The organism is Acidaminococcus fermentans, from assembly GCF_009696675.1.
GTDB lineage: Bacteria > Bacillota > Negativicutes > Acidaminococcales > Acidaminococcaceae > Acidaminococcus.
The window spans coordinates 1-55,435 of record NZ_VULN01000007.1 but is presented as its reverse complement, the minus strand read 5'-3'; the positions used below and the strand labels follow the sequence as shown (position 1 = coordinate 55,435).

Annotated in this window: 63 protein-coding genes and 2 pseudogenes; 3 read left to right on the top strand and 62 right to left on the bottom strand. The window is 50.0% G+C overall.

Annotated features, from left to right (window positions below; all coding sequences use genetic code 11):
• Positions 1–80: 80 nt before the first annotated feature.
• The 36 genes and pseudogenes from FX155_RS05990 to FX155_RS05810 all read right to left on the bottom strand — a co-directional run bounded on the left by FX155_RS05990 (position 81) and on the right by FX155_RS05810 (position 29,199).
• Positions 81–923, bottom strand: coding sequence for a DUF4357 domain-containing protein (locus tag FX155_RS05990; RefSeq protein WP_154488059.1), 843 nt, complete (start codon positions 921–923; stop codon positions 81–83).
• A 131-nt stretch (positions 924–1,054) separates the two neighbouring features.
• Positions 1,055–1,447: pseudogene (locus FX155_RS05985) on the bottom strand (restriction endonuclease subunit R); the annotation flags it as partial.
• Positions 1,448–1,551: 104 nt separating this feature from the next.
• On the bottom strand, positions 1,552–4,509 hold the full coding sequence (locus FX155_RS05980; RefSeq protein ID WP_154488058.1) for a GIY-YIG nuclease family protein: 2,958 nt from the start codon (positions 4,507–4,509) through the stop codon (positions 1,552–1,554).
• Positions 4,509–4,823, bottom strand: a complete 315-nt coding sequence (locus tag FX155_RS05975; protein ID WP_154488057.1) for a hypothetical protein — start codon at positions 4,821–4,823, stop codon at positions 4,509–4,511. Before FX155_RS05975 ends, FX155_RS05980 begins: the two co-directional genes overlap by 1 nt.
• Before the next feature lie 133 nt (positions 4,824–4,956).
• Positions 4,957–6,483 (bottom strand): Eco57I restriction-modification methylase domain-containing protein, encoded by a 1,527-nt coding sequence (locus FX155_RS05970; protein ID WP_154488056.1) that lies wholly within the window; start codon positions 6,481–6,483, stop codon positions 4,957–4,959.
• A complete protein-coding gene (locus tag FX155_RS05965) occupies positions 6,476–7,132 on the bottom strand; it encodes an N-6 DNA methylase (RefSeq protein WP_154488055.1) in 657 nt (218 codons plus the stop codon). Before FX155_RS05965 ends, FX155_RS05970 begins: the two co-directional genes overlap by 8 nt.
• A 524-nt stretch (positions 7,133–7,656) precedes the next feature.
• Positions 7,657–8,397, bottom strand: a complete 741-nt coding sequence (locus tag FX155_RS05955; protein WP_154488053.1) for a hypothetical protein — start codon at positions 8,395–8,397, stop codon at positions 7,657–7,659.
• Entirely contained in the window at positions 8,394–8,801 is a 408-nt protein-coding gene (locus FX155_RS05950) for a (deoxy)nucleoside triphosphate pyrophosphohydrolase (protein ID WP_154488106.1), read from the bottom strand. The genes FX155_RS05955 and FX155_RS05950 overlap by 4 nt, the downstream gene beginning before the upstream one ends.
• 113 nt (positions 8,802–8,914) lie before the next feature.
• Positions 8,915–9,349: a peptidase M24 gene (locus tag FX155_RS05945; protein ID WP_229778457.1), complete on the bottom strand. Its 435-nt coding sequence runs from the start codon at positions 9,347–9,349 to the stop codon at positions 8,915–8,917.
• A 115-nt stretch (positions 9,350–9,464) separates the two neighbouring features.
• Positions 9,465–10,019 (bottom strand): N-acetylmuramoyl-L-alanine amidase family protein, encoded by a 555-nt coding sequence (locus FX155_RS05940; protein WP_154488052.1) that lies wholly within the window; start codon positions 10,017–10,019, stop codon positions 9,465–9,467.
• The gene (locus FX155_RS05935; RefSeq protein ID WP_012938482.1) at positions 10,016–10,330 is read right to left on the bottom strand and encodes a hypothetical protein; all 315 of its coding nucleotides are present in this window, start codon (positions 10,328–10,330) and stop codon (positions 10,016–10,018) included. Before FX155_RS05935 ends, FX155_RS05940 begins: the two co-directional genes overlap by 4 nt.
• A complete protein-coding gene (locus tag FX155_RS05930; RefSeq protein ID WP_014128898.1) occupies positions 10,315–10,611 on the bottom strand; it encodes a hypothetical protein in 297 nt (98 codons plus the stop codon). The genes FX155_RS05935 and FX155_RS05930 overlap by 16 nt, the downstream gene beginning before the upstream one ends.
• Before the next feature lie 18 nt (positions 10,612–10,629).
• A complete protein-coding gene (locus FX155_RS05925) occupies positions 10,630–11,283 on the bottom strand; it encodes a hypothetical protein (RefSeq protein ID WP_154488051.1) in 654 nt (217 codons plus the stop codon).
• Entirely contained in the window at positions 11,280–12,242 is a 963-nt protein-coding gene (locus FX155_RS05920) for a radical SAM protein (protein WP_229778456.1), read from the bottom strand. The genes FX155_RS05925 and FX155_RS05920 overlap by 4 nt, the downstream gene beginning before the upstream one ends.
• A 1-nt stretch (position 12,243) precedes the next feature.
• Positions 12,244–13,074 carry a hypothetical protein gene (locus FX155_RS05915; protein ID WP_154488050.1) on the bottom strand — a complete coding sequence of 277 codons (831 nt, stop codon included), beginning with the start codon at positions 13,072–13,074 and terminating at the stop codon, positions 12,244–12,246.
• Positions 13,068–13,478: a hypothetical protein gene (locus tag FX155_RS05910; RefSeq protein WP_014128903.1), complete on the bottom strand. Its 411-nt coding sequence runs from the start codon at positions 13,476–13,478 to the stop codon at positions 13,068–13,070. The genes FX155_RS05915 and FX155_RS05910 overlap by 7 nt, the downstream gene beginning before the upstream one ends.
• A 14-nt stretch (positions 13,479–13,492) precedes the next feature.
• Entirely contained in the window at positions 13,493–13,864 is a 372-nt protein-coding gene (locus FX155_RS05905) for a hypothetical protein (RefSeq protein ID WP_154488049.1), read from the bottom strand.
• Position 13,865: 1 nt separating this feature from the next.
• Positions 13,866–14,228 carry a hypothetical protein gene (locus FX155_RS05900; protein ID WP_045172475.1) on the bottom strand — a complete coding sequence of 121 codons (363 nt, stop codon included), beginning with the start codon at positions 14,226–14,228 and terminating at the stop codon, positions 13,866–13,868.
• Complete coding sequence (locus tag FX155_RS05895; protein ID WP_154488048.1) at positions 14,203–15,324, bottom strand: radical SAM/SPASM domain-containing protein; 1,122 nt, start codon at positions 15,322–15,324, stop codon at positions 14,203–14,205. The genes FX155_RS05900 and FX155_RS05895 overlap by 26 nt, the downstream gene beginning before the upstream one ends.
• Positions 15,321–16,820 carry a hypothetical protein gene (locus FX155_RS05890; protein WP_154488047.1) on the bottom strand — a complete coding sequence of 500 codons (1,500 nt, stop codon included), beginning with the start codon at positions 16,818–16,820 and terminating at the stop codon, positions 15,321–15,323. Before FX155_RS05890 ends, FX155_RS05895 begins: the two co-directional genes overlap by 4 nt.
• Positions 16,813–17,148, bottom strand: a complete 336-nt coding sequence (locus FX155_RS05885; protein WP_154488046.1) for a hypothetical protein — start codon at positions 17,146–17,148, stop codon at positions 16,813–16,815. The genes FX155_RS05890 and FX155_RS05885 overlap by 8 nt, the downstream gene beginning before the upstream one ends.
• A 1-nt stretch (position 17,149) precedes the next feature.
• Positions 17,150–17,794, bottom strand: coding sequence for a hypothetical protein (locus tag FX155_RS05880; RefSeq protein ID WP_154488045.1), 645 nt, complete (start codon positions 17,792–17,794; stop codon positions 17,150–17,152).
• Entirely contained in the window at positions 17,794–19,038 is a 1,245-nt protein-coding gene (locus tag FX155_RS05875) for an XkdQ/YqbQ family protein (RefSeq protein WP_154488044.1), read from the bottom strand. The genes FX155_RS05880 and FX155_RS05875 overlap by 1 nt, the downstream gene beginning before the upstream one ends.
• Positions 19,035–19,820 (bottom strand): phage distal tail protein, encoded by a 786-nt coding sequence (locus FX155_RS05870; RefSeq protein WP_014128911.1) that lies wholly within the window; start codon positions 19,818–19,820, stop codon positions 19,035–19,037. The genes FX155_RS05875 and FX155_RS05870 overlap by 4 nt, the downstream gene beginning before the upstream one ends.
• Before the next feature lie 36 nt (positions 19,821–19,856).
• Positions 19,857–20,135: a hypothetical protein gene (locus tag FX155_RS05865; protein WP_154488043.1), complete on the bottom strand. Its 279-nt coding sequence runs from the start codon at positions 20,133–20,135 to the stop codon at positions 19,857–19,859.
• A gap of 107 nt (positions 20,136–20,242) precedes the next feature.
• A complete protein-coding gene (locus FX155_RS05860) occupies positions 20,243–23,341 on the bottom strand; it encodes a tape measure protein (RefSeq protein ID WP_195839617.1) in 3,099 nt (1,032 codons plus the stop codon).
• Positions 23,325–23,546 carry a hypothetical protein gene (locus tag FX155_RS05855; RefSeq protein ID WP_014128914.1) on the bottom strand — a complete coding sequence of 74 codons (222 nt, stop codon included), beginning with the start codon at positions 23,544–23,546 and terminating at the stop codon, positions 23,325–23,327. Before FX155_RS05855 ends, FX155_RS05860 begins: the two co-directional genes overlap by 17 nt.
• A gap of 125 nt (positions 23,547–23,671) precedes the next feature.
• Positions 23,672–24,046: a hypothetical protein gene (locus FX155_RS05850; protein ID WP_014128915.1), complete on the bottom strand. Its 375-nt coding sequence runs from the start codon at positions 24,044–24,046 to the stop codon at positions 23,672–23,674.
• Between the two features lie 18 nt (positions 24,047–24,064).
• Entirely contained in the window at positions 24,065–24,547 is a 483-nt protein-coding gene (locus FX155_RS05845; protein WP_014128916.1) for a phage tail tube protein, read from the bottom strand.
• Position 24,548: 1 nt separating this feature from the next.
• Entirely contained in the window at positions 24,549–24,953 is a 405-nt protein-coding gene (locus FX155_RS05840; RefSeq protein WP_154488041.1) for a DUF3168 domain-containing protein, read from the bottom strand.
• Entirely contained in the window at positions 24,950–25,393 is a 444-nt protein-coding gene (locus FX155_RS05835) for an HK97-gp10 family putative phage morphogenesis protein (RefSeq protein WP_154488040.1), read from the bottom strand. The genes FX155_RS05840 and FX155_RS05835 overlap by 4 nt, the downstream gene beginning before the upstream one ends.
• A gap of 2 nt (positions 25,394–25,395) precedes the next feature.
• Positions 25,396–25,716 (bottom strand): phage head closure protein, encoded by a 321-nt coding sequence (locus FX155_RS05830; protein ID WP_154488039.1) that lies wholly within the window; start codon positions 25,714–25,716, stop codon positions 25,396–25,398.
• Positions 25,716–26,000 (bottom strand): head-tail connector protein, encoded by a 285-nt coding sequence (locus tag FX155_RS05825; protein WP_154488038.1) that lies wholly within the window; start codon positions 25,998–26,000, stop codon positions 25,716–25,718. The genes FX155_RS05830 and FX155_RS05825 overlap by 1 nt, the downstream gene beginning before the upstream one ends.
• 21 nt (positions 26,001–26,021) lie before the next feature.
• Positions 26,022–27,218 (bottom strand): phage major capsid protein, encoded by a 1,197-nt coding sequence (locus tag FX155_RS05820; RefSeq protein ID WP_014128921.1) that lies wholly within the window; start codon positions 27,216–27,218, stop codon positions 26,022–26,024.
• Between the two features lie 12 nt (positions 27,219–27,230).
• Complete coding sequence (locus FX155_RS05815) at positions 27,231–27,944, bottom strand: head maturation protease, ClpP-related (protein WP_154488037.1); 714 nt, start codon at positions 27,942–27,944, stop codon at positions 27,231–27,233.
• Positions 27,934–29,199: a phage portal protein gene (locus FX155_RS05810; RefSeq protein ID WP_229778454.1), complete on the bottom strand. Its 1,266-nt coding sequence runs from the start codon at positions 29,197–29,199 to the stop codon at positions 27,934–27,936. Before FX155_RS05810 ends, FX155_RS05815 begins: the two co-directional genes overlap by 11 nt.
• An 86-nt stretch (positions 29,200–29,285) precedes the next feature.
• Between FX155_RS05810 and FX155_RS05805 the strand changes: the two genes are divergently transcribed.
• Both FX155_RS05805 and FX155_RS11515 read left to right on the top strand, forming a co-directional pair.
• On the top strand, positions 29,286–29,732 hold the full coding sequence (locus tag FX155_RS05805; protein WP_154488036.1) for a hypothetical protein: 447 nt from the start codon (positions 29,286–29,288) through the stop codon (positions 29,730–29,732).
• Positions 29,729–29,983, top strand: coding sequence for a transcriptional regulator (locus FX155_RS11515; protein ID WP_229778453.1), 255 nt, complete (start codon positions 29,729–29,731; stop codon positions 29,981–29,983). Before FX155_RS05805 ends, FX155_RS11515 begins: the two co-directional genes overlap by 4 nt.
• A gap of 32 nt (positions 29,984–30,015) precedes the next feature.
• On the opposite strand, the gene FX155_RS05795 is transcribed toward FX155_RS11515, so the two are convergent.
• From FX155_RS05795 to FX155_RS05755, 9 genes are all read right to left on the bottom strand, one after another.
• The gene (locus tag FX155_RS05795; RefSeq protein WP_154488035.1) at positions 30,016–32,640 is read right to left on the bottom strand and encodes a terminase TerL endonuclease subunit; all 2,625 of its coding nucleotides are present in this window, start codon (positions 32,638–32,640) and stop codon (positions 30,016–30,018) included.
• Positions 32,641–32,709: 69 nt separating this feature from the next.
• Positions 32,710–33,156 carry a DUF7698 family protein gene (locus FX155_RS05790; RefSeq protein WP_154488034.1) on the bottom strand — a complete coding sequence of 149 codons (447 nt, stop codon included), beginning with the start codon at positions 33,154–33,156 and terminating at the stop codon, positions 32,710–32,712.
• 19 nt (positions 33,157–33,175) lie between these two features.
• Positions 33,176–33,355: a hypothetical protein gene (locus FX155_RS05785; RefSeq protein ID WP_105325870.1), complete on the bottom strand. Its 180-nt coding sequence runs from the start codon at positions 33,353–33,355 to the stop codon at positions 33,176–33,178.
• Positions 33,356–33,527: 172 nt separating this feature from the next.
• Complete coding sequence (locus FX155_RS05780) at positions 33,528–34,424, bottom strand: amidoligase family protein (RefSeq protein ID WP_154488033.1); 897 nt, start codon at positions 34,422–34,424, stop codon at positions 33,528–33,530.
• A 100-nt stretch (positions 34,425–34,524) separates the two neighbouring features.
• Positions 34,525–34,758, bottom strand: a complete 234-nt coding sequence (locus FX155_RS05775) for a DUF4314 domain-containing protein (protein WP_105325872.1) — start codon at positions 34,756–34,758, stop codon at positions 34,525–34,527.
• The gene (locus FX155_RS05770; protein ID WP_118287224.1) at positions 34,742–35,548 is read right to left on the bottom strand and encodes a virulence; all 807 of its coding nucleotides are present in this window, start codon (positions 35,546–35,548) and stop codon (positions 34,742–34,744) included. Before FX155_RS05770 ends, FX155_RS05775 begins: the two co-directional genes overlap by 17 nt.
• Before the next feature lie 88 nt (positions 35,549–35,636).
• The gene (locus FX155_RS05765) at positions 35,637–36,893 is read right to left on the bottom strand and encodes a site-specific DNA-methyltransferase (RefSeq protein ID WP_154488032.1); all 1,257 of its coding nucleotides are present in this window, start codon (positions 36,891–36,893) and stop codon (positions 35,637–35,639) included.
• Between the two features lie 144 nt (positions 36,894–37,037).
• Positions 37,038–37,583 (bottom strand): P27 family phage terminase small subunit, encoded by a 546-nt coding sequence (locus FX155_RS05760; protein ID WP_045172483.1) that lies wholly within the window; start codon positions 37,581–37,583, stop codon positions 37,038–37,040.
• 140 nt (positions 37,584–37,723) lie between these two features.
• The gene (locus FX155_RS05755) at positions 37,724–38,110 is read right to left on the bottom strand and encodes an HNH endonuclease (protein WP_301873391.1); all 387 of its coding nucleotides are present in this window, start codon (positions 38,108–38,110) and stop codon (positions 37,724–37,726) included.
• 86 nt (positions 38,111–38,196) lie between these two features.
• Between FX155_RS05755 and FX155_RS05750 the strand changes: the two genes are divergently transcribed.
• Positions 38,197–38,592, top strand: coding sequence for a hypothetical protein (locus tag FX155_RS05750; protein WP_154488030.1), 396 nt, complete (start codon positions 38,197–38,199; stop codon positions 38,590–38,592).
• A gap of 109 nt (positions 38,593–38,701) precedes the next feature.
• Here the strand turns inward: FX155_RS05750 and FX155_RS05745 are convergent, their stop codons facing one another.
• The 17 genes and pseudogenes from FX155_RS05745 to FX155_RS05665 all read right to left on the bottom strand — a co-directional run bounded on the left by FX155_RS05745 (position 38,702) and on the right by FX155_RS05665 (position 55,272).
• A complete protein-coding gene (locus tag FX155_RS05745; RefSeq protein WP_074707495.1) occupies positions 38,702–39,154 on the bottom strand; it encodes a hypothetical protein in 453 nt (150 codons plus the stop codon).
• Positions 39,151–40,505 (bottom strand): annotated as a pseudogene (locus FX155_RS05740) (SNF2-related protein). Before FX155_RS05740 ends, FX155_RS05745 begins: the two are co-directional and overlap by 4 nt.
• Positions 40,502–40,804, bottom strand: a complete 303-nt coding sequence (locus FX155_RS05735; RefSeq protein ID WP_118287229.1) for a VRR-NUC domain-containing protein — start codon at positions 40,802–40,804, stop codon at positions 40,502–40,504. Before FX155_RS05735 ends, FX155_RS05740 begins: the two are co-directional and overlap by 4 nt.
• On the bottom strand, positions 40,788–41,111 hold the full coding sequence (locus tag FX155_RS05730; protein WP_014128939.1) for a hypothetical protein: 324 nt from the start codon (positions 41,109–41,111) through the stop codon (positions 40,788–40,790). The genes FX155_RS05735 and FX155_RS05730 overlap by 17 nt, the downstream gene beginning before the upstream one ends.
• A gap of 352 nt (positions 41,112–41,463) precedes the next feature.
• Positions 41,464–43,752 (bottom strand): phage/plasmid primase, P4 family, encoded by a 2,289-nt coding sequence (locus tag FX155_RS05725; protein ID WP_154488029.1) that lies wholly within the window; start codon positions 43,750–43,752, stop codon positions 41,464–41,466.
• Positions 43,749–44,168: a DUF4406 domain-containing protein gene (locus tag FX155_RS05720; protein WP_229778452.1), complete on the bottom strand. Its 420-nt coding sequence runs from the start codon at positions 44,166–44,168 to the stop codon at positions 43,749–43,751. Before FX155_RS05720 ends, FX155_RS05725 begins: the two co-directional genes overlap by 4 nt.
• Positions 44,155–44,952: a phage antirepressor gene (locus FX155_RS05715; RefSeq protein WP_154488028.1), complete on the bottom strand. Its 798-nt coding sequence runs from the start codon at positions 44,950–44,952 to the stop codon at positions 44,155–44,157. Before FX155_RS05715 ends, FX155_RS05720 begins: the two co-directional genes overlap by 14 nt.
• Before the next feature lie 63 nt (positions 44,953–45,015).
• The gene (locus tag FX155_RS05710; RefSeq protein ID WP_154488027.1) at positions 45,016–45,630 is read right to left on the bottom strand and encodes a sigma-70 family RNA polymerase sigma factor; all 615 of its coding nucleotides are present in this window, start codon (positions 45,628–45,630) and stop codon (positions 45,016–45,018) included.
• 408 nt (positions 45,631–46,038) lie between these two features.
• Positions 46,039–47,592 (bottom strand): protein kinase domain-containing protein, encoded by a 1,554-nt coding sequence (locus FX155_RS05705; RefSeq protein WP_154488026.1) that lies wholly within the window; start codon positions 47,590–47,592, stop codon positions 46,039–46,041.
• A gap of 4 nt (positions 47,593–47,596) precedes the next feature.
• On the bottom strand, positions 47,597–48,163 hold the full coding sequence (locus tag FX155_RS05700; protein WP_154488025.1) for a hypothetical protein: 567 nt from the start codon (positions 48,161–48,163) through the stop codon (positions 47,597–47,599).
• Positions 48,144–49,142 (bottom strand): hypothetical protein, encoded by a 999-nt coding sequence (locus tag FX155_RS05695; RefSeq protein WP_154488024.1) that lies wholly within the window; start codon positions 49,140–49,142, stop codon positions 48,144–48,146. Before FX155_RS05695 ends, FX155_RS05700 begins: the two co-directional genes overlap by 20 nt.
• A 78-nt stretch (positions 49,143–49,220) precedes the next feature.
• A complete protein-coding gene (locus FX155_RS05690; RefSeq protein ID WP_154488023.1) occupies positions 49,221–49,403 on the bottom strand; it encodes a helix-turn-helix domain-containing protein in 183 nt (60 codons plus the stop codon).
• A gap of 113 nt (positions 49,404–49,516) precedes the next feature.
• Positions 49,517–51,160 carry a recombinase family protein gene (locus tag FX155_RS05685; protein ID WP_229778451.1) on the bottom strand — a complete coding sequence of 548 codons (1,644 nt, stop codon included), beginning with the start codon at positions 51,158–51,160 and terminating at the stop codon, positions 49,517–49,519.
• Complete coding sequence (locus FX155_RS05680) at positions 51,138–51,323, bottom strand: hypothetical protein (RefSeq protein ID WP_154488021.1); 186 nt, start codon at positions 51,321–51,323, stop codon at positions 51,138–51,140. Before FX155_RS05680 ends, FX155_RS05685 begins: the two co-directional genes overlap by 23 nt.
• Before the next feature lie 350 nt (positions 51,324–51,673).
• Entirely contained in the window at positions 51,674–52,588 is a 915-nt protein-coding gene (locus FX155_RS05675) for a DUF4268 domain-containing protein (RefSeq protein ID WP_229778450.1), read from the bottom strand.
• 43 nt (positions 52,589–52,631) lie between these two features.
• The gene (locus FX155_RS05670; RefSeq protein WP_008858595.1) at positions 52,632–53,846 is read right to left on the bottom strand and encodes an RNA-splicing ligase RtcB; all 1,215 of its coding nucleotides are present in this window, start codon (positions 53,844–53,846) and stop codon (positions 52,632–52,634) included.
• 64 nt (positions 53,847–53,910) lie between these two features.
• Positions 53,911–55,272 carry a transposase gene (locus FX155_RS05665; protein WP_006555382.1) on the bottom strand — a complete coding sequence of 454 codons (1,362 nt, stop codon included), beginning with the start codon at positions 55,270–55,272 and terminating at the stop codon, positions 53,911–53,913.
• Positions 55,273–55,435: the final 163 nt, after the last annotated feature.

Here is a 55,435-nt window from a genome sequence, read left to right as displayed (position 1 = left end):
AAAAATAAGAGGCCCGTCACTTGGACGTTCCTCTGCAAAGTATAAATTTTTATTTCTTTAATTTCTGCCCCTTTAGTCGTTTACACTAGTAAATCCCCAAGCGGTATGTTTCCATCAACTGTCTTCCAGCATTTATTTCCACTTAAAGAAGTACCATTGAGGAAAGCTAAAGCAGCACTCTGGGATTTGAAGGGAACATCTACTTGCAATACACGGTCAATAATCTTGCCTTCTTTTTCCAGTTCCATTCTTTCTTGTTTAACAGAATCCGAAGATTTAAAATTGGGTGATACATCCTTAGACAGCGTAGCCCCTGCCTTCACTCTTGTTTCTCTTGGCTGCGTATTGCCTGTGTGAATCTCGATTTCAGCCGTTGCCTTCACACCTTGTTTGCTGTTTACAAACTGAAAAAGCGTTTTCTGTTTTTGGGGTCCAGGCGCACCAGTTGGAGGTTTCGGTTGTACAAATCCATCAAAGATAGATCCCGGAAACATCGAAATATAATGCTCGATGTCTTTGATGTAATCTTCGCAAGTATGAATTTGTGCAGCTCCAAGATGATAATGATCTTTTCTGTATTTCGAATTGCAGTTTTCCTTGGCCGGAGTTGTGGTCAGGCACTTCGGATAGTGAGCATGGACATACTCACACATAGCGTTTTCAATGAACAAAAGCTCATTTGTAGTGATGGTAAAATCGGCAAACTTAAAGGCAAGCACGGTATGCCATGACTTGTCAATGTCAGCAGAATGCTTATTCAATATTCTCTTTTGAAGAGTATCCAACCCGGTCTGCCCTACATAAACCGCATCAGTACCGACAAGGAGAAAATAAATTCCCGTGCCATCCAGCTCTGTATCAAAGTCATGCATTGCTTTCCTGCTGACGCGGACTGCCGTAAATTTTGATGAATCACTGCTCATCGTTACGGTCCCCTTAAAATTCCCGTCTGCCAAATAGATTTTTAACCCGTGCATTTAATATCCACTTCCCCATACGATAAGAATCAAAGAATAAACTCTGTTTCTTTACATCAGTTTTATCCTTTTCCCTTTTAAATTGCATTCATCAAGCTCAGCAGATTCTGATAGGAATCTACCTGCCCGTACACCACATCATCCTTTGAAATTTCATTAAAGAGTTTCTTGGCGCATTTAATCTTCGCTTGTTCAATGGGACGCAAATCCAGGCTTTCCATGGATCCCTTGGTTTCTGCAACAAAGTAAATGTGTTTTACAGTTCCCTTCTGGAAGGCTATGGCCCAATCCGGCGCATAGTTTCCAACGGGAGTCGGGATCTGGAAGCCCCGCGGCAGCTTTGCATATACAGCCACTTTATCATCCACATCCATGGCTTCTGCGAATTTCCGTTCAATGGACTTTTCTGCTGTTCCGTCCACAAAAACATAATCCTGGACATTTTTCCGAGCACGATATATTTGGAAAAATCTTGCTGATTCATTCTAAAGATCAATGATTGTTATTAATGTAAAAAATGTATCGCTCGCAAAAAAATCTTTTCTAGATTGCTTGTTCATATTATACAAAGAATCTACTTTATAAACAGAAATCCCTGCTCAAATGCTCCCGGGAACTGGAACTTTTTCTTTGTGCTGCCAAAAGAGACAATAATAATCCCTTTTTTAAATCCAGCTACGGTTCCCATACCATATGCTTTGTGACGGACAGACGATCCGACTTTAATTGAATCTATTTCTTGCTTCGTAAGTTGAATCCTTATATCAAGATTTTTCTTTACTCCAAAATGTGCTCCCGGCTTTACCGGAGCTTCATCCGACTTGCCAATTTCTTTTACTATTGGCGTTCGATTATTCGAATGAAAAGGACTCTGTTTTTTTGCCACTCGCAATGCAGGCTTTTCTTCCTCATCATCGTCCTCTTTAGAGTGATAAGAAATAATGTTTGAAAATACTGGGCGATTCGGTAACTCTTCTTCTGCTTTATTTTTCAGTTCCTCAGAAGTCAAAAGCTGCCCGGCCATCTTGTCGTAGTCATCACGAGATATAACTGTACTGAATAGGCCAACTTTCTCGTTTTTATGTTTATTAACACCGGTATAGATCAGGCTGGCATCTTCATATCGTTTAAACTTGTAGACAGCGTCATTCATTAATGCTTCGTTAAAAACATTTAATGAGACGAGCATCTCAAAGTCTTTCACTTCCAGACCTGTAACCTTCTTGAAAAGAGCTGGTTCCAGTTGGGTAACGACATCTTTCAGGCTGTACTCACGGTAGTCAGTCAAATACATGAAGATCGGAATTCGTGTAGCAAATTTGATGAGTTTTTCCTGGATCTCTTTACGCTTCGACTTGTATTCTTTCTCTTCTTCCGTTAACTCTTTTTTTTCTTTCGAAGATAACTTCTTGCCATCCTTCTTAGCTTTCTTCACGTGCTCAGACTTATTGATAATTGTTTTGATATCTGCATTAAGACTTCTGAAACCCTCAATATGCATCAGGGCATTCATAGCGTCCTCATTAGAGAGCAGTCTCGTCAGAGTATCATTATCAACATTGACAAGAAGAGCACTTTCCCAGCGTCTCGCGAGCAACGTCGCCGAAGTACCGGCCATCGCAATATCCAGAATTTCACCTGCGTTAACCTGTCGCATTGCACTACCATCATACGCAAGAACTGGTAAGAATTTTATAAACTCACCAACCTTCTTCTCCGGATTACTTTCTTTTACATCCAGTTGACAGCTATAATCTGATACCTCTCGAAGTGCACGATCCAATGCAAAATCGAATACATAACATTCTTTCTTGATAATTTCACGGCTGCCATCATCATTTGTGATTTCCCACGGGCTTTGTACACGGAAAGCCGCCTGAAAATATGTCTCTGGACTTGAGAGATTACGAAGCATAAAAATGCCCGTCCAAGGCTTAATAGTAACACCGGTCGTTAATTTGCCACACGACAAAGTTATAGATTTGGAATGCAGTGGATCGTCCATCGACCGGCGAACAGGTTCCAATGCTGCCGCACCAATTCCAGCTTCAGTTCCCGCACAAACATTGACTTTATAATCATGGTAGAAGGTATTTTGTTTTTGCTTCAGCAGATTTGACATTGCGTAGCACGCTGCAACGTTTGGCAGAAACCACAGTGTATGAGATAGTACATTTAAAAGTCTGGTATCAGAAAAAGGCATAGGTGGCTTTTCGGCACCAAGTTTTAGCTCATTGACAGTTGTTTCAAGATAGGATCCGCGGATCAAGTCAAGCCATTTCTGAACGTAGTCCTCGTACACAAAATGGGCATCTTTACCTTTGCCTTCAGCAGAGAAAAAAATATTAAGATCGAATTCGTCGAACTCACCCTTCTTGGCAATACGCTGGATGCTCTCTGGGATTTTGTAGGTCATCATAACCATTCTTGGCAAAGCAGCATATGGATTATTCGGCCCTTTCCATTTAGCTTTCGCACGCTGTTCATCTGAATATGTCCAGTTATAAATCTGATCTTCAATAAACTCTCCAGAATTTAATGCTCTGAATGGTGTTCCTGACAGAAAAAGATAATATGTTGTTGTAATAGGAAGCCAAGTTTCATCATACGCATTTCCGGCATCATACTTTGACAGATCTTCATCGTCGTACTCATCTTCATCTTGTTCAAACAGCTTCTTTGCATTATCTTTCCACGCACCAAAATGGTATTCGTCGAAAATAACAAGATCCCAGTTTGTAGCGTGTACCCACTCATTATTTGTCTTGATACCACCTGTATTTTTATCTACACCGAGGAAGTCCTGAAAAGAACCAAAGCATACAATGGGACGGTTCTTATCTGCATGCCGATATTGTTCATCGGTGCTCATACCACCAACTTCTGAAGGACGACAAATAAACTGCCAGCCTTCAAAATCTACATGAGTCATTAGATCCTCGCGCCATGCAGTCTGAACCGCTGGTTTAAATGTAAGGATCAATACTCTGGATAATCCCATCTTCTTAGCAAGCTCATAAGAAGCAAAGGTCTTACCAAACCGCATCTTTGCGTTCCATAAAAACTTCGGCGCGCGATGGCTATTCTCTTGATAGGCTGATTGATAATACGCTATCGTCTTGTTGACAGCCGCCTCCTGCTCTGGACGCATCTTGAAAGTCTGGGTACGCGCCTCCAGATTCTCCTTTCCTGTCTGAACTGCAACAACCGCAGATGCAACATCAGAAACACTGCAGCGATACCACTCATTTCGATCTTCGCCTTCAGATAACTGCCTGAAGCCTTTCCTCCTAAGAATTTTATGAACCTCATGATCCATAAAGCAGCTTCCGTCATTCCGCATTGCGGGCCAAGTACCGAGTAAACGATATCGCACTCCTGAAGTATGAAGTTGTTCCTTTATTCTTGTATCAACATCACGGCCTGTATATCCGACTTTTATATATCCTTTATGTGATGGGACTGTTGGAAGTTCATATGCATAAATTGTCGGAATAAGATTTGGCCGTTGAGGAAATAATTCTTCTTCCATTATCTTTTTCCCCCGTTTCTCATTGCTCTCTCAATTGAATTTATTATATTTTGTAACTCTCTACTTGTACGTGCTTGAATTTGTACCTGTCCAAACCCATGATTACGTAAACTTTCCAACATAAAAGTCCCATATGGATACTCGTATTCAAATTCAAGCTTAATATACTCGTCTCTATTAGAAAAATAATTATGGTATACCTTTTTGGGAATCGCATACAAATTTTTATACAATTGAAAGTCATCAATTTGATCTTCAACTACTTTGCAGCGATATTTTACTTCACTTATCGGTTTACCTACATAAATGTACACAATATCACATTTTCTTCTGATAAATAAAAAATTCCTCCAAATAATTTGCTATGACTAAAGTGCTATTTTATGTTATACCTTTCATAATTAGATGGAATTATCCAATGATCGTCCATGCTTCACCATCCCTTATTCATGCCTTTTCATTGACGTCAGCTATTCGAGAATCAATGTATCTCCACTCGTTATCAGATAAGTTCCAAAGTTTAACAAGCTGTTCATCAGTATATTTACCAGAATAATCTCCAAGGTCCGGTACAAAGCAATAGTTCTTTTTTGTCACATCTTGAGACGTTACAGTCTGTAACAATAAGAATCGTACCGTTTTTGTAAAAATATATGACTTATACGATTTAACCTCATCCTCTGTATCAAAAGCTCCCAATATGATATAAGATTCAGTGCAACATTCGCCCGGTTTTGCGATTATGGTATTACCATCGTAATAAAATCCGACAGGTTTTGTAAAATCGGTTTGGCCAGCAATCGGAGCTTTAGGTGCAAGGAATTTCCATTTGTTTAAATATTGATGGGTATCATCTACATCAATGCTTTTTGCATACTTTAGTCCTATACGCTGTATAAACCAACACGGAACCCCTTTTTCCTGTGGCTTATAGTTAGTTGGAAGACCAAACGGTTTTCTGGATGAAACACGATCGCTTAAAAATTTCTTGTTTTGGCTAGTAACTTTCTTGACAATTTCAACAGCCTTATTTTGCCTAATAAAAACTTCATATTCATCTAAGTTACGAATTGCTACAGTAGGCTCATCTTTACTAAAATTTGTCACCTCACAGGTCCCAGGGTTATCTCTGTCCCAAAGGAAATAGCATGCCCCACCTGCAAGATCTACTCCTGGAAAAATGTCTTTAAAATTTTCATAATCAACAAGTTTTCTGATTCTCTTATCAGATAGCATTTCATGTCTAAAATCAGTAAGACCTTTCCCCCCTGTGAACCACCTTGATGGAATTACCATAGTCAAGTATCTAGGTTTCAGTTTCATGGCTTGTTCTACAAAATATTGATAAATTGGTTTAGCGCTTTTCCCATTTCCAGAATCACTCAGCTGATACGGCGGGTTGCTAATAATAACATCAAACTTCATATTGAAAATTGCCTCCGGTTTTGTCGTATGAATAAACTCATAAGCATGAGTTTCAAGATCATCCCCACGTTTTTTTTCTCCATATTCGCTTTTTGAAGCTCCGCAATAAATACAAAAGTTGTTCTTAAAACGATGCTTAATCTTCCTATATCTAATATTTCCCTGTACATCATCAAAAGGGGATACAGAATAAATACTGTTTGGATATTTTGAGCAGTACAAACTTCTGCGCGCCAGTAAGCTCGTTAACTCAGTTATCGCTATTCCATAAAGCTGCTTATGAAAAATATGATCAAGTCTATCCTGCAGATCAGGGATTTTATCTTCAAGTCCGATAATCAGCCTTTTTGCAATTTCGCGCAAAAACACGCCAGATTTTGTAGATGGATCAAGAAACTTAGTATCCGGGTTTTCAAACAACTTCTGCGGTAGCATATCCAGCATAGCATTGGCTACTTCGGGAGGTGTAAATACTTCATCATTAGAGAGATTCGCCAGACACGAGATCACATCCGGGTTATATGTTGCTGTGTATAAATCGTCACTCATAATCTGCTATCCTCCTATAATCTGTTAACGGATATTCCTTTACCGGGGATGGGATAAAAGCCTGTACCTCTTCATCGTATTCCCAGTCCATCATGAATATATTCATCTGTTCGTCGTGACCTTCCAATAGCTCATTCAAGGCATAATCCCGTCGTTTTATCTGGTCACCTGTCACAAGATTCCATTCAGCAAAAATGATTGGTTTCCCGTCATTTTTCAACATTGTCAATGCATCCCCACAAATAATATTTTTTGAAAGAATAAATTTCACGACATTTCTGCATTGATCATTAGCTTGTTTTTTTGCAACTGTCGTGTATTCTTTATTCCATATATTAAACAGATTCTGACGACATATTTCAGTATTATCTTCCATAATATCAACGCCATAAATACTTGTTACTGCTAAAACAGAATATCGTTCATAGTCAAATGCATTCTTACCATATTGTTTTTTAACAACAGCCATCTTTCTTCGAAGCACTTCCTCCAAGAATGCTCCTTCACCACAGGCAGGTTCCAAGAAACGACTGTCTATCCGTTCGGTCTCTTGTTTTACAAGATCTAGCATAGCATTAACTTCTCGTGGGGCCGTAAACACCTCGCCATGATCAGTAACTCGCTGCTTGGATTTAATTTGATCGCTCATAAATTAATGCCCCTTTTTATATTATTCATTATCAATTATTACCATAACCCGAATCTGGATATAATCTTCCAAGGCGCTGCATATAACTGACAGTTAACTTAGAAAGTATCTTTAAATCTCCGTCATATTCAAGAATTGCCTTAGTTACGACTAAGGTCATAATACTGTCGTCGGTCAATTCACATTAATATGTAAGAAAATCAAAATTCTTACCTTTGTGATTGTTCCATTCAAAACGAGATCCTACCACATCCCCGACTATTGTATCTAACATATTCATTCCTCCATGCTTGAAAGTAAGGAGAATCCATAATTGCCTTATAAATCTTTTTCTTCTATCTCCATCATCCCCACAAACCACCGATACGTCTCTTCCAACTTCCAATCCTTCGATTCCCTTGGAAAATACAGGAACATCCCTTTGCGGCTTCGTGTGAAGAGTACCCGATACACGCTTTCTATGGCCTTCTGAAATTTCTCGGTCCTCGATTGGTGGCCTTGGAATCGACCACCCATTTTCCATTTTAATTCCAGTACAGTGATAGAGCAATGCTTTGGGGATACTCATTAAACCAAAGATACTCTTCCTTACCTATAGAATTAGCTCCCCTCATTTTGATTTCCGACAAGCCATAGGCTTCCTTAAATTCATCAAGAGAGCTGTTGCAATCCAACAGGGTATTATCCAGTTTTCGATCACCCAGCTTATAAATACGGATTTGCTGTACGATTCCATCCCGAATATCCAACATCATCCCCAACCTGGTATAGGCATAGAGTATTCGGCTCCTTTGCTGCTCCGTCAAATCTGGCTTTCCATATAATTCTACGACTTTTCCTACAGGCATCCCCAAATAAATCCCGCCTACTGATTCTCCATAAAGAGGCCCCTGGCTCCGGGTATACAAAATATCATTTATACGCAGATATTGATGATATGGCTTATCCGCCGGACCTAAATTTTGAGCATCCAGCAGAATATTTGTCTCTTCCCCATCTTGCTGTATTATCATGTTACAGCCAAAATCGCCGCCCCCTCCTGCCAGGTTATCAAATCCAACGATTTGTTTTCCGTTGAAAAGTCCACCATTGAAAGTAACAATGTCCGAAGGATTTTCTACCCCATACCAGGTCCCCTGCATATAATTCATGCGTCTCATCATATACTGGATGGGTGTTCTGGCAGCTGAAACGGGTGATGTACAGGACAGGAAAGCAAGGCTGATACAAAGTATGCTCATAACCAGGTTACGAATCACTTTCATTTTTCCGCTCCTCTTTTGCACATATATTTCCGAAATGCCGTCACCACCAGCTGATCTGCTGGCAGCCAATCCACAGCATCCAGTTCATCAAAGGAAAGCCACTTTTTCGCTTCGTGTTCCAATAGGATCAGGTTTCCTTTTTCCACTTTACAGATGAAGCATTCCATGGAAAGATGGAAGGTGGGATAGTCGTATTCAACCGTGGTGAGAGGCTGTTCCACCCGGATGTCCGTAGCCAGCTCTTCCCGGATCTCCCGTTTGATGGCCTGTTCCGGAGTTTCCCCTGGCTCGATCTTTCCCCCAGGGAATTCCCATCCATCTTTGAATTCTCCATACCCCCGTTGGGTGGCCAGGACCTTATCCTGGTTGAGAATCAGCGCCGCCACAACCCGTACCGTTTTCAAAGCCATCTCCCCTTCTCCCTGCATATACAGTTATTATAACATAGACAGTGTGCAAATTTTGGAACTGCAATAAAAAAAGAACCGTGGCAGAGAGCTTCCCACCACGGTTTTCTTCATTTCCGCACCAAAGCCGCCAGCAGCACTGTCCCTATCCCGTAAGCCAGGTTCCGCTGGGCCTTCAGTCGTTTTTGTGTCCTATTGTTTTCTTTCTCGTACGCGGCTAAGGATTCGTTGGCAATCCGCAAGGATTCTTCCTGCCTGATCGAGGTCCTCTCCAGTTCTTTCAACTGATTCCCGAGCAGACTGGACTGTTCCATGGCTTTCTGCAATTCGCTCTGCGCTGCGGTCAATTGCGTTTCCAATTCCTCCATGCGTTTCTTCTGCTGACTGGATTCCTTCTGTAATCTGTTGTTGATGGTCTGCAGCTCGCTTATATTCGCTTCCAACCGGGTCAGTTCCTCTTCCGTTATGGAATACGTAGAGGCCCAGGAGACCTGCGGAAAGGACAACAACAAGCACAGAAATAAGCACCAGGCGCTTTTTCTCAATGATCCCCACCCTCTTTCTTCAGATGACCAGGGTAAAGAGAAGCACCCCGGTCAGGATGCCCAACAGATAGCCCAGAAGAAATTCATCGCTGATCCGCCACATGTCCATGGTCTCTCATCCTTTCTGGGCCACATAATCCGTCACCCCGCGGGCAATGGCACGGGCAAATTCGTCCTTCCGGTTCATCAGGAGCTGTACATCTTCCTCATTGGTGATAAAAGCCGTTTCCACAAGGACAGCCGGCATATCCGTCTCCCGGAGCACCGCCAGCCCCGGCCGTTCCTTGACGCCCCGGTCCACGGTGCCCAGGCTCTGGACGATCTGGTTCTGGATGCATTCCGCCAGACCGCAGACTTCTGCACTGTCACTGCTGTACACCAGGGTTTCCGTCCCCTGAGCTTCTTCTGCAGCCGCCGCGTTGCAGTGGATGGAAAGGAACAGGTCCGCCTGCCACCCGTTGGCACTGGTACAAATATTGGTATAGTTGGGAGATTCTCCGCAGAGATTGTCGGACTGGACCAGCAGGCAGTCATAGCCCACCCGGTTCAGGTACTGCTGGACCCCTGCCCCGATTTCCTTTACGATACCGGCTTCCGTGACGCCGTATTTGTCATTGACAGCCCCGCTGTCCACGCCGGGCATATGCCCCGGATTGATAAAAATCTTCATTTCTTCTCCTCCTTTTCAAAGTGGTCCGGGATGCCGTTCCCGTCAAGATCCACAAAGCAGCCTGCAATGAAGGTGACAAACCCCACCATGGCAGGCCCGACCAGTTCCCGCACCATGGCCAGAAGGTCCGGCAGCTGGATTTTCCCCGTCACCGCCAGATACAGCCAGAAGCCATAGTAGGAAAGCACAAAAAGAAAGACCGTCACAAGATACCCTATGACGATCCATTTGATGGGCTGCTGGAATTGGTTCAGGCGTGCTTTCACCGCATCCAGGCCTTTAGTCAGTATCCCTTTTACTTTTTCAAACATGGCGGATTCCCCAGATTACTGTGATCGTGGATGCGGTCCACTTCTCCCTTCAGGTCCTTGTACCGGTGCCACAGGTTGTCGATATTGGTCTCGATGCCTGCCTGGGCCACCCGCATTTCGTTGATGAGCCCCGTCAAATCTTCCAGAGCTTTGGTGTTGTTGTCGATGCTTTTGTGGAGCGCCTGGTTCTCGATTTTTTGTGGCCGCAGGATCAGCCAGCACCCGAAGACTGCCAGGGCACTGATTACCGCGTTCACAAAAGTGTAGCTAATGAAGTTCATGGTCTTCCCTCCTTTCTGTTATCGTCGATCTCCAGAAACATGGAGAGCCCGGCCTTTGTACCGTCCCTGTTCGGTGCCGCAGTACACGTCTTCCGTAGGACTCCAGGCAAAGGAGAACCAGTTCTCCCCTTGGGTCAGCTCCTGGGTCTGGCCGGCGTGGCTCACATAAACCGGCTCCTTCCAGAAGGCAGATCGTTCAAACACCAGGCTTCCCTCGATCCGACCGTAATGGATCCGGGCCTCCACATGATGCACACTCCAGCTAAAGGCCCGGTCCAGTTTGTGGAGGTCGGCCATGGCTACATGAGGAAAACGGGAGAAGTCATGAGTGCGGCTTCGGAGTTCCGGCTGGCCCTTGGGCAGGAACACCTTCATAAAGGTATCCTTCCCGTACTTGTCAATCTGCACAAAGGAGCACAGACTCAGAGTCCGCAGCAGCTCCTGGGGCCCCAGATCCATCACCTGGAGAATCTCCCGGAAGTTGAACAGGGGATACACGGACCCTGTGATGGGGTTCTTCAAGATCACCGTGGAGGACCCGCTCCGAAGGGCATCCAGGTTGATGGCCACTCGTTTGTTGCTGCAGGAGAAGCTCAGTCGCCTTTCTTCCAGATCCAGGGAAATGGTATCCGTTGTCTGCACCGCCTCCGGGAAGATAAAGAGATGGTTCATGGCCGGTTCACTTCCTTCTGGAACCAGGTGTAGAGGGCCTTGTAGAACCGGCACTCCTGAGCATGCTCCTGGCTGACGATACAGGCCCCGCCGCACATGCCGTAAACAGAGCACTGGCGGCATTCGGGACTCAAGGCATCCAGGAGATCCTGCTGTTCCTTCAACCAGTTATCGGAAAGCCCCTGGCGGCGGATATAAAGACACGGATACTGCCGTCCTTTGGCATCCACCTTCCGGATGGTCCGGTTGCTGCAGTAGGTTTCTCCGTAAATGTACTGAACCTCCCTGCGCCGTTCCAGGGTTTGGTAAAGTCCTTCATACCGCTTGTCCCGGATGCCGAACCTCCGGAACCGGGACAGATACAACCCCACATACTTCTTGTACTGTTCCAGGATGGAATCGTAGTCCTCCCGGGTCAGGGCATACTTCCGATTCTCCTCGTTGGTTACATGCATGAGATGCGGGAAGAAGGACAGATTCCTGCCGATGACTTTCTCCTTCCCCCGGAACTTTGCCATAATGGCCCCCAGGTCCGTATTTCCATGATACAGGGTAGTGGAAACCGCTAGATCCGGATAATCCCAAAGAGCGGTGAAGGGATCGTACCCCCGCAGGTCCCTTTCTGCCCCATCATAGCTGATGCAGATTTGGAAGTAATGCTCCCGGAAATAATCCAGGTGCTTTTCGATGTCGATGCCGTTGGTGCTGACCGCAAACTTCGCTTGGGGCACTGCTTCCACCACTTTCCGGATTTCCTTCATGTAAAGCAGAGGTTCCCCTCCCATGAACTTGATGGCTCTAGGAGGATTCCGTTTCAATTTTGCCAGAAATTCTTCTGAAATGCCCCCTTCCCCATCCGAAGCCTCCCGGTGGCAGTAGGCACAGTGGAGATTGCACTGGCTACCTAAATAAAGGGTGATTTGAACCTGTGTCGGCAAATCCATCTTGTTTTTTTGCATATTACCCCTGCCTTCCAACAAACACCAGATAGTCGTTCCACACCTCGTACCACTTTCTCCCCAGCTTAATCTTCACCGGGCCTTCGTACCCAAAGGGATACAGGCGGAAACTGCCCGTTCCCTTTACAAGCCTTACCCGTCTGTTGTTCACAAGGCCGGCAGAAGATTCTACAAAGACTTCTTCGTCATCAATATCCCGGGTTAGCTTCTCCTTCGTAGAGAAATCTCCTTTGTACTTTTGGATGGTAAAATCGATATAATCCTTATCACCTTCCGGGGTGAAGGGTTCTTCCGGATCTCCATCAATCAGGTATCCTTTCCGGTTGGCCATCAGCTCCCGTCCGTTGGCAGAAAGACTGTAGCTGTCCCACAAGGTCATCCGGGGATGATCCCCCAGGATCAAGTCGCTGGTGTTAAAGGGCAACAGTTCATATTCCTGGTCCGTGTCAAGGGTCAGGTTTTCCTTCTGCCCGTTGAACATCCGCACCACAATATCCCGCTGGCCTTCCGCCATGATGCCCGTATCGATATCGAGGATGGTGGTATTTCCATAAAGCTGGGTCAGGACGGCAAAGTCCAGCTTGATGGATACTCCCAACCGGTTAAGGTCAAGGAACCGGTAGTCCGAGGCCATGGGACGGCGGAACAGTTTCACGGTCCCGTTTCCTTCTGTAAGAACGTAGGAACTGTAAGGATGCATGGTCTCGATCACATCCGCTCCCTTCCGGCTTTCGCTGTTGCTGGTGCATTCCGCCTTGCAGTAATCGCCCCGGAGAGTCAGGTGGATCAGGTAGTCAGCATTGGATTCCTCGTTGTAATAGATCTTCAGCATACCCCTTCCTCCTTGTCTGCTACATCGTACCCATTGACCAGGACATCCTTGCCACCCTCGATGGTCAGGCGATAGCCGGTGACTTCTTCCTTTTTGATTTTCATCACATCCTCCTGCATCTTTCTCCCTTCAAAGAGCATCTGGATTCGTCCATTCATAGCCTTCCGCACGCCTTTGAGGGAGATGGCGCTTCGCAACCCAGTAAGGGTGAAAAGAAGGCTGTTCCCCGCCAGGACCAGGTCTTTGTTCCGTTCAAAATGGAGTGTCTGATGGAGCTGGACCTGTTCTACCATCAGCAGGTTCCTTGCCCGATGGCCCCGGTCCACCACCAGCATTCCCGGTTTTAGATTCTCTACCGGCACAGGCCCTTCCGCCGTACTTACGTTTCCTTTTGCAATGATCATAAGTTGTTCCTCCTTTAGCTGTCATCCGAGCAATTGCAGTTGCAGTCGCAATTGCAGTTCTGGGTCATGTAATACTGGCATTTCTGGCACCCCTGGCAGGTTTGGCACCCTTGACAGGTCTGGCATTTTTGGCATTCCTGGCATGTCTGGCAAGACTGGCACCCCTGACAAGTCTGGCAGCAGTTGGCCTGGCAACAGTTTCCCGAAAAGGCCTCCTCTAGTTTGTTCACCGCTGTTTCCAGGGCTGCCACGTTGATTTTCTTCACCTTGTCATAGTTCATCGAGGAAAGGTCGATGGAAATCTTCGTCTTTGTGGCAAGGGTCTCCAGTCCCGACTGGATGTCCGTCAGGTCCTTCTTCCATACAATCTCGTTCTGACTTGCCATCTTATGGCCCTCCTCCCGAATCGTCCGAGCAGTTACAGTTGCTACAGTTGCAGTTGCAATCGCACTGCCCTCTCGTCTGGCAGGTACAGTTCCTCGAGCTGCACTGGCTGATGCTCTGGCAGGTTTGGCAGGAACTGGACTGACATTTCTGGCTCTGACATCCCTGGCAGGTCTGGCATTTCTGGCACGACTGGCAGAAGGTGCAGTTTCCGCAGTTGTCCACATTGGCCCCGTAGGCATTGAGCTGTTCCAGGGCCGTCTGGAGTTCCGTCACATGGATGGCCTTCACCTTCAGCTCACTGGTATCTGTGAGGGCTGTCGTGTCCGTGAAGGTGGTTTTATTGATGGTTCCGTTCTTTGCCATGGTTCTTCTCCAATAGCTTCTGCCCGTACTGCTGGATGGCTATCAGGACCGGAGTGAAAACGGCCCGCTTGAGCCGGCAGTAGGATCCCTTCCGGGCTTTGTCCCCCACCAGCTTGCAGCCGCCCTGACAGAAGGCGAGAGCTGTACAGGACAGGCACTCTTTTCGATACTCATGGGTGTGGTCCCCAGCAAGGATCCGCTGCAAGTAACTGAAGTACCCGTCATGGATGGTGCCGGCCTTCCGGGAGGTGTTGTGGCAGGGATACAGATTGCCCTGGAGATCCAGGTTCAGTACCGTGAGACCGTTCCCGCAGGCCGCCGTGTACCGGTCCCACTTGCCTTTTCCCGTCAGGTAGAAATCCTTCAGGGATCCAAAAAGCTGACGGATGTAGGCTTCTTCCGTGTACCGATCCGGGGGGACCCGTTTCCCAAAGCCGTCCAGGAACTGGAGGGCCATGGCCGTCATCTCCCGCTTCACCCGGCTGTAGTCAATGTCCAGGAGGCTTTTCCTCGGAAGGCCCGTGTCCATAATTTCGTCCAGGTTCACGGCAATCTGGTACCCATGGATGGCACTGTACTCCTCCGAAATCTTCTGGAATGCCTGAAGCACTTCCCGGGGATAGGCTTTGGCGGAAAGGACGGCAGAAAGACAGAGATGTCCCAGGGCCAGGATCCGTTCCCGGGTTTCCGGCACGGAAAACACATCGTATCCCCGGGTTTCCCTCACGTGAGGCCCGTCCCAGGACACACAGACCGTAAAATTCCGGGCATTAAAAAAACGGACCATTTCATCCGTCAGGGCCCGGCCATTGGTAATGATCCCAAAGGTCATGTTCAATTTGCGTTTCTTAACAGCAGCCACCACTTCCTGGATGGTGCCAAAGTACAACAGAGGCTCCCCGCCGTAGAACTGCAGGTGGAGGGGCCGGGAGTTTTCTTGAGAAATCTCTTCCAGGAAGTCGTAGATTTCTGGGTTGACCTCCCGGGTCAGAGGCTTATGCACCAGAGGATGCTGCAGACAGTAGGCACAGTTCATATTGCAGGAATTCCCCAGCATGAGGAATACCGTGTTAATGTTCCGTTTTAAATATTTCATCTTCCACTCCTTACGATGATCTTCACCAGCCGCACGTTTTCTGCGGTATCGTCCTTCACGATCTGTCCCACCGCCTGGGTAAGACTTTCGCCCGAAAGGGCCATCCGGCCCACTCCCGGCATTTCGGAAGGGATCACCCATCCGCCTTTCTTGGCTTTCCCATACATCCGGACAGGCACACGGCCGGCCAGGGCTACGGGGATATACGTAGGGAGGTTCACTTTCAGGATGTCGTCCCCCGGAGAAAGGGTCCGGCCGCCGATGATGGAAGCGAAATCTTCCGTATGGACTCCCACCACACACAGGCTGCAGGCAGTGGCCTTGACGTATTGCTCCTTATTGGTTGTTTCGTCCAAAGCGATAATGTCTCCCCGCTGGGTGTCTCCGCCCCGGGGAAAGAATTCGGCATAGTCGTTATAGACCGCGTTGTAGACTTTGGTGGCGGTCAGGGTACCCGTCAGGGTCACATTCCCGTCCGCATCCGTAGCCACAAACCGGCTGTCGTTGGTCAGCTGGCTGGTCTTATCCGGGATCACCGGTCTGTTCAGCAGATCCGTATAGCTGCCGGTTTTGGCCACCGTCGCAAGGGTCCCGGTTTCCCCGGTCAGTTCTGCCTTGGTGGCGTAGGTCTCTGCGATGTTGTTCCCTTTCCCATCTGCCAGGGCCGCCTGGGCCGTTGCTGTGGCATCCAGCTTCTTCCCCATGGCCGTCATGATGGTAGTGGCAAAGTTGGGGTCGTTCCCCAGGGCATCCGCCAGTTCTTTCAGGGTATCCAGGGAGGCATCGGAGCCATTCACCAGCTCTGCGATTTTCTGCTTCACATAGGCCACGTTGGCGATCTGGGTGCTTTGGGCATTTTCTGCGGGAGTCGGAGCTGCTGGGGTCCCTGTCAGGGCCGGGCTGTCCACATCCGCCTTCACCTTTAGATCAATCTGCATTTGAGCCAGTTTCTCGGCGGCACTCTCCGCATTCTGCCGGGCAATGGTAGCCTGGGTGGTGGCTTCTTCCTGGGAAGCCTTGGCCGCCGCTGCACTGCTGGCAGAGGCTTTGGCACTGGTATCTGCAGCCTTGGCGCTGGCGGATGCTTCAGCAGCTTTTTGGGAAGAAACCGTAGCCCAGGCTTTACTGGACTTGGCTCCAGCAACCCCATCCGGATTCTCAGTACTTTCCGCCCAGGCCCGTGCTGTTTCCGCCCAGGTTTTAGAGGACCGTGCCCCGGAAACTCCGTCCGGCTCCTGGGTGCTCTCCGCCCACTGCCGGGCTGTATCTGCCCAGACTTTAGAAGATCGGGTTCCTTCCCCGGCGGGAGGGCTGTCGCTTTCCGCCCAGGCTTCCGCCATGTTCTGGCTGTTGAGGGCATTCTCTGCATATTCTCCGGCTTTGTTTTTGTATTCCCGGGCCTGGTCGGCGGCATAGGTATCCGCCACGTCTCCCAGTTCCACTTCCGTGTTATTTTGGACGGTCAGCGTCACTTCCACATTGGCAGCATCAGACATTGTGGGCCACCCCCTTGATGATGAAAGATTTGGTAAAGAAGCAGGTCAAGATCCGTTCCGTCTCGCTGTTCATGATCGCCAGGTCGTAGATGTATGCTCCAGGCTCCAGGGAATCCAGAGCTCCCTTGGGCACCACCACATCCACGAAGTTGTTGTTGGGGTTGTAGAAGGTGTCCGCATACACTACTTCGGAAGAGTTGGTGGTTTTCTTAATGGCAAAGACCACTTTGTCCGCGTTGGTCAGCTTGTAATTGGTAAAACGGAATCGGATAGAAAAGGTGTCGTACTGGGACACCTGGATGTTCTTATTTTCATCAATGACCAGCATTTTAGCCTCCTCCTGAATCATCGCTGCAGTCGCAGTTACAGTTGCAGTTGCACTGAGAATTCTCTTTCCAGTATTCTTCCGTATGGGACCGGTTCACCAGTTCCTGCAGGATGCGCCGGAGCGTGTAGGTTCCTGCCGGGATCCCCCGGTGTTTCCGGATATGGTAAGCAGACTTGATGGACAGCGGTCTCGGTACCGATGTGGGGCCTGTCTCCACATCCCAGGAATTCAAACCCATCACCCGGGCGTCCTTGTCTGCCTGCGTGCTGGACGTTAGGGAAATCTCTACCTGGTCGATAAGCCGATCATCGGTCAGAGTTCCCATCCCGTTATAGGTAACACGGACAGCCTTTCCCGCATCAGCTGCAGAAAATTTCAATGTCCCGGTGTTCCAACCCTCAATGCCGTGCTCCGTAGTCAGGTAGTCCGGCCAATACTGCCCCTGGGCTGGCTCTTCCGCTACTTCCGTCAGGAGCGCCCCGTCCTGAAACTTCACCTGCAGGGTGGTGGGAGAAGTCTTCTGGGGCACTTCCGCCAGCCGGATGGTATAGGGGCTGTTGCTGGGGATCACGTGGGTTTCGTCGAAGATTTTCTTGATGTCAAAGGTGTTTTCAAAGGGATTGAATCGATAATCATGGATGGCCATCAGCTTCCTCCTTTCCATTGTTTCAGGGCCGAAGACTGGGACTGCTCGATATCCTTGGACCGCCGTTCGATTTCTGACAGATACCGGTCCACGGAAAATTGGGGCTCGCCCAGCTCCATTTCGGTCTTGATGCCCTTTTCCCCGGAGAGGGTGTATTTGATCTTCTTGATAGGATAGGTATCCGCATTCCCATCCAGCCTTCGGATTTCCGCCAGCCCGTAAGTAGACATATGTCGGACGTTGAAGGTCCCGTCCGGGTAAGGGTACTCCAGTCGCACCCCGCTGATCTTGGCGGATTTCACAGGAGCCTTGTACTGGCTGATCTGGTTTTCGCCCCACCTTTTGGCATCGGCGGCATCGTAGGCTTCCGGCAGGTTCCAGACGGCCTGGTGGACCCCGTAGCTGTTCTGGCTTTCCTTATCTTCCACAACGCACAGCCACTGCTCGCCCTGGTCGTCCACGCTGCCCCCCTTGATCCGAGCCCAGTTCACCAGTTTGGACACATCCCAGGAAGGGGTGTAGGAAGTAATGTGTTTTCCTACCGTAAGACGGGCCTGTTCGTTCACTGCTGTCTCTCTGCGGCGAAAGTACAGACACCGGTATTCATCCACTCCGTACACGTAATCCACGGCAAAGTCCGCCAGGGTATTCAGGGCCTCTTTCACCGTCACCCCGTCAAAGACCAGTTTGGTGGGACGGTATCCCACGCTCTGGATCTTGCTGTCGTTGTAGACCACCTGCAAGGTCTGCCGTTCCACCTGGCGGGCAATGTCCCGGACGATATCTCCCACGTCCGTATTCTCATAGGTCTTCCAGAGCATCACATTCTCCAGCCGGTTGTAGAAACCATAGCCTTTGTACACGAACTTGGTATCCGTAGTCCCTTCAATAGGCCGGCTGATGATGTACCCGCTGTACCAGGGTTTCCGGTCTCCGTACAGGTGGATGTCGATACGCTGCATATAGTCCAGCTGGGCGTTATCCGGCTGCCGGTAAAAGGTCATCTGGCACTGGCCACAGCCGGTGCTGGTGATTTCAAAGGTCACTTCATTCAGGGCATTGGCCTCGCTGCCCCCGCCAAAAATAGCCGTCCGGGTCCCGTCCTTTTTGTAGGCATAGACCACGAACTGGCCGGGATAGTACTCATGGACCTTGCCCCGGTCGCTGTTTCCTTCACCGGCCCCAGTAGGACCGGCAAAGATCCACCGGCCGAACAGGCCCCGTCCAAAGATGAAATTCGTCATACAAACCACCTGTTGGTATAGGTAATTTCCACCGTGCCCGCTCCTCCTGTGTACAGAAAGAGGTTGGCTCCCGGTTTGGCATGGAGGAAGGTGCCCGTAAAGGCATTGATGCTGTTGTCTTTATCCCGCCAGACTGTCCCTTCCCGGCCATTCACAATGGATGTCTTGGGAGCCACCAGCAGGGCATCCGTCAGGGTGAACTTCTCTTTGGCTTCCTGGTGCCAGACCGTAAGGTTCGTCATCCGGTCCAGGGGAATGAAGCGGAAAGTGAGAGGCGTATCCACGCTCCCCAGGTTGTGGAGCACCATTTCTGCCTGCACCGTGGCCTGGGGAAAGACGAACACCACCCGGGATTCCTGGGCTTCGTAGCGGAACGGGTCTGCCAAAAGCAGGGATACTGTGATGTTGCTCCGTCTCTGTTTGAAACCGTTCTCAAACTTGTGCTTGATCTTGGACAAACAGGCTACATGGTAGACCCGGTCCGGTCTTCCCGCCATCAGGGAATAATCCGTCTGGCCAAAGAAGGTGTAGGCCTCGTTCAGCACTTCGTCATGGTCTTCTTCCGTAGCACCTTCCATGGAAAACTCCACCTGGAGAGTCCGTCCGTCAATCTTTCCATCCCCCACTGCATCACTTCCATGGGCAAAGGCCCGGGACTGGAGCTTGCTCCGAAAAGTATAGCTGCCGCTGTCCGTAAGGCTCCAATGGACCGGCAGCTTGTATTCCACCCCGTCTTTGGTGATGGTAAAATTCTGTTCGTTTTCTTTTCTTTCCGGAAACATGCTCTTTCACCTCCTGGTTCCCACTACCTTTTTTTATCAGTTGTTGGAATCCTGATCAAAGGGAACGAAGTCCCCATGATTAATTTCATACCGGATTACCACGTCACCATCCTGTTTGGTGATGGCCACATCATTTTCCACGTAGGATTCAATCAGGTGTCCATTGACCATCCGGTTCTGGTAGCAGGTGGGGTTCCGATCCGTGATTCCAGTTCCAGGATCCCCCACGATTTCGCGGATGTCAGTAGCAAAAGCCGTTCCCGCAATGCCAGCTACCAGGGCCAGAGTCATTGCCATCATTTTCATGTTCTTCATCGTGCATCTCTCCTTTTTGTGCATAAAGATAGGGCAGCCGGTTTTCCGGCGCCCTTGTAGAAAGCTATTAAATTCAGGTATAAGTAAAATTGTTCCAACGGTTGGCTTTACGCTCCTCTCAGTCCTGCCAGGACAGCATCGGTGAAGCCATCCATCAGATCATCCAGATCTGCGGCGTTGTTGATGTCTCCGTAGTTGTTGAACGTGGTGTTCATTTCCCGGTTGTCCGTAGATTCGCTGGAATTTGTGATGCCTTCGGCAATGCTGTCGAACACCGCCCTGTTCAGGGGTAAGGCCACTTCGTCACCGGCATCCCCCAGGACACCAATAAGAGGTCTTGTAAAATAGCCGCCTTTGGCATAATGAGGAGTCTTCCCCGCTCCCTGGGCCGCACCGGCAGCCGTATTGGACGCAGCTGCTGCCATGCCGATGCCCACTGCCGCGGACGTACCTCCCGTCAGAAGGCCCGTAGCGATGGGACCTGCAGACGGGTCGATGACCAGTTTCAGCCAGGCCGCAGGAGCCAGAGCCCCGGCCGCTGCCGTTCCCTGAGCCACCGTCTTGGCGGCACTGGCCGCGTTGAGCTTATCTCCGAAGAGAGCCGTCACCAGCATCCCGGAGAGCATCTGGGAAAAATAGCTGGCGATGGTCTTCAGCATGGCCTTCCCCAGATCCAGGAAAGCATCTTTGGCGTTTTTGGCCCCGGTCAGGATATCCGTAAAGGCTGTCTCCAGGCCGCTTAAGGTGGTGGATGCCATGTCCGCAATGAGTTCCAGAGTTCCCATGTGGGCATTCATATAGGCTTCCTGGTACGTATCCATCAGGGACTTTTCCGCATCGATGTTGCTCTGCCGAAGGGCCATTTCTGCAGTGAGAGTCTCCTGGAGCATGGCCAGGGAGTTCTGGTTGTAGGCTTCATCCAGGGCCGCCTGGATGTCTTTTCCCTGGGCAAAGTAGGCATTTCGTTCATCCATGTAGCTTTTGTAGGCCGCTGCCCTTTCCAGGTTGGCCTGTTTTTCAAAGGCGATTTCGTTGGCGCTAGCCTGTTCGTAGGCGATGCCTTTTTCCTTCAAAGCATTCAGAAACACAGCCTTTTCCGTACTGGTAAGGCTGATGAAGTCCTGGGACAGCTTAGCGTACTTGTCATCAATGGAAGCCACCGCTTTTTCCATGTCAGACTGCATCTTCATGACTTCCTGTTCCTGTTTGGAACCGTAGAGGGTAAGTTTGGCAGTAACGGCATCAAAAGACAGGTCCCGGGCTTTGTTCATCAGTTCCCGGTTTTTGGCCTGTTCTTCCGAAAGGGCATCCAGGCGCTTCTGGGCATATAGCTCTGCCAGACGGGTCTTATCCCGTTCGTAGTTCTCGTTGGCAGACCGGGATTTTTCCAGTTCGTCCGTTTCTTCCTTGTACCAACGATCCACCAGGGCACTCTTGGTCTGGAAGGTCCGGAACCATTCTTCTTCGATACTCTTGCTGGTCTGAATAGCGGCATTGGCCAACTGATCTGTTTCTCTGGAGCTTCCTCCCCCTCCGCCACCACCAGAACCACCGCCGCCGCCTCCACCTCCAGAAGGAACTGGGATATCCCCACCTCCCCCTCGAAGATTGCTGAAGTCCGGCAGCTTAAATTCCCGTTTGGCAGGAGTGCTACTGCCCCCGCCACCTTCTCCACCGCTTTCGCTACCCATGGAACCCAGAGCATTGTTGGTTTCCAGGATTTTCTGGATCAAGCTGGAGAGCCAGCTAATGGCTTCGCTGACAAAGTTGGCGATAGTGGAAAGGCCGCTGGAAGCCCAGGAAGGAAGAATACTATCCGCCATGTCAGACAGAATGCTTCCCACTTCATCGATACAGGAACCGATGCCTTCCACCAGATAGGTGAAGGCATTGAGAATCCAGGTCACACATTCACTGAGGACACTGATGAAGTTCAGCACCCCGTTCACCACGGCTCCGATGATCTGGAGGGACGCATAGAAGGCGGCTCCCATCACGGCAGCCACCAGGGTGAACACCGGCTCCATTGCCTGGAGATTGGCGATGATGGTCTGGGCCGCGGCACTGATCATTGCCTGCACAGAATCCACAGCCCGGGTGACCGTTTCCATCTTGATGCCCATAGTCCCCAGCACATCTTCCACGGTCATCCCGCTTTTCCAGATGGCATAGAGGGCCGTAGCCACCGCTGCCGCAGCCGCGATAAAAGGAGCTGCAGCCGCTACTGCTGCCACAAAAGGAGCCGCCATCAGGGCCACCTTGGCCACAAAAAGTCCAATGGCCGGAATGGCAAGGCTAGTTAGGGTACTCACAATCAGTAAGATTCCCGCCTGGAACTCAGGAGGGATGGCCGTCATAAGGGCTTCCGTAAGACCGGAAGACTGGACCGTGGCCGCAAAGTTCGTCAGCATATCCCCCAGGGACTGGAAAATCCCCGTCAGGTTCAGGGCTTCCGCAAGCTGGAGCCCTACCTGGGCCGCAGACTGTTCCAGCCCATCCATCAGGGTGGACCAGGTACCGCTGATGGTCTGGCTCTGCTGATCCATCATGCCCCCAAAGGACTGCTCCATGCCGCCGACTAAGGCCGTGATGCCCGTTGCCGCGTCAATGGCTCCCTTGGACACCATGCTCATGGCTTCCGGCACAGACACACCGATCTGGTCTGCCAGCATCTTCCAGGCAGGGATCCCGGTTTCGGTAAGCTGCATCATTTCACCGGCCTGGACCTTGGACTTGGCGGCCATCTGGCCCAAAGCCAGGGTGATCCGGTTGATGCCTTCCGCCCCAAGCCCAACGCCAGCTGCTGCATCCCCTACCGCTGTTAATGTGGGAATGACCTGCTCGGCAGAAAACCCGAAAGCGATGAACTTCTGAGCCGCCTGAAACACCTGACTGAATTCAAAAGGCGTCTTTGCTGCAAAGTCCTGCATCTTCCCCAGGAAGTCCTGTGCTTTTTCTGCGCTCCCCAGCATATTGGTGAAGGCAGTCTTGGTACTCTGGAGACTGGCCCCTGCTTTCACAGATGCCACTCCCAGGGCAGCCAGGCCGGCCCCGATGCCGCCTAAGACGGCCAGGGATTTCTTCGAAACGTCCAGAGCCTCGCTCCCGAAGGCGGTCTTGATCTGACGTTTGGTTGCATTGAGTTCTTTCCGGAGATCAGAAGTATCCGCCCCGATCTTTACCAGAAGGTCAGCGATGGTTGCCATTTCCGTCAGCTCCTTTCCGTCTGAATTCCTCGAAGAAGGCATCCCGTTCTGCTACGATTTCACTGCTTGTCTTTTTGGGCAGGAAGGGTTTCATCAGCTTCTCTGTCCGTACCGGTTTCCGGGTGTGGACGCTCATGAGACAGGCCACCCAATAGGCAGTCGCCCATTTCTTCCGTTCTTCTGCCTTTACCCGGCACTCGGCCATCCGGTCCAATTCCAGGGGAGTTAACGCATAAAACTGGGCAGGCAGAAGATGCAGGAGGCCATAGGCTACTTCTTCCGCCCACCGCAGCCAGTCGTTAAAAGACGGGACTTCTTCCTGTCCCGCCGTCAGTTTTTTGGCTTCGCTTTTCCCTTGCCCTGTTCTTTACCAGGGTCTTCTTCCGGAAAGATAGCATAGTACACTTCTTTCCCCAGAATTCCGGAACCAGCAATAGCCTTCACCACAGGCTGGACGAATTCTTCCATCTCATGCCCCTGGTCAATGAGTTCCTGCATCTTGGTGGCATACCACTGGGGATTCTTGATGCCGTGCTGCCGGAGGCCGATAGAAAGAAGGGCCGTCAGGATTCCCAGGTTCAGTTCCTGGTTCCGGATAATGTCCCCGGCGCTTTTGCCGGTGATGTTTTCCACCTGGATCAGCCGACCGATATCGAAATACAGATACTGGCCGGGACCAAAGACTTCAAAGTCGATTTTCTTCATGGAATGTTACTCCTCCTCTCAGCCGCCAGTTACGGTCGCACCGTCCGCACTCTTCAAATCGCTTAAGGGACCGTCCCCGGAAATGGTCCCGGACAGGGTGGCTACGTCATCATGAGGGGTGGACAGGCTGCATTCCGTCACGGAGCCCCAGCCGGTCACATAGCTTTTGTCCGGATACTCGAATTTAATGTGGACCTGCTTTCCTGCAAGGAAAGAGGCTTCCAGGAATTTGGCCCCCTTGTCTCCGGCCAGATACACAGATTCCAGGTCCAGGGACCAGTTCCGCAGACCGGGGATGGTGGATTTCCATCCGCTGGACGTTTTACTGCTGGCGTCGATTTCGTCTGCCTGCCGGGTCAGGTCACCGCTCCGCTGGCCCCCTAAGAGCAGCCAGGTGGGGTTAGTATCGGATTCTCCCGCGTTCAGATAAATAAGGTAATCCTTGCCGGCAGTGGCCGTGTTGGAGGCTTCGCTCCGGCTAGGAAACGTTGTAGTTGCCATATTATTCCTCCTTATGGATGTTCTGGATGAGGACTTCCAGGGTGATCACCCCGCTGTAGCCGGTCTCATCCTCCGGGTAGGTTTCGTAGAAATCCACCCCCTGGGCGTTTACGTAAAACTCCTCTCCCGTTAGATCCAGTTGTTCCGTCCCGAACAGGTTGATCAGCTTCTCCGCCAGGGTGTTGATTTCGTACCGTCCTTTGTAGCTGCTGTAAATGTGGATATGGGCCGAAAGGTGGGTCATATCTTCTATCTTGGTGGACTTATCCTGGACCGTCATGGTCCCCAGGGTAATAAACGGCAATACCGCTTCCTGAGGGACATAGTCGTAGACGGCCAGTCCTGTATGGTTTCTCAAAAAGGCCACCAGGGCCTTGTGTACGGCGTTATTGGGTAATCTTTTCATGGTTCCTGGATCGCTTTCTTCACATCCCGGATCAGCTGGGGTTCCACATAGTCATAGGCCGGCTTGAAGAAAGGCTTCCCAGATTGGGCCGGAATCCGGGACCGTTTCGTAAACACAGGGCCTCCCTTAAAGAACCGGAGGGCCTTTTTCTTCTTGGGCCTTACCGTATGGGCCCTACTGCCGAATTCCACCAAATGGGCATAGGGCACATTGCTGTACACCTGGCCTTCCAGCTTCACCGTGGAAAACCGGGTCTTGATGGATTTCTTCAGTTTTCCCGACCGCACCGGTACCCGCTGCCGGGCTTCCCGGGCTACCGCGTTCGTCCCGTTTTTCAGGACTGCTTCCACCCGAAGTCTTGTCTTCCCATCCCAGGCAGAAATCTGCCGGATGGCCTTACTCAGTTCCCCTTCTGGAACTTTTACCGTAAATACGGCCATGGCTACACCCCCTGTTCATACCGATGGACGATCAGCGTGGTACTGTCCCGGTAAGTATTGTCCACGGTCTCGATTTCATAGATTTCCCCCGAAAGCTTGAACCGCCAGCCCCTCCTGATGTCCTTTCGGGGCCGGATTTTGAGACGCAATTGCTCCCGATTCATGGGAGTCCCCTGGGCTTCCTGTTCGGCATAGTTTGTCTGGATCACCTGGGCCCAGATTTTCCCTTCTTCTTTATAGTCCGTATGAAAGCCCCCGTACCCGTCTTCGGAAGGAATAGGCCTAAGAAGGGTAATCCGTTTATCCATCTTCCCGATTTTCACTAGAAGGCTTCCTTCCTTTCCCCAAACAAAAGAGAGCGCAGGGTGAGAAGCAGATTGTGATAATCCGCATCCTCCCTGTGCTCATAGAGATAGGCTACCGAAAAAAGGACGGCCATTTTGAAGGCCGCCGTTTCTTCCGGTTCTTCTTTCCGCAGGGTGTCCAGACAGAGCCGCTCGGAAGAAGCGATGAGACGGGCAATCATGTCATCCTCCTCGTTTCCATCTATCCGGAGATAGGCTTTGGCTTCCTCAATCGTTATGAGTCCCGTCACTGCCATGCTCATCGCCTCCCTCTAAAGCGGTCATCAACCGGCCTGGACCTGCAGGACTTTTACGGTTTCCGGCAGGATCAGGCGGCCATCCACCCGTTCGCTGGCCAGAAATCCGATCTGCCCGTTGGCTGCATAGAGTTCACTGAGCCGTTTGAACTTCCGGCCCTGACGGTCGGCAATCCAGTAGTAGGAGTAGTCCCCCAGGGCAATGACCTTGTTGCCGGCCGCCAGTTCCGGCACGAAAGAAGACGTGCGATACGGCAGGCTAAGGATCCGGTCCGGCTGGCCCACCTGGACAGAAGGCTGCCAGATGTAGTTGCCGTTGTTGTCCTTCAGTTTCCGGATGGCTTTTACCGTGGAATCGTTCAGGATCCAGGAAGCATTTCTGCGGTAGGGGGTTCTCAGGCTGTGGTACAGATCCATCATGTCATCGAAGGTGATGGCGGTCTTCCCGGCCGTCACTCCCACTTCCGCTCCCTGGAACACACCCATAGGTTTATGCTGGCCATCGCCCACCAGGAAGGCTTCTTCTTCCTTAGTGCCGATCCGTCTGGCAAATTCCTGAGTGATGTAGCTTTCCAGGTCAAAGACGCTGTCATTCATCAGTTCTTCGGAGACCCGGATGGCAGTCCCCAGCTTATGGGCTCCCAAGTTCACCTGGCTGAAGGTGTCATCGCTTTCCGGATAGACACTGCCTTCTTCCATCCAGGCCGCTTCCCCATGGCTGGCTACAACAGGGATCGTGTGGTCCCCGGAAGACGTGCGGATGGTATGGGCCAGGCTGCGGAAGAAGTTCTCTTCTTGGAGGGCTGCCACCAGAGTGTGTTCGTATTCATCCGGGACCAGGTACCCGCCTTCGGGATCAGAACCGATGGTCAGGGTGTCTTTGATTTCCTGGATGTTGCCCTTCCCCCGGAAGGCCTGCCAGAAGGCTTTGGTGTAGGCATCGCTGGCCCGTCCCACTTTGGTGTCCGGTTTCAGGTTTCCGGCACCGGGATTGACCTTGAGTGCCGTATCAATAGTCTTATTCATTTCATCATCGATGTTCCGCTGGCGTTCCAGCCGTTCGATTTCTTTTCCCAGGGCCACCACTTTTTCTTCCATCCGGTCGTAAACAGCGCTGTCTTCCGCAGAGACCATGCCGTCTTTGTCCCTATGGGATTCCAGGAAGGCTTTAGCCATTTCCCAGGTGTTGGCTCTTTCTTCTCTCAGTTTCAGAATCTGATTCATGGATATTCCTCCTTAATGCACAAGAAGGCCCAGCCGCTTCATGAGTTTGTCCGCGGGGACCTTGTCGTTTGCAGGTTCTTTTGTTTTCTTATTGATGGACAGTTTAGTCAAAAGAGAATTCGTAACGGCTGCCCGACTAAAAAGCATGGCATCTACGTCCGACTCTCCCTCTTTATTCTCTTCCGTATAGAGGATGGAATCCGCAAACCCCAGTTCCACCGCTTTTTTTGCGTTGAACCAGGATTCTGCATCCATCAGCCTGGAAATCTTGTTCCGGGACAGGCCCGTCTTGATTTCATAGGCGTTTACGATGCTTTCCTTCACTTCAGCCAGCATATCGATGGCTTTCTGCATCTCCTTACTGTCCCCGATGGCCACCGTGATGGGATTGTGGATCATCATCATGGCCACCGGGGACATTTCCACCTGGCTCCCGGCCATGGCAATGACACTGGCTGCAGAAGCCGCCAGCCCATCAATCTTCACAGTTACCCGACCGGGATAGTCCATGAGCATGTTATAGATCTGGGCTGCCGCAAACACATCTCCCCCAGGGGAATTGATCCAGATGGTAATATCTCCGCTCCCGGCCATCAGCTCGTCTTTGAACATTTTAGGGGTCACTTCATCCCCGAACCAGGTTTCATCGGAGATTTCCCCGGAAAGGTACAGGGTGCGGGCTTCTTCGCCTTCGTTCTTCACCCAGTTCCAAAATTTACGTTTCATGGGGTTCCTCCTTATTGCCAGAGCCTGCAAAAAGGCCGGCATCTTTTAATTTCGTCATATTTCCGTTGATGAGATACAGATCCCCGCCCTCTTCTTCCGGGATCCGGTTCATGTTCTCCAGTTCCCGGATATCGTTGGCAGATAGCCACCCGTTCTGGCGGCCTACGGCATAGCCGTTCATCCGGCTTTCGTAGTCGCCCCGGAGAAGCCCGTCCACATTGAAGTGGATTTCATATCGGGTCCGTTCTTCCGGGGTCAGAAGAGATTGGTCCATGGCCTGTTCCCACCGGGCCACCCAGGGGCCTAGGGTGTATTTCACAAATTCCAGAGACTGCTGCTCGATATTGGAGAAGGTGGATTTTTCCAGGTCTCCGATCATGTGAGGGGGGACCCGGAAGATTCGGGCAATCTCGTCAATCTGGAACTTCCGGGTTTCCAGGAACTGGGCCTGGTCTGGAGAGATGCCAATGGGCGAATACTTCATGCCCTCTTCCAATACGGCCACCTTCCCCGCATTGCTGCTGCCTCCAAATTGGGACTGCCAGGCTTCCCGGACCCGCTGAGGATCCTTGATGGTCCCCGGATGCTCCAGGACGCCGCTGGGAGAAGCCCCGTTGGCAAAGAACTTGGCCCCGAACTCCTCACAAGCAATGGCCATGCCGATGGCGTTCTTGGCCATGGCAATGGGAGAATATCCCACCAGGCCGTCAAACCCCAGGCCGGGAATGTGCATCACGTTCTCCTTCCGGAGCCGGACGGTGCCGTATTCTTTGATTTTTGGGTTCTCGTCCGTGGCTTTGGTGTAGAGATAGTAAATCTCCCCATCTCCGTCCCGGCACACTTCCATCCGGTCCGGCATCAGGGGATACAAGGCTACCACCTGGCCCCGTCCGTTCCGGATGATCTGGGCGAAAGCATTCCCCCACAGCAGAAGGTGGGTCATGAGAGTCTCCCGAAAGACGAAGCTGGTCATCTCCGGGTTCGGGGCATCATGGAGAAGCCCGGCCAGAGGATGGTTGAAATCCCGCATCTTCCCATTTCCCTCCCGGTTGTACCGAAAGAGATGAAGGGGAAGTCCTGCAATGGATTCCGAAAGGACCCGGACGCAGGCGTAAACTGCTGTCATCTGCATGGCGGACCGCTCGTTCACCGCCTTCCCGGAAGAAGAACCTCCGAAAAAGAACCAGTGTCCGCCTCCCAGAAGGCTGTTTTGGGGCTTGTCTCTGGTCCTAAACCAGGTAAATGGATTGAACATAATAGTCTCCTATTATATAATTTGCTAAAGCATTGAATTGCGGAATCTCCGCCTCTTTAAAATAAATCCAAAGAAGGTGACAGAGTATGCTGGGAAAACCGGATGCAGGCTGGTCAAAAGTTACCATGGGCGAATTCGAGGAATACGCCAGTTATCTGACCAACGTCCCTATAGACTGCCTCGAAGCATGCATCCACAGAGTCAAAGGAAAAGGGCCTTTGGCATTTGTTTTTGAGGCTGAAGGGCCAGGAAGATTTTTTGTCCTCGCAACCGCTTATAATACCGTAATTAAATGGGAAGAGGACGATACACCTGAATCCTGCCATCTAATCCCGGGTGTCAATGATGTCCAACTTGTTCTGGAAACTGTCCATGACATCGAACAGTATCTGAACGACTGGGCCGAAGACTGGCATACATGCACTGCCGAAGAATTGATCAATAAATTAAACGAACTGAAGGAACTCCTTCCATCCTGGTACCAGAGGGAAAACATTAAAATATCTCACTTTCAGAAGGAGGAAGATCAATGAAAACCTGGGACGATTATAAAAACCACGTGAAATCCCTCAGTGAAGAAGAACGCCGCAACATGGAAAACATTGAAAATCTTGTTACCCGCAGGCCAAAGGCTCTCGGATCAATGACAAAGGAAGAACTGACTGCCGATATTCAGGCAAGTATGAATTCCATCAAGGCGGGTCGGATCTATACTGATGAAGAAGTAGATAAAATCCTGAAAGAAGATTTCAGTAAAGCCAGGCTGAATAAAGTTGAATCATAAGCAACCCTGCCCCCATGGAGCAGGGTCTTTTTCTATACAAACAACAGCCCCCGGGAGTCATAGACACTCTCATGGGCATTGTTCCCGCACCTTATGGCCCGGTCCAAGCCCATGATGGTGGCAATGGCCCCGTCGATCTTTTCTGTGGATTTCTCTTTGTCCGCCTTGATGTTTCCGGCAGGATCCCTTCGAATGTAAATATTGTCCATCATCCAGCGAAGGACTGGATGCCCTCCATGAGCAATGCGCTGCTCCAGCGTGAGCTTCATAAGCTCCTTGGTGGGAGGGCTCATGTCCTTGAATCCCTGTCCGAAGGGAACCACCGTAAAGCCCATCCCTTCCAGGTTCTGGACCATCTGTACGGCGCCCCATCGGTCAAAGGCAATTTCCTGGATATTGAACCGTTCACCCAGTTTCTCGATGAACTTTTCAATATACCCGTAGTGGATGACGTTCCCTTCGGTTGTCTGGATGAACCCCTGTTTGGCCCAGATGTCATACATCACATGGTCCCGCTTTACCCTAAGCGGCAAGGTTTCCTCCGGCAGCCAGAAGTACGGCAAAATGCAGTACTTGTCCTGGTCGTCCAAGGGAGGGAACACCAGTACAAAGGCGGTAATGTCCGTGGTGCTGGAAAGGTCCAGTCCGCCGTAGCAGATCCGGCCTTCCAGATCTTCCTCCCGCACCGGGAAAGCACAGGCATCCCACTTATCCATAGGCATCCACCGAACAGACTGCTTCACCCATTGGTTCAGCCGCAGCTGCCGGAACACATTCTCTTCGCTGGGTGTCTCTTTGGCGGATTCGCAGGCGGCCTTCACTTTGTCGATCCCCACAGTGATCCCCAGGGAGGGGTTGGCCTTCTTCCACACCTTCGGGTCGGTCCAGTCATCCTGTTCCGCGGCCCCGTAGATCACCGGATAAAACGTAGGGTCATGCTTTCTCCCTTCCAGGATATCCATAGCTTTCTGATGGACTTCGTAGCAGATGCTGTGAGTATCCGTCCCGGCTGTGGTAATGAGAAAGTACAGAGGCTGCATTCGGGCATCCCCGGAGCCTTTGGTCATCACGTCGAACAATTCCCGGTTGGGCTGGGTGTGGAGCTCATCAAACACCACCCCATGGATGTTGAACCCGTGCTTGGAGTAAGCTTCTGCAGACAAAACCTGGTAGAAGCTGTTGGTGGGACGAAACACCATCCGCTTCTGGGAAGACAGGATCTTGACCCGCTTGCTGAGAGCCGGGCACATCCGGACCATATCGGCCGCTACTTCAAAAACGATGGAGGCCTGCTGCCGGTCTGCGGCACAGCCATAGACTTCGGCCCCTTCTTCCCCGTCCCCGCAACAGAGCAGGAGTGCCACAGCTGCGGCCAGCTCACTGTTATGGGTCGGTATAAAAGACCGCCCGGCAAGGTAGCAATGACTCCGGCTGTCCACCTGGATGCACTGCATGGAGACTTTTTCCTTTATCGGCTCGATGCTCTCCAGATAATGGAAAAGGGAGCGTGTCTTTTTCACACGTTCCCTCTTCCGGCTGCTTTTTCTTTTCAGTTGTGATGTCGGTTGGTCAGAAAATGAAGTGAACCGGATGACATAGAGCGTTTCCCCGGTGGGTTTGCCATACCGCAGGGAAGGCCCTTCCGTCATGGCGTTCTTGATGCCAAGACTCCAGAGCAGTTCCCGCGCATCCAGGGCAAGCTGCCTGATCGTGCTGGTATAGGTGCTCTGTGCTTTTTTGTCCCCGATGCTCCCGTCAGAATCCACAAGGCCCTGGAGAAGTCGCCAGCGCTGTGCCTCAGATGCCCGAAGATATTCCGGACGGATCCTTTTATCCCTGAAGGTCGGTACGAGGATGTCCCGCAATTCATCAAAATACACCACATCGCTCCCGCCGCACTTCTGTGGATAGCGGTTATGCGTTTCATAAGGAATATGGGACAGGACTTCTTCCACGTCCTCTGTCCGGATGGTGATGCAGGGTTTGTTGGCACATCCATTCCCCAGCCAGTATCCGTAAAGGTACGGATCAAGGGGGAGCTGTGCGGGAAGCGTCTGCAGAGGGCTGGCAACGGGGATTCGGATTAAGGACCGACGCGCTTCGGGGGTTCCTATAAAACGTTCTCTGTATGCCCTGACCTTTTTATAGATCTCTCCTGTGGTCCATTCCTTTTTCTTCCGTTTCCCGTGAATGTATTCCACATCCCACAAATGGCGCTCGCCGGCCACAATGGAGGAACCGTCCCGGAATGTCAGGCGATAGGCCTGTTCCGTGTCATCCACTACGCTTTTGGCCACGATATTGCAAGGGGTTCCCGTTTCATCAAAGACCCGGTCTCCCACCATAAGTTCTCCTATGGTTTTCCAGCCATCAGGAGTCGGGATCGGCGTATCAAGGGCCAGCTGCTTTCCTTGCTTCTTAGGGATCTCGATGTAGGCCGTATTGAACTGTCGGTACCCGTTGGGTTTTACCGTCCCGAACAGATCCCGGATGATCTGTTCCTGCCAGTCGATCAGTTCAAAGGGATGGCCCGCCCAGGTTCCCTTGGTGTGACACAAGCTCTCGATAAAGGCCACTGCATAATCTGCCAATTCTTTGTTGTAGGTGGACGTTTTAGCTTTGAACTTAGTGGGCTTGTACTTTTTGAGTTTCCGCATTGGGCTGCCTCCCTTCTTTTGAAATATGCAGTAGAAAAGGAGCCCGCGGGCTCCTTTCTCGTTTTTTCTTTAATTAATCTTAAAAATGTAAGCCGGGACTTTTTCGTATTCGTTGCTCATGAATTTCCTGCCGGATCCGTAAATCTCGGTCATTCCTTCGAGAGTGCAGCCCATCTGGGTAAATGCCCAGGCCACCTGAATGGCGCTGGACCAGGTGGAGGAGAAGGTGAATTCCGTCACCCCAAATTCCCGGAAGGTTTCGAGAATCTTTTCTGGCTCCCGGTAAGTCCCGGAAAGGTCAATCTGGCTGTTCCCCTGCTGTTTCATCTCGCTGTAAAGCCGCATCATGTCTCCGAAGGCTTCCCCTTCCACCCGAACTTCCTGGAGAAGATCCTGGTGGGAATCCTGGCAGGCGTCCATGGCCTTGGTATCTCCGGCTTTTTCTGCTGCATCAAACTTTCTTTCCAGCTCCTCGTGCCGTTCGTAGAATCTTTCCAGCATTTCCATCTTTGTCATTTTGTTTTCCTCCTTTGTTTTACCGGAATTCGATGGTCAGCATTCCGTTTCCCATCCACCAGGTGCTTTCTTCATTCGGGTCTTCTAAAAAGGCTTTCTTGGCTTCCCGGATCATTTTGTTCACGTCGGCCTCTCCGTACATTTCACAGGCTGCTTTCTTACTGATTTTCTTGGCGTCCAGGGTAATGATCGTTCTCATGGGTATTTCCTCGCTTTCATGTGCTTTTTGCTTTTGGGGGCTGTCCCCTTTGGCATGTCTATTAATCACTCTAAAGGCACATAATAGCAAGCGAATTCTGTGTATTTATGCAAGTATACAAGAAAGAAGAACAGGGCCTTACGGCCCCTTCCCCTGCCTGTGGCTACCGCCTTCAGGCGGCGTTTCTCCAGGCGGAATTCCCGGTGAGGTGTTTCAGCATGTGGAGCCGGCAGGTCTTGAATTCTTCCCCGATAAGCCCCAGCCGGAGCATCCAGCACCGGAAGGCGTATTTCTCGTTGTCCGTCTCCGTCTTTCTGGCGGAGGCTTTCTTCTGGGTCAGTGCCTGATGGGCCACCGCCAGACAGAACTGGATGTATGCCTTGATTTCCCCGGCGTGGAGGGTGCCGTTGAAAAGCCGGAATTCCACGGTCCCTTTGGTGAAGGTGGCGTGGAGGTTGAGCCCGTGGTACCGGCTGTTGTTGTAATGTTCATCCCGACCAAAGGGTGCCTGGATGTACCAGATGTCGGCAAATTCTGCCATGGTTCGGGGCTGCTTCTTGTTCAGTTCCCAGAGGAAGGTTTCATCTGTCTTCTGGCAGTATCTGGCTTCCCGGAGGGCGTCGATCTGGAGGGCATGGTAGATCATATCTTCCTTGCTGGCCACCAGGTTTACCAGGTTCCGCAGGGTTTTCGGGGTGAACTTCTCGGCTCCCACATGGATGTGAATCCCGCAGGAGGTGTTCACCAGGGCCCCGGCTTTTCTCAGGGTCCGTACCAGTTCCTGCAGCTTCGGGATGTCGTCGTAGGAAAGGATGGGGCTTACCACTTCCGTCCGGTAGTCCCGGGTGGCGCCCTCGATCTGGCCGCACACCTTTCTCTGAGGTCGGATGCTGGAGTCGCTCATGGCTTTCCATGTCCGTCCTTGGTTATCCAGGGCGGTGTAGGTATCGTAGGCTCCGCCTTCATAGGTGCCCCGTCCTGTTCCGAAGAAACCGGCCATCAGGTTGGCCGCCTTTTCTCTCGTAATCCCCGTCATTTCCATTTCAATCCCGAAGTGCAGTGTTTTCATCCTTCTCGTCATCCTTTCGCTAGGTTTGTGTGTTCTTTGGCATGTGTATATATCACTCTAAACGCACAGAATAGCAAGGGATTTTGAGAATAATTATTAATTATTTCGTGTCTTTATTCAGTTTTTGCACCTCATCCACCCCATGGATCACATTAAGGTGGGATCCGTTGTCCCAAACCACCAGGAGGGACCCTATATCATCTACGCCGGTCACCGTGCCTTTCGTACCCAAAGGCGGTGCCTGGGGATCGTCCATCCGGGTAAGGCGTACCCGGGTTCCGGGAGGGTATTCCTGCTGTAGAAATTCCAGCAGCTCTTTATTGGGAAACCGCATCTTTTTTCCCTCCGTTCCGGAAGGCCGCTGACCCACTGAGCTTTTCCAGCAGGATCTTTCGGCAGTCCTTGTATTCCTTCCCGATAAAGCCCAGGCGCAGGAGGAAACACCGGAAGGCGTATTTCTCGTTGGGGACTTCATGTTCTTTGGCCGTGACCCGTTTGGCGTTCTTGGCAAACTGGCACAGGGCCTTCACCAGTCTGGAGTAGGCTTGGACCTTGGCGCCGTCCGCTTCGTGGAACCAGGGGAAGTTGATTTTCCCTTCGCTGCGGATGATGGTCAGGTCATCCGTCCCCAGGGCCTTTTTGAAAAGGCCGGCTTTAGAGGCCACCAGGTTCTGAAGTTTCTCGAAGTCTTCTTCCGTGAAATCGTCCGGAAAGGAAATGGTGAGGGTGTCGACTTTCTCAGGAGTTTCTTCCGGTTCCTGGGCTGTTTCAGGTTCCGTCCCTTCTTCCAGTTCAGCCGTTTCCTGGGAAAGTTCTGGTTCCGGGTTTGCATCCGGTTCTGCCGTTTCCTTTACAGGTTCTTGTTCCGGAGTTTCTTCCGTTGCTGCCTGTTCTGCAGCCGTTTCTTCTGGCTTGAATCCTCTGGCTTCCAGTTCTTTTACCACCTTCTGGAACAGTTCTCCGTCTTCACATTCCATGGCACCGTTTTTCCACACCATAATGCTGCCGATCCGGTAAGCCTTGGTGGGAAGAAAAAGGTACTTTGCCTTTTCTCCCGTAATGGCGCTGATGGCCTGGACCAGTTCTTTTCTCGCTGCACCTTGTCTGTTGTATTCGACCTTCATGATTGGTACCTCCTTAGGGTATTTTGGTACTGTTATTAATCACTCTAAAGGCGAATAATAGCAAGCAAAATGTAGCCCTTTTTGTTCTTTATTTTTCTCCGCCCACAACTTCCTGGTAGGTGTATGTTTTCCCATTTCGCAGGACGGTCACGCTGTCCTGCTCCCCTTCGTGGGAAGCCAGGTACCGCTTCACCGCCACATCCACGAACTTGGGTTCCAGCTCCACCCCATAACAGATCCGGCCCAGCTGGTCGCAGGCCATGAGGGTGGAAGCAGACCCCAGGAATCCGTCCAGCACCACCCCGTTGATCTGGCTGCTCAGCTTGATCAGATAGGCCAGCATGGGCACCGGCTTACTGGAGGGGTGCCCGAAACCGTCCTCTTTGCTGTTCTTGATCCCGTCAAACTCAAAGACTGCTTTCTGTTTCTGGTCCCCGTACCAGTTGTGTTTTCCGTCTTTCCGCCACCCGAAGATAATGGGTTCCATGTTAAACTTCCAGTCGGTGCGCATAAAGGGGGCCTTGGGCTTTTTCCAGATCAGGCCAGCTCCCACTTTGAAACCGGCATCTTCGAAAGCGTCGTAAAAGACCCGGGCCTTCATGGTGGCGTAGAACACATAGATGGAGGCGTCCGCCACCATGGCATCATGGAAGCAGGTGAAAGCCTTTTTCAGGAACTCGTACCCTTCCTGGTCGTTCAGATCATCGTTCCTGATCTTCCCGGAAGTACTCCGGAGGTTGACCAGGTACGGAGGATCCGTCAGGACCAGGTTTGGCTTTACTCCATCCATCAACTGAGCATAAGTTTCCGGCTTGGTAGAATCCCCGCACAGGACCCGGTGCTTGCCCAGCTGCCAGAGGTCCCCGGCTTTGGAAAACACCGGCTTCTGCAGTTCTTCTTCCACGTTGAAGTCGTCTTCTTTGGCTTCTGTTTCTTCATCGAAGATATGGGCGATTTCGTCATCGCTAAAGCCGGTGAGGCTCACATCAAAGTCCGCTCCCTGGAGGGATTCAATTTCCACCCGCAGCATTTCTTCGTCCCATCCGGCATCCAGGGCCATCCGGTTGTCGGCCAGGATATAGGCTTTCTTCTGGGCTTCGGTAAGATAGTCCACCAGGACGCAGGGCACTTCTTTGATCCCTTCTTCCCGGGCTGCCATCACCCGACCGTGGCCGGCAATGATGTTCTTGTCCTTATCGATGATCACCGGGTTGATGAACCCGAATTCCCGCAGGCTGGCCCGGAGCTTGTTAATCTGTTCCGGGGAATGGGTCCGGGCGTTATTTACATAGGGAATCAGCTCATCGACGGGGAGGAGCCTCATCTCTTTGGTTGTTTTCTCCATGCCATGTTTCTCCTTATAATCGCAGCAAGCCCCCTGCGGGCACCGTTCAGGTCCCCACAAAGGGCTTGTCCTCGTAATGTTTTGATCTGTTGTTTGGTGAGGGGATATCCCCTCAGCCGGGAAATGAATTCTCTTGCTGTCATGCTATACCTTCCGCGACCGCAGCAGCCGTTCCATCACGTCATCCTGGGGCGTGTTGCCGGCAAACTCCACGGAGCAGTTTTCCTTCACCACCTGGTAGATCTGATACCAGATCTGGTTCACCTGCTTCATGTAGTTCTGGCCCATGGTCACGTATGGAGAAGCAATGGCCGCATTGGTGGTGGGGTGCTTGGCCAGAAAGCCATATTCCGAAATGGCATGTTCGCACTGGATCCACCGGGACACCGCCATGGCGTACTGGCTGATGAGCTGAGGGCTTACCAGTTTCTCGCAGTGCCGGGCTTTGAGCCACAGCCAGGTTTCCCGGTAGATTTCTTCCGCCTCCAGCTTCCCGCCGTTCCGCTGCTTTTCCTTCATGTAGGCTTTGGGTTCCGGCATATCTTCTCCAGATAGATCCGCCCCTTCCGGCAGGTCCATCACCTTAAGCGGCCGCTTCCCCGGATTGTCCGGCAGTTTGTCCAGCAGGGCCCTGGGTTTCCGCCCCTGGCCCACCCGCAATCCCCCTCGCATGGTTCCGTCTTTTGCCATTTTTCACACCCCCTTTTTCACCGGGTCAATACCCTTTTTGAAAACGCGTTTTTTTCGCGCGTGACCCCTCGCCCGTTCTGGCTTTCCGGGCTTCCAGAGATTCATACGCCCCCTGGGTATATAACTTTGTTTCAGATTTATCATTCTGATAGTCCGCTTTTTCTTGTGACTTTTTGGTGCCATCGATCTCCTCTTTGGGCATGAATCCTTGCGTGACAGGCTTTGCATAGGGCAATCAGGTTGTTCCAGGCATGGGTGCCGCCTTCCGCCAGCGGTTTCTTATGGTGAACTTCTTCCGCCACCACATACCGGCCATGCTTCAGACACAGTTCGCAAAGAGGATGGCTGGCTACGTAAGCATCTCGGATCTTCTTCCAGGTCCGGCCGTACCGTTTTTTACTCACAGGACTGCGTTCATACTTTTCGTACCGCTTGGCGATGATCTTCTGATGCTTCTCACAGTACCGACCATCCGTCAGGTTCGGGCAGCCTGGATAAGAACAGGGGCGTTTCGGTTTTCTCGGCACAGCTGCCATCTCCCTTCCGTTTATTCTTGTTTGGTCGTGGATGCCATGATAAAATAAAAAACAAAAGAGATTAGAAGGTGGTATCCATGTTAGCCAGTCGAGAAGCAATCCATTTGTTTGCAGAAATCTGGATGCACCGATTCCAATGTAACAAAGCCGAACCCTCCCACTTTTTCTATCATGATTTTGAATCCTGGTTTGGTCGGGAATGTAAATTCCTTGGTTTTGAAATGGATACCGGGATAAAATTTAGAAATCGTTTAGAGCAGGAGAAAACAGCTCATTCCGGGCAAGCGCTACATGACCTTATCAGTCACGTCTATAACTGGGAAACCCTTGGGTCCGGCTTGTACTCCAAATGGAGATATTTGACGTACTGGGCTGGAGCGAGTCTGGAAGAAACTCTTCCGGAAGAAATAGAATGGTTCCTGCTTGTTCTAAATCAGCTGTACAAAAGTTCTGCTCCCACAAAAAAGGATTAATCCTCATATCGTACATAAAAAAAGCCTTGTAGGATTCTTACATCCTGCAAGGCTTCACTTTATTTCCTTTTCTCGTGAGTCTATCATACCACGAAGGGTCTATTGAATTCTAGTGTGTATCTACTGCATTTTCCTGCAATGTACTGCGCTCCTCCAAAATTTTTTCAACGGCCGCCACCCCATCACTGTGGACGGCGTAGATCCACCGGATCCCTTTGCCCATGCTCCGGGCAATGTCCTCCCAGGCATCGAAGTGGATGTACCGGTCCCGGAGGACCAGCCGCTGGGCTTCGTCTTCCACCCGGTCGATGACCTGGCCAATCTCATACTTCAGGTCCACCAGCCGGTCCACTTCCCGGTTGATTTCCTGCTCCCGCTCCCAGATCTTCTCGATGGTCCGGACGAAGGGGGCTTCCGTGGGCCGGTTGGGGTTGTGGCTTTCTTCCAGCCCGGCTGCTGAGATGCCCAGGCAAAGATGCCGGAGCTCGGCCACTTCCCGAAGATTGCTCTCTATTTTCTTATCCAGGTAGAATCCCTGTTGCAAGTACTCTTTCGCGTTCATGCTTTTCCCTCCAAATCCGCTTTGACGGCTTCAATGAGATCCGCCTGGGAACTGTCTTTCTTCTCCAGGGCCTTCAGGATCCGTTCGTCCATGGTGCCTTTCGTCACAATGTGCTGGACGATCACCGTCCGGCTGGTTTGTCCCTGCCGCCAGAGCCGGGCCACCGTCTGCTGGTAGAGTTCCAAACTCCAGGTGAGCCCGAACCAGATCAGGATGGACCCGCCCTGCTGCAGGTTGAGGCCGTGCCCGGCAGAAGCCGGATGGATCAGGGCCACCGGGATCTTCCCGGCGTTCCAGTCGGCAAAGTCCCTGCTCTCCTTCAGTTCCCTGGCTTCCATCCTCTGACAGATCCGTTCCCGGTCGTGCCGGAACCAGTAGGCCACAAGGACCGGCCGGTCATTGGCGCTTTCCACCATGTCTTCCAGGGCATCAAGCTTTCGGTCATGGAGATGGATGGTCTTTCCGTCATCGGTGTAGATGGCTCCGTTGGCCATTTGGGTCAGCTTCAGCGTAAGGGAGGCCGCATTGGCTGCCGTCACCTCGCCTCCCGGCAGTTCCAGCACGAGAGACTTTTTGAAGTCATTATACCGCTTCCGCTCCGAGTCCGAAAGATTGACCTCGGTTTTCACACGTACCAAATCCGGCATCTGCAGATAGTCTGTGGCCTTCATGGATACGGTGATGTCCGAAATTTTCCGGTAGATGGCGTCCTCTGCTCCCGGCAGGGGCTTGTAGGAAAACACCACCATCCCGTTCCGTTTGTCCGGCTGGAAGTAGGTATTCCGGTACTGGCTGATGTATCTCCCCAGACGCTCTCCCATGTCCAGGAGCCGGAACTCCGCCCACAGGTCCATAAGGCCGTTGCCGCTGGGAGTCCCCGTGAGGCCCACGATCCGTTTCACCTTGGGCCGCAGGGCCTTCATGGCTTTGAACCGCTGGGCCTGCTGGTTCTTGAAAGAAGACAGTTCGTCCAGGACCACCATATCAAAATCCAGCCGGCAGTTCTTGCAAAGCCACACCAGGTTCTCCCGGTTCACGATGTATAGATCCGCAGGTTTCTGGAGGGCCTGCCGCCGTTCCGTCACGGACCCCACGACAACGCTGCAGGTGAGCTCCTTCAGGTGGTCCCATTTCCGGAGTTCTTCCGGCCAAGTATCTCTCGCTACTCTGAGGGGGGCCACGATCAAAACCCGGTGGACTTCAAAGGAGTCATACATCAAATCCCGAATAGCCGTCAAGGTCGTCACCGTTTTGCCGAACCTAAGCCCATATCCAGCAGGAGAGCCGTCACCGGGTGGGTCTTGATGTACTCGATGGCATATGTCTGGTATGCATGGGGTATGAACTTCATTGGGCATCACCTCCTTCCGCGATGGTCTGCAGCAGCCCGGGGATATCTTCCAGGGCATCCAGGACGAACACCCGGAACCCCAGCTCCCGAAGCTTTTCGTGCCTTTTCACCTGCAGAACCCGTGGTTTCTTCCCCGGTGCCTTCACTTCCACAAAGGCCAGCTTCCCACCAGGAAGAAGGACCAGCCGGTCCGGCATGCCGGAAAAGGAAGGGGAAACGAACTTCACAGCCAGTCCGCCTTTCTTCCTCGTTTCCGTCACCAGCTTCAGTTCTACTTGTTTCTCATTTAAAAAGGACATCTGCTGCCTCCTTTGCCTTTGCCATCACTTCCGCATCCACCGGGGTTCTGGGTTCATGCTTCAGGTCTCCGTAAAACACATTCAGATAGTCATTGCTGACTTCCGGATGGTCATGGAACATATTGTCTTCCGCCCGGGACCGCACTTCATCAATCTTTTGCAGGACCCGCATGAATTTGTCCGTATCCGTAGACAAAAGGACCTGAGACATGTGGATGGCAAGATTTCCACCCAATGTCCGGAACAGCCGCATTTCGGCTCCCACCAGTTTGTACAGTTCAATCGTCCGTTCTTTCTTGTTGATCATCGCTTTTCCTCCTTCAGTATGGGAGTGACGGTGGTGACACTCTTCAACATACCCTCTCTATAGATCCTTTTTTAAAATCTTCTTTAGGACTTTCAGGTGAGAGTGTCACTACTGTCACTTTTCATAAGGTGCAGGTGGTGAAGGTCTCTAACATACCTTTATATAGAACTCTTTTAAAAATTCTTCTTTAGGACTGTCAGTAGTAGACCTGCACCCACCTGCACCTTTTAGATTTTTCCATTAATCCCATGGGGTGCAGGTGGTGAAGGTCTTCAACATACCTTTATATAGAACTTCTTAAAAAATTCTTCTTTAGGACTGTCAGTAGTAGACCTGCACCCACCTGCACCTTTTAGTCCAGAAAATCCTGTCCTTCTTTCAACCGCAGCCCGTGAACAACGATTCCTTTCTTCGTCTTGTGACGGAAGAACCCCGCCTTCTCCAGATTCCCATAGAAATCCGAAGTGCTTCTAGTGTATTCACCCGTCTGCATACAGACGATCCGGTACTGCTGGTACAAATCCCCCGACTTCTCCGTGAAGGAGGGATCCACGTCACAATGGGCGTCCAGGAATTGTCCCAGCCAATCGTTGTCCTCCCGGTATTTCTCTACTGCTTTCCGCACGGCTTCCGGTTCCTCAATCTTGAACTTCTTCCGGATGGCAGCTTCCGCGCCTTCAATGACCCACTTCAAAATGGCCGGCCCGGCTTGTTCGAACAGGTAGTCCGAATAGTTCTTGATGTCGTTTTTCCGAGTAATCCTGGCGTTGAAGGGAATGATAATCAGCCTCCGCCAGGTGCCGTCATCGTTGGCGGCCACTTTCGGCAGGTGGTTGGTGTAAAGGACCAGTGTGTGGGAGGGGACGAAATGGAAGGGAGTCTTGAACTTCTTCTCCGCTTCGATGGGGTCCACAGAACAGATCTGCTTCACCATCCCCGTATTGAGCCGCTGGCCTTCTTCCAGTTCGGAAGCGATGATCAGCCGCTTCCCTTTCAGTTCTGCAATTTCCGGTTTTACGTTTCGCCGGCAGTTCATGGTCATGGTCTCGGCGGAAATCTTGCCGGAATACAACCCCAGCACCCTGGCGATGGTGTTCCAGAAGGTGGATTTCCCGTTGGCCCCGCCGCCATAGGCGATAATCATCTGTTCGGCATAGACTCGGCCCACTGCGGCCATCCCCACGATCTGCTGCACGTACCGGATCAGCTCCTGGTCCTTGCAGAAGAACAGGTCCAGGCTTTCCTGCCACATGTTTCCTCCCTGGGTTCCGGGAGAGCAGGCGGTGACTTTGGTGATCATGTCATCCGGGTCATGGGGCCGTTTTCCATGCATCCCTTTGGAAAGGTCGTAGGTGGCTTCCGGGGTGTTCAAAAGTTCCGGATCATAGTCCAGCTCGGAAACATCCAGGGCCAGCATGGGGGTGGCGGCATTCTGGACATTGAGGATGTTCTTGTAGTTCCGGTTTTTCATGACGAATTTCTTGTAAGCATCCGCGCTGAGAAGTGCCGTCAGCAAATGGCCTTTTTCCCCGGGAATCTGGTTGGCCAGGGTCTTGCTTCTGGACTTCACGTCTTCCCGGGAGATCCCGATGGCGGTCAGGTCATCTTCTGCCTGGCGGATCTTTTCTTCTGCGTCTGCCAGCTGGTCATCCATAAAGTCCTCGATGACGCCCAGAGGCTTATGTTCATCTTCATCCCAGTGATTACCCACGTAGGCGATGTACTTCGTAGCACTGGTGTACCGAAGGCGTCCCATACAGGTCCGGGCCAGGACTTTGGCTTCCCCGATATCCGAGAAGTCATCCGGCTGGAGGGACGGGTGGCCAACAGCTTTGTTGTATTCATCCGGGGGCACATACCCCTCGCTTTGCTGGATTTTGTTCCGGAAGAACTTCAGGGCACTTTTCCAGATGGTGTCCAGCTCTTTTTCCGGAAGCCGCGGTTCGCAATTCTCAGCCCGCTGCAGGTAGGCTTCGTAGGCTTTTTCCGTATCCCCATACCGCTTCAGCACCCGGCCGGCAAAGTGGGACATGGTGTTGTTCCGGTTGCCTTCCGGGATAGAACTCCCGGTATAGAAGGGAGGTTCCGTCTGGTCGGGTTCCAAAGGTCCCAGGCCGGCCAGAAAATCCGTGATGGTTTGCTTCCCTTCCTGCCATAAGATAGCTTCCGGCACCACTTCCGTGCCATACAGGAACCGGGCTGCATCCAGAGCCTGGGCGTCGAAGAAGGGAAACTCTTCCCGGATCCCCTGCTTCAGGGCCGTATAGGCTTTTTCGTCCTGCACTTCGGTGATGGGAAAATACGCATGGAACCGGGGCCGGGCTTTCCGGCCTTCCTTGGCTTTCCCACTATTCCGGGACGGGACGATGGCCACAGCCACGTTTGGCAGCATGGCAAGGAGCTTTTCTCCCGTCACCCACTCCTTCGGATTTTCCGTATGGTCGTTGTCGCAGTCCATCACCGCCACATCGGAAGCCAGGAAGTTATCCCGGCTCCGGTAGTTGTCCTTATAGGCCGCACAAACGTGGTCGAAAGCAGCAGCCGTCCCCAGTTCCCTGCTGCTTGTGATGACTGCTTTATTAGGATATATGGCATTTCGTTCGTTGCCGGTACAGTCAGCCGTGTAAATCGTAAATCTCATCTTTCTGCCTCCTCGAGGGTTTCGTTAAAGAATCTCAGCCGATAGTTCTTCCATCTGGCCCGCCGAATCTCCGCATCCATGCCAGGAGATATGGTATCCCCGAATACCCACACTTCCCGGCAAAGACTCATGAGGATGTTGCCGAAATGGAGCCCTGCCTCCCGTTCCTTTGGATCCCGGTCATCCAGGAACTGAGGAAAGAGGAGATGCGGAGCCAAGGGCAAGTACCCTTCTTCGAAGGCAAAGCGGCAGTACCGCCTTGCTGCCAGGATATTTTTATCCGTTGCCCCGGAATACGGGGAACAGATATATACGAGAGGCCGGTAAGCCCGGAGTGCCTTCCGCTGGGCTTCGACAGCACTGAGGGCTCTCTGCGGAGTAGGATCCTGATAATGCTCCTGGTTAAATTTCTCCACTGTCGCCACGCCCCTTTTCGATAAGCGGATAGTTGCCTTCGGACGTCATCAGCTGATAAATAAACAGTCGTCCCTTCTGGGTCCAGTACATATAAGTGCGGTTATGGGGAATGCCATAGCTATCGGGAACACTGTATGTCTTGGTGCTGGTGTACCCCATGGGAGCGTATTTCTGGTAGAGCAGCCATATTTTTCCCTGCTTGTACTGGATTCCGTGTTCATGGAGCCAGTTATTCATATGCCGGGCAGACCATCCATAATCCTTTGCAATGACCGAAGTCGGAACCAGATCTTTGCATTGAAGGACCAGATCGTAGTAGCTTGCCTTCGGCTGGAGCTCTGCGATCTGCTGCTTCTGAGCAGCTGCCAAAAGTTCCATGGATTCACGCCGTTTCCGTTCTTCCTTGAGCTTAGTAAAGACTGCAATGGCAAGGTCCGGATTATCAAGGATAGCTTCCGTTGCATACAGACCGGATTGGCGGATAGAAGGAATGACTTTGTGTGTTACCCATCTTTTAAATGCCCTGGCTTCAGGTTTCCGGCTGCTGAGAATCAGGGTGTAGAGTCCCGGCTCATTCACAACACGTTTTTCCGGATTGCCAGGAATACCCTCGGTTAAAACTAGGGTATTCTTTTCATCGTCATCCAGCCTCGAAAGAGCATCGCTGGGGTTGGCAATACCAAGGATGCGGCACACATCGGCGGCCACGAACCATGGCTCTCCGTTCAAAACAGCCGTCCGCACATCCATCCCGTTATAAATGAAGTCTTTTGTTGTAGTCATTTTGATGACCTCCTTGAAAGTAAGTTTGGAATTGTTTTCCTATTCATTAGCCAGGAGAGCCCGTCAAATCTGACGGTTTCCAAAAAATTCCTGTAATTTTTTCTTTGCTCGCTTCAGCTTCTGGGTGATATTGTTTTCATTGGCACCTGTTCTGGCAGCATATGCCCGGACGGATTCTCCATCGATATAGACAGCAATGACAGCTTCTGCCCATTCCGTTTTCTTGGCCAATGCGATCCTGATGGTTTGCTTGGTCTCTTCATCGCTGGCTTCGCGATCCCGTTCCACTTCATCCCGGCTCACAAGACTCATATCCGGCATTGCCTTTCCATTCCGTTTGCATCCGCTCCCAGCAACTGCACAACCGCAGGTATCAGGAGCATCTTCGATGGGATTCGCCAAGCTGATATCTTCTTCATCCCTTCCCTGATAATTCGGGAACTCACTTCTTCTGCGGTGCTCCCTGTGCCAATCATTGTAGAGGGGTTTGTTGAAGTCTTCGTTCATGATTTCCTGGGCACTGCGCCGGGTAACTTCTTCCCCTTCCTTTGCCGCCTGTTTTCTCAGTTCGTAATCCCGCTCGATCATGATCTGACAGTCACCTTCAGGGACTTCCACTACCGTGACCACTGGTGCTTTCGATTCATCCCAACTGTAGTGTTTGACTCTGATTTTCATTTTTGGCATCCTTTCCGTCCGTGCCAGAGGACGAAGGGATGCCAAAAAGACCTGCGGGGAAAGTCCCCCACAGGTCCTGGTAAGCCCAAAATGGCACACGGGAACAAACGGTGGGGGCATTTCCAGTCCTGCCCACCGCATCACTGCGGTAATCCAGAACTGTCTATGCATCCCATCGTCCTCATGCGCATCTCGGACAACAGAGATTTTTTTCGAGTGCCTGAGCACTCATATGGAGGCAGGCTTGCCTGTTTCCATATCAATGTTCAAACGAATGACTGTCGGAACCGTTTTCAAACTACTGATTCAGTCTTTTGCGTTTCCTAGCTTTATGATATCGAAATGAAAAAAGGAAAAATAAAAGACCACCCGTAAAAACAGGTGGTCTAAAAATCAGACGTATAATTTTTATTTTATTCGTTTAAGCGAAGCACTTATTGCTTCTTGAATGTAATCGGGTTCTAGATCCCGGTAATTTTTTTTAAAATATTCTTGAACCCTCCATCGATCGATGCCCACAGCTATATCATATATGCACTCTCCCAGAATTGTTTTTAATGCGGGGGTGATGTTTCTATACTTTTTAAGCGTATCAATACACAAATAAGCTACGGCATCAAAACTGGCAAAAGTATGTCCAATCGGATGCAGAAAAATCTGATGAAGCGATTCAAATCTGTCTATCATAATAGCGTTGTATGAAACATTCGCCACAATCTTTGAGTACACATATCTAAACTTTATATTGTTCAAACGATTTATCAGATTATCTTCTTCAAATGACAGGAGAAATTCGTCCATGGTTTTATCATAATGTCCGACTGACAGAAACCGTTCACACTTCATAGCATACTCGTTATCTGCCTTAGTCTTTGTCAGTCGATTTATTTTATCTATCATTTCCTTAATAGTATGATATCGGGCATCCAATGACGCCTCTGTCGCTATTGTGCTGACAATGCTGAGTGTATGTTTGAAATTATCAGAATCTCTCGTCATAACATAATTGACTATTCTTCCAAGAGAATATATATCTGACTGTTTATCAGCAAAGCCTAATCCTTGAAACTGACGCGGGTCACAATATTCAAGGGTGCCGTTCATAGATGTGTCAATAGTCACGTATGTTCTCCCATCCCCATCAATGGCTTTTCCGAGTCCAAAATCAGCAATAATCGGATGCCCGTCTTTAATAAAGATGTTCTTGGGTGACAAATCCCTATGAAGCACTCCGCGATTATGTACCTGATCCATAATTCCCAAAATTTCAAGAACAAGGTCTATGCGCTGCGTTTCATTTAGATTCATGTCAGCTATATAATTCTTTAAATCGGTGCTGCAATATTCCATTGTGTATGAAATTTCATCAACGTTATATTCGTATCCCTTGATAATGCCATCAATGCCTTGCAGCTTATCGTGTATCAAGTGAAACTCCTGCTTAAATCTCGACACTATTCCGTCATTGTCCTTAAATTCATCCCGGAGTTTCTTGACTACAGTGTTCGTTCCTGGAACCCTGTAAACATTAGCAAATCCGCCGCTGCCAATCAAATCTGAATCATCATCAATATGGTGTAAGATAAGCCGATTGTTGAGACTCAGAAGTTCGAGATCATCTTCGAGAAGCATTTGATTAATTCTGTCTATGGCCTCCTTTCTTTTTTCCGCAACAATTGCCTGATTTGTTTCTCGCAACTCTTTATTAATATTTCTGAGTGATAACATTACAGTGAAGAATTCATTGATATTTCCCATTTCATACATGTAATTTATCGTGTCATCACACAGTGTCCATCGGGAAGGGCCAGCCACAATATTTGGGGTACCGAATCGTGTAGTATACATTTCTACCAAATTACTCCCAGACCGGTACTGATACACGGAGTCCTGATAATCTCCATTAAAGTATTCACATATATTTTTTTGAACGGATGGCGTCATCCGCAGATTCTCCTGCATTTAATCACCTCATTTCATAGGCGTTATCCTTGCGCTTGACTAATGTTTTGCCAGATATATTCTCAATCTGTTTACGGAGTGTAATCATCTCTGAATCCGTGTAACGCCTCTTTGATAGATTTTCTATAGCTCTTTTGTTCATTGCTGTTCCAGCTCGCAATTGCAAATATATCTTGACGAGTGAAAAATCATCATCTTTGCAGTTCTCCAGAACCTTGGCATTACTCATATTAAAATTAGTAAAGTCGATTTCCAGGAGTCTATAGCACTGAATCATATCAGTGCTATCTTTTTCTCCCATAATATTGCGGTAAATATACGTTTCTACATCAGTCAGCTCTTCAACTTCTGTTTCCACCATAATCCCGCAAGAATGCAGAAATGACATTAGATTAATAAATCCTATCATTACCTCTGCATACCGTTTTCTATCAAACCGATAGTTATCATGGCAAAACACAATTGGATTAAAATAATCCGTTTCTAAAAGATGCACAATAAATTCAAGATATGTCTTTTTCCCGATTTTATTGCTTATCCCGCTGAGGGAATCATTCTGGAATATCTTCATAATTTACCTTAACAAGCAGGTTCTTATCTTTCAGAGTGTCAGCATTGGGAGAAAACGGAAGATTCAGCAACTCCTCAAGTCTTTTAGGAGTTACTGTATTCCCATTCGTATATTTAATAACAGCGTCCGTTCCTAACAAAAAAGCAGAAAGAAGAAATTTATTTATCCTATTTTGGGTGCAAAATTGGTCTATTGAACCAAACTGCATCATTATTATCATTTGCAAACATTTCCTTCGTGTTTCCTTGACCTTGATTTTCCCATTGCTGTCCGTCTTTTTATTTATTTTGAATATACCGCTTATTACGCTGCCCATGTAAAAATTGTATGCAGCCGGACTTTTTTCTGGATGATAACCGACAAAGTCCTGTTTGACCTGCCCCAAATGCAGAAATATTTCAGGGCGTGAATTCATGAAACAGTAGTAAATGGTACTCTTGCCGCCTAGACTTTTTCCAGCCTTTTCAAGCAGAGTATTCGCTGTCTGTTCAGGTCCAAACAAACCGATATAATAAACATCCGGGACAGCCGTATTGCTACTGTATATAAGCAAATATTTTGAAGCATATTCGACCCGGAATGCGTTCGAATGAATGGCTCTCCCGTATTTCCTTTCGAAGAAGGGGCTGCTCTTTAGAACTGTAAGTGATATCCTGCCATTGATTTTGATAGGATAGTAGAAAAAATCATTTCGATTATTTTTGATGTTTTTCCGGATATCAAAGTAATGATCGTCGGTTATGTGAAACGCTTGCCTGACAATAAAAGCATCTATATCTGTTACATCGGTGCCATTGAAACTAATCTGTGAAACGCTTCCCTTACTGTTAATATGAATTTTTCCGAACGAGAGATCTATATCAGTGTCATAAGCATGAAGCAGGATTGCATTTCTGACAGCAACAGTTAATTCGTCCCGTATATCCTGAAGCAGGCTTGCCGTCTGATATGTCTCTTTTAAGTATAATGAAAATTCCACTGAGTTAGCTCCCTGTAAAATTTCTATCCTAACAGTTTAATAATTGTGTAAGTCAATGATGTTGTAGACCACTGCTTACTATTTCTGACTTTTAGCCCAGGCACTAATTTCTGAGTACTTGAATTTCCAGGACTTCCCAATCTTCTGAGCAGGATTTCCCTTCCCCTTCCGAATCCAATCACGGATAGCAGCTGATTTCACACCAAAATACTCCGCCGCCTCATTTACATTGATCCAACGTTCTTCAATGTTTTCCGCCATGATGTCCGCGCCTTTCATTTGCTTTATTAAAATTCATGCCCGGTGAAAATCGTCACACCGAGCATTTATATTATATCATTGAACAAATGTCTTCTTCAAGAATTTGTAATGGTTTAGCGCGGTTTGTAGCTGTTTATATCAGTATCCTTCCCAAACCGGTGCTCTACATAGCACTTATGAGAACAATACTTCCTTTTCGCATTACCATACACCTGAAAAATCTGCCCACAATGCAAGCAATGTTCTGTCCTTATCATATGATGTTTCACCAAATCCCTGTGTGAATTCCACCAAAGCATCCGGCAGTCATCGCTGCAAAATTTTTTCTCCCTGCGTTTGGGGTTCTGCTCGATGGGTGCGCCACAGTACAGGCAATATCCATTCCCTACCCGCTTCGTTTTCTTTACATTTCTATGTATTTTAGGGATGAACGAGAAATAAACGTAATTCCCGCTGATTAATTCAACAGCGAAATGCCCGTCTGGAAATACCAATATGCGTTTAATGATAATAGCTAGATTCTCCATATCCGCATACGTATACCTGTAACCACCTTTAGAAATCGCATTCAGCAGTTCATCGTTTTCTTCGGCCACCTTACGGCAAAGGGCCATAACCCCTGGCCGGCATTTTATGCTTACCCATGCAATCTGGCATATCAAATTATCCAAATCTGCCTCATCAATTCGGATATTTCTACAATAATTCCCTTTCTTGAACCGATTGCGGCACATCCACGTAACTGTATGGTACTTGTCAGTTGAATGCTCAGGCTTCGGGCCATAAAAAGCGCCGCACTTTCCACATACGAACTTACTGGTGTATAGCGAAATTCCGCTATAGAAAGCCGAGTCACGCTCCTTAATTCTTTGCTGCACATAGTTAAAAAGCCATGGAGCGATGATTGCTTCATGACCATGCCTTACATAATATTTGGGCAGTTCTCCCTGATTGACTTTCGCCTTATGCGTCAGGAAATCAACGGTAAAAGTTTTTTGCAGCAGGGCATCCCCTTTGTATTTTTCATTTTGAAGTATACTGCTCACTACAGAACCGTGCCATTGAGGCTGTCCTCCCGGTGAAGGAATCTTTTCTTCGGTCAGCTTCCTTGCTATTGTAGTTGTTCCATATCCTTGCAAGAACATTCGGTAAACTCTCCTGACTACTCTGGCCTCATCATTATTCACCACAAATCCATAATCGTAGCCCAAAAAACGCCGGTATGCTACACTATATCCGCCATCGGCGAATCTTTTTCGTTGTCCCCAAGTGACATTCTCCGAGATGGACCGACTTTCCTCCTGTGCCAGTGAGGTCATCAGCGTGATAAGAAATTCTCCTTTGCTGTCCAGTGTCCAGATATTTTCCTTCTCGAAGAATACCCCGATGCCATAATCCTTTAGTTCCCTGATTGCCCGCAAGGCATCAACCGTATTCCGGGCAAAACGGGAAACTGACTTTGTAATGATCATGTCGATTTTTCCGTCCTTACTATCTGCCATCATATTCTTGAAGGCTTCTCTGCGAAGATATGAAGTGCCAGTTATTCCATCATCCGCATAGATTCCGGCCAGCGTCCAATCAGAATGTGATGCAATCAATTTGGCATAATAATCCTTCTGTGCCTTCAGACTAGTCTTCTGTCCCTCGTGATCTGTAGATACTCTCGCATAAACGGCGACTCGTTTGCACTTTATCTTCCCTTCTTCCATCATCGGCAGGGAAGGCAATTTTTCAATCTTTCTGATTGTCCTCATCCTCATTGAACCTTTCTTCCATCGACTCCATAGGAGGCTTGCACTCATCAATCAATCGATTAAGTATCCGATGATATGTCTGCTTGTCAATTTTTCCTTCATGATATATATTAGCGAATACCCACCTGGCAAGCCGGTACTCTACTTCTTTTTCTAAGTCCATAACTTTTACCTCCAGTTGACATTTAGTAATGGCTCAGAATGAGAGAAAAGTCAAGTAACTCGTGAACGGCTATCAAACAAGTGAGCGCATGTATTTAATTAGCTGTTCAAATGTTGTGCATTTTGGTTTTCGATAAATGAGGTGCAAAAAATGTGCAAATGATTTTTTCGCCGAAAAATAAAAAATGGACCCTCGAAGCAAGGTGCTTCAAAAGCCCATATATCAAGCGATTTTCAAAATTTGGGGTGCGGAAAGTTCTTTTATCAATACGGGGATTTGCATTTCTCAAAGGTGTCTGTATTTGATACAATCGAACGATAGCAGGGATTTTGAACACCCCCGTGTTCACTTCAATCGGTGTTGTACTGATTGGCTATCTTCTTGAGCAGAAGTGCTTTTTCCATGAACCAGTCAAAGTAGTTTTTATATTCTTTTCTATCAAACGCCGCATCAAGCTCCTTGGTCAAAAGCATACGTCCATCTTTTTCACCTTCTGACCACTCAATGGAAGCGCCTAATTCCTTTTCTATCGTATCTTGATTATCTTTCAGCTGCCTATACCAATCCTTCCCCTTGGCAACATACAAGCCCGCTGTCGCCCGATGGCGGGATGTGTTGATTGTAAATTCTACCACCACAGACGATACGCCGGTACTCAGGTTGTACCAATTGGTCGCGAAAGCCTTTCTGCATGAGAAGCTCTTGCTGAACTTACTGTCTTTATCGAAGGCATAGTCACAGAACTGCTGCCAGAAGTTCAATTGGAATTTCCGCAGCGGCGTCAGGGTTTCTGCAGCTTTCACCGTTTTTGCCCATTCGTTGGGACGTTCTACAACATTAAACCGTGGTGCTGGCAGCGAATCCCCAATGCGCCAGAGTTCAATTTCAATCAGGAAAAAACCAATATTTTCATCCGTATGCTGATTCAGCCATCCGATAGCCTGTTTATGCTCATCACGAGCCCTTTTGACAATCCAGACTATAATTTCAGCGTCTTTCCCTGCCGCATACGTAATGATTTTTCCCAAATGATCATGGTCGGTATCTTCCAGCTGATTCTCGATGATAATCCCACGGGAACTCCCGCTTTCGCGGGCGTAGATGTCTACACTGAAACTTCCTACTGGAGATTCCGTTTCCTCAAGCTCTAGGTCAATTTCAATGGCATCACTCAGCTGTTCCAGATTTTCTTTTTGGGCAAGCCATTTTGAAAAATCCTGTTCCTCATGCGGCCAGATAGACCGCAAGTCATCAATCCGTTTCATGCACCCTAGTTTTTCCATATATGTCACTTCACTTCCCGATGCTTTAGAAATGCTTCTCCTCTGCCGCCTTGAAATTATAGACTGGTTTCATCACGTCGATAACGTCCACGGTGTCACCGATGACATCCAAGATATCGTCAAGGGATTTGTAGGCCATAGGAGCCTCGTCAATGGTACCTTCGTTTACCGATGTTGTATATACGCCTGCCATCTCCTGCTGGTATTCCTTGAGGGAAAGCTCTTTGATTGCCTGGGTACGGGACATGATGCGGCCTGCGCCGTGCGGGGCAGAGTAATTCCACTCGGCATTGCCTTTGCCGAGTGCCAGGATGCTTCCGTCACGCATGTTGATGGGAATGAGAACCTTTTCACCCTTATGTGCGGCGATGGCTCCTTTTCTGAGAATCATCTCATCGACATCGATGTAGTTGTGAATGGTATGAAACGCTTCGCCGGGCTGAAGGCCGGCTCTTTCCAGCAGTTTTTTGGCAATCTGCTCCCGGTTCAGTCTAGCAAACTGCTGGCAAAGAGCCACATCATGCAGATACTGCCTCAGGTATTTTCCGGAGACAAAGCAAAGATCTTCCGGCAGCTTTTCTCTGCGTTGTTCTGACTTCGCCTGCTGGATGGCCTTCTGGATTTCTTTTTGCCGTCCTGCTGCCTTGTATTCTGCTATGATATGCTGGAGCCGTTCTTCCAGTGTTTCATCATGGGCATTCAGCTCAACGGCCATGCGCTGATAAATCTCCGCCACCTGTTTTCCCAGGTTCCGGCTTCCTGTATGGATGACGAGATAATGTCGACCATCATGGGTTTTATCGACCTCGATGAAATGATTCCCGCCTCCCAGGGTACCGATACTGCAGGCAATCCAAGACAGTTTTTTCAGCTTGTCATAACAATAGAGCCGCTGCAAATTGAAGTCAGCCTGTTTCTCAGGCCAGACATTCATCCCGGAAGGTACGATGTGAGCCGCTTCATCGAGTCTGGCAAAATCAATCGGCTGCTTGTCAAGAGCAATCGTATACATGCCACAGCCGATGTCCACGCCGACGATGTTCGGTACTGCCTTGTCTGTGATTGTCATCGTCGTACCAATCGTACAGCCTTTCCCGGCATGGACGTCCGGCATAATCCGCACCCGGCTCCCCTTCGTCAGCTCATAGCTGCACATGCGGCGGATTTGTTCCCTCGCTTTCTCATCGATACTCTTGGCATACGATATTGCCGTTGTAACTGTTCCTTCAATCCGTTCCATTGTCGCTTCACCTGCCGTCCCTGAGTTCCATAATTTTCTACTATTATACAACAGTTTACAGCTTTTAAGCCGCTTGCTCATCGCCCCAAGCCAATGCTTGCAAAGCCTTGAGCAATGTGCTTGAATTTATGCTACTTTGGGCTTTGGACACCAAAGTGGCGAAAAATACTTCCTTGTGGATCTGCTGGCTTAGCGCGTGCCGCAGCTCTTGCGGGCTCTTGTCCCGGTAGGTGTTCAGCCGCTCGTCCTCATACGGCAGGATCTTCATGAGAGCGTGCCCGGAATTCGTTAGGTTCAGCAGATGCTCAATCGCAGTCTTTGTGCGAACTTTGTAGCTGCCGAGCTCCCAGAACATCTTCTGCTCGTAGTAGTTCGTCTCAATGCCCCAGCGGAGCTTGTAGAGCTTGAGCGGGTAAATCGCCATATGCTTGGAGCTGGTGTTGCGGAGCCCTTTGTTCTCCTGCCAAGCAATGCTCATGTGCAGCGCCATCGGATCTATGGTGCTGAAAAAGAGACGGTACGAGCCACTCTTGCTCAGCGTCACATAGGCATGGACGGTATGGTCGCCAAAGATGCGCGTTTTCACCAGACGGTGAGCAACAAAATAGTTGTCCATCCGGCAAAGGTAATTCGTGAGATCATTGGCAATCTCGTCCAGCATCAAGCGTTTACCGTACTTTGGTGGACGGCCGCGACGGCCTGCCGTCGAATCCGGCAACTCGAACATGGCCGTATCGTGGCGTGCATTGCAGGTCACATTAAGATTCGGATAGCTGAGAGCATGTGCGAGCAACTCGCGCTTGGCGTACCAGCTATCGAAGAGCAGGATGACCTGGCGTTTTTCAAGGATTGGCATGACTTCATCGAGAAGCTGGCAGGCAAGTGTCAGCTTCGAGGCTTCGCCGTTGCTCATGACGTAGCCAATCGGCACCGCGATATAACGGATCTGCTGCTTGCCTGCGGTCTCATGGAGGACCGGCACGCTCATCGTCAGGCTGACGAAGGCATGCCCATTGAAATAGGACTTGCCATCGTGTTTGGCGTGGTCGTACAGGATGCCTACACCGTCGAAGTGCTTGCCCCACTTGGCAATGGACGTGTCGTCCACGCTGAGCAGGATAGGCTCCTGCCGCAGTGCCTCTGGCACTATGGCAAGCGCCTGCAGCGCCAAGGCCTGGCGAATGGATGCATCCGTGACGAGGCCGTTGCCAAGGGCGCGGTAATAGCTGTTGAGCGATGCGTCCGTCTGCTTCGATAGGAACTGCCGGAACAGGCAGCGCACCGACGGCGCCGACTCCAGAGCCAGTTGAGCAATGAGTAACCACGCCAGCAGATGGCGCGTCCGTCTCGTCGCAGATGGGAACAAGGAAGAAAAAGTCGTCAGGAGTCTGTTAACTGTCGGCTGACTGGTGTATAATTGAGACATCACGTAGCACCTCTCGTGTTTGGTTTGTGGTGAATCTTGAAGTGGTAAACTAAAATTGGACACGGAGGGGGTAATTTTTGGACATACGGTGTATACTGTACGGATAGTACGAAATTAATTATCGGACAGAAATTCTCCCTCACAGGACAGGAGGTTTGCCGTG

What these genes read in the sequence shown, in the direction of transcription:
- FX155_RS05990 (WP_154488059.1), bottom strand. Translation starts at nt 923, where the DNA reads ATGAGCAGTGATTCATCAAAATTTACGGCAGTCCGCGTCAGCAGGAAA.
- FX155_RS05980 (WP_154488058.1), bottom strand. Translation starts at nt 4,509, where the DNA reads ATGGAAGAAGAATTATTTCCTCAACGGCCAAATCTTATTCCGACAATT.
- FX155_RS05970 (WP_154488056.1), bottom strand. Translation starts at nt 6,483, where the DNA reads ATGAGTGACGATTTATACACAGCAACATATAACCCGGATGTGATCTCG.
- FX155_RS05965 (WP_154488055.1), bottom strand. Translation starts at nt 7,132, where the DNA reads ATGAGCGATCAAATTAAATCCAAGCAGCGAGTTACTGATCATGGCGAG.
- FX155_RS05955 (WP_154488053.1), bottom strand. Translation starts at nt 8,397, where the DNA reads ATGAAAGTGATTCGTAACCTGGTTATGAGCATACTTTGTATCAGCCTT.
- FX155_RS05940 (WP_154488052.1), bottom strand. Translation starts at nt 10,019, where the DNA reads ATGAAGATTTTTATCAATCCGGGGCATATGCCCGGCGTGGACAGCGGG.
- FX155_RS05935 (WP_012938482.1), bottom strand. Translation starts at nt 10,330, where the DNA reads ATGTTTGAAAAAGTAAAAGGGATACTGACTAAAGGCCTGGATGCGGTG.
- FX155_RS05930 (WP_014128898.1), bottom strand. Translation starts at nt 10,611, where the DNA reads ATGAACTTCATTAGCTACACTTTTGTGAACGCGGTAATCAGTGCCCTG.
- FX155_RS05925 (WP_154488051.1), bottom strand. Translation starts at nt 11,283, where the DNA reads ATGAACCATCTCTTTATCTTCCCGGAGGCGGTGCAGACAACGGATACC.
- FX155_RS05920 (WP_229778456.1), bottom strand. Translation starts at nt 12,242, where the DNA reads ATGCAAAAAAACAAGATGGATTTGCCGACACAGGTTCAAATCACCCTT.
- FX155_RS05915 (WP_154488050.1), bottom strand. Translation starts at nt 13,074, where the DNA reads ATGCTGAAGATCTATTACAACGAGGAATCCAATGCTGACTACCTGATC.
- FX155_RS05910 (WP_014128903.1), bottom strand. Translation starts at nt 13,478, where the DNA reads ATGATCATTGCAAAAGGAAACGTAAGTACGGCGGAAGGGCCTGTGCCG.
- FX155_RS05905 (WP_154488049.1), bottom strand. Translation starts at nt 13,864, where the DNA reads ATGGCAAGTCAGAACGAGATTGTATGGAAGAAGGACCTGACGGACATC.
- FX155_RS05900 (WP_045172475.1), bottom strand. Translation starts at nt 14,228, where the DNA reads ATGGCAAAGAACGGAACCATCAATAAAACCACCTTCACGGACACGACA.
- FX155_RS05895 (WP_154488048.1), bottom strand. Translation starts at nt 15,324, where the DNA reads ATGAAATATTTAAAACGGAACATTAACACGGTATTCCTCATGCTGGGG.
- FX155_RS05890 (WP_154488047.1), bottom strand. Translation starts at nt 16,820, where the DNA reads ATGTCTGATGCTGCCAATGTGGAAGTGACGCTGACCGTCCAAAATAAC.
- FX155_RS05885 (WP_154488046.1), bottom strand. Translation starts at nt 17,148, where the DNA reads ATGCTGGTCATTGATGAAAATAAGAACATCCAGGTGTCCCAGTACGAC.
- FX155_RS05880 (WP_154488045.1), bottom strand. Translation starts at nt 17,794, where the DNA reads ATGGCCATCCATGATTATCGATTCAATCCCTTTGAAAACACCTTTGAC.
- FX155_RS05875 (WP_154488044.1), bottom strand. Translation starts at nt 19,038, where the DNA reads ATGACGAATTTCATCTTTGGACGGGGCCTGTTCGGCCGGTGGATCTTT.
- FX155_RS05870 (WP_014128911.1), bottom strand. Translation starts at nt 19,820, where the DNA reads ATGTTTCCGGAAAGAAAAGAAAACGAACAGAATTTTACCATCACCAAA.
- FX155_RS05865 (WP_154488043.1), bottom strand. Translation starts at nt 20,135, where the DNA reads ATGAAGAACATGAAAATGATGGCAATGACTCTGGCCCTGGTAGCTGGC.
- FX155_RS05860 (WP_195839617.1), bottom strand. Translation starts at nt 23,341, where the DNA reads ATGGCAACCATCGCTGACCTTCTGGTAAAGATCGGGGCGGATACTTCT.
- FX155_RS05855 (WP_014128914.1), bottom strand. Translation starts at nt 23,546, where the DNA reads ATGGCCGAGTGCCGGGTAAAGGCAGAAGAACGGAAGAAATGGGCGACT.
- FX155_RS05850 (WP_014128915.1), bottom strand. Translation starts at nt 24,046, where the DNA reads ATGAAGAAAATCGACTTTGAAGTCTTTGGTCCCGGCCAGTATCTGTAT.
- FX155_RS05845 (WP_014128916.1), bottom strand. Translation starts at nt 24,547, where the DNA reads ATGGCAACTACAACGTTTCCTAGCCGGAGCGAAGCCTCCAACACGGCC.
- FX155_RS05840 (WP_154488041.1), bottom strand. Translation starts at nt 24,953, where the DNA reads ATGAAAAGATTACCCAATAACGCCGTACACAAGGCCCTGGTGGCCTTT.
- FX155_RS05835 (WP_154488040.1), bottom strand. Translation starts at nt 25,393, where the DNA reads ATGGCCGTATTTACGGTAAAAGTTCCAGAAGGGGAACTGAGTAAGGCC.
- FX155_RS05825 (WP_154488038.1), bottom strand. Translation starts at nt 26,000, where the DNA reads ATGAGCATGGCAGTGACGGGACTCATAACGATTGAGGAAGCCAAAGCC.
- FX155_RS05820 (WP_014128921.1), bottom strand. Translation starts at nt 27,218, where the DNA reads ATGAATCAGATTCTGAAACTGAGAGAAGAAAGAGCCAACACCTGGGAA.
- FX155_RS05815 (WP_154488037.1), bottom strand. Translation starts at nt 27,944, where the DNA reads ATGAAACGTAAATTTTGGAACTGGGTGAAGAACGAAGGCGAAGAAGCC.
- FX155_RS05810 (WP_229778454.1), bottom strand. Translation starts at nt 29,199, where the DNA reads ATGTTCAATCCATTTACCTGGTTTAGGACCAGAGACAAGCCCCAAAAC.
- FX155_RS05805 (WP_154488036.1), top strand. Translation starts at nt 29,286, where the DNA reads ATGCTGGGAAAACCGGATGCAGGCTGGTCAAAAGTTACCATGGGCGAA.
- FX155_RS11515 (WP_229778453.1), top strand. Translation starts at nt 29,729, where the DNA reads ATGAAAACCTGGGACGATTATAAAAACCACGTGAAATCCCTCAGTGAA.
- FX155_RS05795 (WP_154488035.1), bottom strand. Translation starts at nt 32,640, where the DNA reads ATGCGGAAACTCAAAAAGTACAAGCCCACTAAGTTCAAAGCTAAAACG.
- FX155_RS05790 (WP_154488034.1), bottom strand. Translation starts at nt 33,156, where the DNA reads ATGACAAAGATGGAAATGCTGGAAAGATTCTACGAACGGCACGAGGAG.
- FX155_RS05785 (WP_105325870.1), bottom strand. Translation starts at nt 33,355, where the DNA reads ATGAGAACGATCATTACCCTGGACGCCAAGAAAATCAGTAAGAAAGCA.
- FX155_RS05780 (WP_154488033.1), bottom strand. Translation starts at nt 34,424, where the DNA reads ATGAAAACACTGCACTTCGGGATTGAAATGGAAATGACGGGGATTACG.
- FX155_RS05775 (WP_105325872.1), bottom strand. Translation starts at nt 34,758, where the DNA reads ATGCGGTTTCCCAATAAAGAGCTGCTGGAATTTCTACAGCAGGAATAC.
- FX155_RS05770 (WP_118287224.1), bottom strand. Translation starts at nt 35,548, where the DNA reads ATGAAGGTCGAATACAACAGACAAGGTGCAGCGAGAAAAGAACTGGTC.
- FX155_RS05765 (WP_154488032.1), bottom strand. Translation starts at nt 36,893, where the DNA reads ATGGAGAAAACAACCAAAGAGATGAGGCTCCTCCCCGTCGATGAGCTG.
- FX155_RS05760 (WP_045172483.1), bottom strand. Translation starts at nt 37,583, where the DNA reads ATGGCAAAAGACGGAACCATGCGAGGGGGATTGCGGGTGGGCCAGGGG.
- FX155_RS05750 (WP_154488030.1), top strand. Translation starts at nt 38,197, where the DNA reads ATGTTAGCCAGTCGAGAAGCAATCCATTTGTTTGCAGAAATCTGGATG.
- FX155_RS05745 (WP_074707495.1), bottom strand. Translation starts at nt 39,154, where the DNA reads ATGAACGCGAAAGAGTACTTGCAACAGGGATTCTACCTGGATAAGAAA.
- FX155_RS05735 (WP_118287229.1), bottom strand. Translation starts at nt 40,804, where the DNA reads ATGTCCTTTTTAAATGAGAAACAAGTAGAACTGAAGCTGGTGACGGAA.
- FX155_RS05730 (WP_014128939.1), bottom strand. Translation starts at nt 41,111, where the DNA reads ATGATCAACAAGAAAGAACGGACGATTGAACTGTACAAACTGGTGGGA.
- FX155_RS05725 (WP_154488029.1), bottom strand. Translation starts at nt 43,752, where the DNA reads ATGAGATTTACGATTTACACGGCTGACTGTACCGGCAACGAACGAAAT.
- FX155_RS05715 (WP_154488028.1), bottom strand. Translation starts at nt 44,952, where the DNA reads ATGACTACAACAAAAGACTTCATTTATAACGGGATGGATGTGCGGACG.
- FX155_RS05710 (WP_154488027.1), bottom strand. Translation starts at nt 45,630, where the DNA reads ATGAAAATCAGAGTCAAACACTACAGTTGGGATGAATCGAAAGCACCA.
- FX155_RS05705 (WP_154488026.1), bottom strand. Translation starts at nt 47,592, where the DNA reads ATGCAGGAGAATCTGCGGATGACGCCATCCGTTCAAAAAAATATATGT.
- FX155_RS05700 (WP_154488025.1), bottom strand. Translation starts at nt 48,163, where the DNA reads ATGAAGATATTCCAGAATGATTCCCTCAGCGGGATAAGCAATAAAATC.
- FX155_RS05690 (WP_154488023.1), bottom strand. Translation starts at nt 49,403, where the DNA reads ATGGCGGAAAACATTGAAGAACGTTGGATCAATGTAAATGAGGCGGCG.
- FX155_RS05685 (WP_229778451.1), bottom strand. Translation starts at nt 51,160, where the DNA reads ATGAGGACAATCAGAAAGATTGAAAAATTGCCTTCCCTGCCGATGATG.
- FX155_RS05680 (WP_154488021.1), bottom strand. Translation starts at nt 51,323, where the DNA reads ATGGACTTAGAAAAAGAAGTAGAGTACCGGCTTGCCAGGTGGGTATTC.
- FX155_RS05675 (WP_229778450.1), bottom strand. Translation starts at nt 52,588, where the DNA reads ATGAAACGGATTGATGACTTGCGGTCTATCTGGCCGCATGAGGAACAG.
- FX155_RS05670 (WP_008858595.1), bottom strand. Translation starts at nt 53,846, where the DNA reads ATGGAACGGATTGAAGGAACAGTTACAACGGCAATATCGTATGCCAAG.
- FX155_RS05665 (WP_006555382.1), bottom strand. Translation starts at nt 55,272, where the DNA reads ATGTCTCAATTATACACCAGTCAGCCGACAGTTAACAGACTCCTGACG.